We start from the raw sequence: 56,485 nt of genomic DNA, 5'->3' as shown, positions 1-56,485 counted from the left end.
AGTGCGGCACCCGCACCGCCCTGAGCATAGACCCCCGCAATGTCAGACGGACGTCGGATATTCCTGACCGTTCCGTGAAATCGTGTCTCTGAAGCGCCGAAGGTGAAGCCATAGCTCAGCCCTCCGACCGAGAGCGGATATTTGCGGCCCTGAAACGTCAGCACGCCGTCACCGGCTGATCCACCGACCACGAACCCGGCCTTCACGATTCGGATGCTGATTGAGCCGTCAGCGGCGCTCGCCATCGATACGGTGCCGATGAGCGCTGCCAATGCGAGAAGCCCGATCCTTAGTACCGACAAGACTTTCATCGACGCTACCTTCCAAAAGAGAGCGATGTGCCATGTTGCCATCGCTAGACAACGCTCACCTTGGCGGTTCGTTGCGCGACAATCATCGAGAGACTGAACGCCTCGTTTGTCGTGCCAGAGCTTATGCAGCGTGCCATGCTCCCCAGCATTGGCGCAGGCCGTGCGACAATCACCCCGATCCCGATACGCAGATGACCCGCCCGGGCGAACCTGCGGACTGTGGTGTGAGGCAACGTTTTCCTCGGCCCCGGGGATACGCCCCTGCCGAGGGCTCCACTTTCGCCGCCGGGAACGCAATCGGCCGCCCATAAGGCGGCCGATGCGCGGGCGAAACCCGAGATGTCGGGGGACGTCGGGCGTCTCAGTAGCCGTGGGCGCGCATCTGTTCCACATACCACGTGGCGAAATTGTCGAGCTGGCCTTCGGTGAAGCGCGAATACGGCCCCGGCAGATAGGCGGGATCCTCGATGCCCTGTTGCGAGCGGGCAACCAGCAGCGAATCCTGGTCCGTGGTCGCGATCCAGACGCTGGTCAGCTTCTCGATGTCATAATCGACGCCCTCCACCGCATCCTTGTGCACCAGCCATTTGGTGCGCACGAGGGTACGGTTGGGCGCGAGCGGAATGACCATGACCGTCACCGCATGGTCGCCCATGAAGTGGTTCCACGCATTGTGGCCCCACAGATGGACGTCGCCGAGATCCTTGCGCGTCATCGCGCCCATCAGCTTCGAGCAGGCGGCGGTCGCATCCGGCGTCTGCGATTCGCCGGCGCCGGCGATGATCAGGCGCTGGGTGCGGAAATTGGTGGCATTGCCGGCGAGCTGCTCGAACGCCGCCGACGGGTAGCCCTCGGCCTCCCACGCCGCGGTGCGCTCGGCATAGAGGCGCTGGTGCTCCTCGGCTTCCGCGCGATCGTCTTCGCCCAGTGATTCCGGATCATAGCCGAAATCGAGGTCGATGAAGGAAACGCACAGCTCCGGGTGGCTGCCGGCACAGTGATAGCATTCGCGGTTGTTCTCGATGGTCAGCTTCCAGTTGCCGTCCTCGATGACATCCGTCTGGTGGGCGATGCGGCTGTTGCGGATGTCGTAGGGGGCAAGCCGCTCCTCCATGACGCGCTCCAGCGTGTCGATGTCCTTCGGCGGGTTGTCGGACAGGCAGACATAGATCAGGCCGCCGATCGACCGGAACTGGACCGGCCGGATGCTGTGGCAGGTCGGGTCGAAGCCCTTGCCCATGTGAGGGGCATGGATCAGCTCGCCGGAGAGCTCATAGGTCCACTGATGATACGGGCAGACCAGCTTGGACAGCACCGAGCTGCCGGCATCGAGCAGCCGCGAGCCACGATGGCGGCAGACATTGTGGAGCACGCGGATCTGGCTGTCGTCGTCCCGCAGCAGGATGAGGCTGGAGCTGCCGATGTCGATCACCGTGGCGTCGCCCGGCTCCGGCACGTCGCATTCCAGCCCGACATAGATCCAGTGCTTGCGGAAGAACACATCGAGATCGGCCTCGAACACGTCCGGGCGCATATAGAGGCCGGCCGGCAGGGAGTGACCCTCGGCGCGCTGGCGCAGAAGCAGCGAAATGGGCGATTGGACCTGATCCAGCATGATATCCTCTTATCCCGGAGCCATTCCATTCCTGCGCCTTGCACCCTTGCCGTTCAACGCTAGAAATAATTGGACGCCGCATGATAAAAACTCATGCGACGAGCTTGGAAGGCTAAAACGAGGCCTCATGCAGTTCCGCAGGCGCCTGCCCTCCCTCACCGCCCTGGTGGCGCTGGAGGCGACGATCCGCCATCGCAGCTTCACGCTGGCGGCGAAGGAGCTGGGCGTGACACAAGCCGCGGTCAGCCGGCAGATCGCGCTGCTGGAGGACGATTTCGGCCAGCCGTTGTTCCGGCGCGGCCATCGCAGCATCGTGCCGACCCCGGCCTGCATTGCGCTTGGCACGACGCTGGCGGACAGTTTCGCCGGCATCGCCCGCGGGGTGGAGGCGATCCGCGCCAGCACCACCGATACGGTGACGATCGGCGCTACCATCGCTTTCTCGTCCTTCTGGCTGCTGCCGCGGCTCGGCGCCTTCCGCCGCCGCCAGCCCAAGGTGCACATCCGCGTCGTCTCGCAGGACACGACGATCGACCTCGATCGCGGCGAGGTCGACATCGCCATCCGCTATGGCGCGCCGCCCTTCGCAGACGGCGTGGTCACCGCCTCGCGCGGCGACACCATCTTCCCGGTCTGCTCGCCGGCCTATGCGGCGGAGCACGACCTCGCCCGGTTCCCCGCCGGCGAGGTCGACCTGATCGAGACCGATGTCGTCAGCCGCGGCTGGCACCAGTGGCCGGACTGGTTCGCCCGCACCGGCAGCCGGCCGAGCGCGGTGCAGCCGACGCTGCGCTTCAGCCATTACACGGAGACGATCCACGCCACGCTCGCCGGGCAGGGCGTCGCGCTCGGCTGGGAGACGCTGATCGGCAGCTTCATGCGCGATGGTGGCCTCGTGCGGGTCGGGGAGGCGGCATTGCCCGCCGATGGCGGCTACAACATCCTGCTGCCGCCCGACGCCCGCCCCTCGGCAGTGCGCGACCTCGTGGTCGACTGGCTCAACGAGGAACTGCACGCCGGCTGAGGGCGCATCACGGTGCGGCGGGAGTCCAGCGCGTGCCCGGCGCGATCACCGCCTGCCGCTTCACCTCGTCGAGCGGCAGGTCGGTGCGGATGATGTCGTGGTCATAGAGGTAATCCGGCAGGTAGCCCGAGACGAGGATGCGCCAGTCGCGCGGAATGCCGGGGTCGATCATCCGCGCCAGCTTGAAGATCACCGTGGTGCAGTTGGTGGTCAGCGTCTGGTAGAACTCCGGCGCCGCCGCCAGCCGGTTGCCCATCGCGACATAGGACAGGAACAGCGCGCGGGACTGCTCCCGCGTCAGGTCCAGCGCGAAGCGGGACACCCGCTCCCGGCGCAGGTCGGTGCGCAGGCGGATGATGTCGTCAGGATCGGCGGCGATCAGCACCAGTTCGAACGCCTTGAAGAATCCGCCGATTTCCGAGAACGCCTGGTCCCGTCCGCGCCGGACCTCGGCGGAGAAGACGACGCGCGCACCATCCGCGAAGACGAAGCCGATCAGCGTGTGGGCGATCGCCGGATTGCTCCACACCGAGCTGAACAGCTCGACGCCCTGAAGCTGGTCGAGGTGGTAATACCGGGTCTCCCAGCGGGGCGTGCCTTCATCCGCGCTATGCCAGTCGAAGAACCGCACATCGTGCAGCGTGACATCCTCGCCCTCCACCTCGCCGGTAACGCCGTGGGCGACATCCGGTGCCCACTCCCGGTCGTTGGAGGGCAGGATGGTGGACCACCACGCCGCAAGCAGCAGCACGGCAAGCCCCAATGCAACGCTGCCGGCCAGCAGATGTCGCCAGCCGAGCCAGCCGATCGCGAGGGCGACGGCCATCGCGCCGACCAGTGCCGGGATGCGCCAGTCCGGCACGACCTGGAACCACAGCGCACCGCAGCTCCAGAGCAGGACGCAGGCGAGGACGGAGAAAAAGACGCAACTCGCAACGCTGCGCCACCAGCCCGCCGCGCCGCCATGCGCCGACTGGGCTTCAGGCGGTGCGCCCTGCACCCCCGGGCTCATTCGCCCGTCAACGCCTGTCCGGCAAGGCTGAAGGGTGCCGAGAGGGTGGTGCCGACCGCGTTGAAGACGAAGGCTCCTGCCCGTCTCAGTTGCAGGTCCGGCCGGCTGTCCTGCTGCTCCTGCAGCTTGGGATAGATCGCGGCCAGGCCCACGAAGCGGTCGTGTTTGAACTCGTCCGACGCCTGCAGTCCGGAAATGTCGATGATGCGCAGGTCGTATTGCAACGCCAGTTCCTGCACCCGCGGGTCATCGACGTCCAAAGCTCCGAGCCGCTTGCGCGCGCCGGCTATCCGGCCGGAAACGCGCAAAGCCAGATCGTCGCTGGATACCAGCACGGTCAGCGGTGGGTCCATGCGCCCGACCACTGCCATCTGCTCCCGGAAGACATCGACGTCAATATCCGGCGCGGCGAGTACGACCTGCAACCGCTCCAGGACCTTGCCGCGTCCGGCGATGCGCAACTGGCGCAACGTCTCGGCGGTGAGCCAGCCACCCATCGAATGGCCGATCAGCGTTATCTTACCGGTGGTCTTCTCCTGCGCCAGTTCGGTCAGCAGGTTGGCGAGGGCATCGCGGGAATAGGTCGCCGCGTCCTTGTCCGCCACATAGCCGGTCACCGTCCCGGCCGAAGGCCATGCGAACAGGATCGGCACCGTGTCGGTGCCGGAATCGCCCACCATCTGGGCGAGGCGATAGACGGCCTCCTGGAAGTTGGTGTTGAAGCCGTGGACGAACACCCAGACCTTGGGCGGCTGGCCGGAAGCGCCGCGCCGCGCCACGGTGCTGGCAAAAGCGGCGTGATCGAGAGGGCGCTGCTCCACCGTGACGAAGTTGTGCGCCGGATCGGGTTTGCCGTTCGGCCATTCGATCTGGCCCTGCTTGTGGTCTGGCGGCAGCGAGATGCGATAGGCGGCATAGCCGGTCTGGCGCCCCCAGGCCTCGCCGAACGCCTTGCTGCCGGGAATGTTGCGATCGCGCGTCGTGGCAACATAGACCGTCACCACCTTTGCACCCGGCACGGGTTCGAGCGCCGTGTCGAGAAGTTCGGGGCCGGGCCGCGAAGCACAGCCCGAGACGGCCGTTCCCGCGAGAACCACGAAGATAACGGTCAGAAGACGCTGCAACGCCGCACGCATCGACACCAGACCACCCTGCATAACGGCCCGAGGCTCCATATACGGCCTAGGGGCATCCCGTCCGTCGGCTCCGTACGGCCGTCGCCTGCGACACTCGCGGAAATTACGGTTCCGCCCGGAACCGGTCAACGGCATGCCGCCGATTCAGGAACGGTCCGGTTCGCGCCGTGTCAACAGGAACACGCCCTGTTCGCCGATCAGGTTCCAGACCCACCACGGCGCATTGAAGCCGATCCTGTTCCCGGACGCATCGAGCGCCACCGCCCGCTCGATGCGCGCGCCCACCTCGTCCACCAGCTCGACGAAGTCGCGGATGGTGCAGAAATGGATGTTGGGGGTGTCGTGCCAGCTATAGGGCAGGTTCTCGGTGCGCGGCATGCGCCCGTGCAGCAGCAGGTCGAGGCGCATGCGCCAGAAGCCGAAATTGGGGAAGGAGACGATGGCGCGCCGTCCGACCCGCAGCATCTGCTCCAGCACCTTTTTCGGCTCGCGCGTGGCCTGGATGGTCTGGGACAGGATGACGTAGTCGAAGGAATCGTCGGGATAGTCGGCGAGATCGACATCCGCGTCGCCCTGGATCACCGCGAGGCCGCGCGCCACGGCGGCGTTGACGCCCTCGCGCGAGAGCTCGATGCCCCGGGCATCGCACCCCCGGCGCGTGGCCAGCAGGTCCAGCAGTTCGCCGTCGCTGCAGCCGACATCGAGCACCCGCGAACCCGGCGAGACCATCTCCGCCACCATGAGCAGGTCAATGCGCTTGCCGGCATCGCCGCGCGCGGCCTCCCGCATGGTGAGATCCTGGGCCTCGCCGACGAGGCCTGCCGCATCGTGGACGGAACTGCGTTCGGACATCAGGACACACCCAGCGTGCGCGCGGCGGAATCGAGGAAGCCGCGGGTGATGGCGAAGAGCTCGGGCTCTTCCAGCAGGAAGGCGTCGTGGCCCTTGTCGCTCTCGATCTCGGCAAAGGACACCGGCGCGCCCGCCGCGTTCAGCGCATGGACGATGGCACGCGAGCCGGATGTGGGGAACAGCCAGTCGCTGGTGAAGGACACCACGCAGAAGCGGGTGCGCGTGCCCTTGAAGGCATTGGCCAGCACGCCGCCATAATCCGCCGCGAGATCGAAATAATCCATCGCCCGTGTGACATAGAGGTAGGAATTGGCGTCGAAGCGGTCGACGAAGGCCTCGCCCTGGTGGCGCAGATAGCTCTCCACCTGGAAGTCGGCGTCGAAGCTGAAGGTGCGGTCTTCCCGCTCCTGCAACCGACGGCCAAACTTCCGGTGCAGCGAGGCTTCCGACATATAGGTGATGTGCGCCGCCATGCGGGCGACCGCGAGGCCGCGCCGGGGACTGGTGCCTTCCTCGAGATAGCGTCCCCCGCGCCAGTCGGGATCGGCCATGATCGCCTGCCGCCCGACCTCGTGGAGGCCGATATTCTGCGCCGAATGCCGCGCGGCGCTCGCCATCGGAAAGGCGGCGAAGACCCGCTCGGGATAGCTCGCCGCCCATTGCAGCACCTGCATCCCGCCCATCGAGCCCCCCACCACCGCCAGCAGCTTCTCGATGCCGAGATGATCGACCAGCATCGCCTGCGCACGCACCATGTCGCGAATGGTGACGACCGGCAGTTCGAGCCCGTAGGGCCGCCCGCCCGGCGCGGTCGAGGAAGGCCCGGTAGTGCCCATGCAGCCACCGAGCACATTCGAGCAGATGACGAAGAAGCGCCCGGTGTCGATGGGCTTGCCCGGGCCGATCAGCGTCTCCCACCAGCCGGGTTTGCCGGTGACCGGGTTCACATTCGCGGCGTGCTGGTCGCCGGACAGGGCGTGGCAGATCAGGATGGCGTTGCTGCGGGCGGCGTTCAGCATACCATAGGTCTGGTAGGCGACCTGGAACGAGGTCAGCACGCCGCCGGCATCGAGCCTCAAGGGCGTGTCGGCGCCGAACCGCACCACCGCGGAATGCGGACGGTCCGCCTCGCCGCGGGCCACGGCTTCAACGGTCGGCGTTTCGGCCGGTGCAGCCCCGGATGCGGCCATGGCGTTTCCCAATCTAATCGTTGTATCGGACAATTGGTTCTTTATACCGGACGATCGGATGCTGTCACAGCGCCTGCTTGTCAATATCACGCGACACAAATCGCCCGTGAGGTGGTCGTTTCCGCAAGGTTCGCAAGCCGCCTGCAAGCCGCCCGCACGCGCGCCCGGCTCACTTTCCGCTTGGAGCGCGCCGGGCTTGGCGCTACGGAGAACGCGCCATGAGCGCCGCTGATCCCGCCCCGACCTCCCTCACCGCGTCCCGTGTCGAGCCCGGCGAAGGCGCCGCGCTGCCGACGCTCGGCGAGCTGCGCCACGAGATCGACCGGATCGATGCCGACATGCACGCATTGCTGATCGAGCGCGGCCAGATCATCGATACGCTCGTTAAGGTCAAGCAGGCAGCCGGCACCGAGGGCGGCTCCGCCTTCCGGCCGGCGCGCGAGGCGGCGATGATGCGCCGGCTGGCGGATCGCCATCGCGGCCGGCTGCCGCTCGACACCGTCGAGGGCATCTGGCGCGTCATCATCTCGACCTTCACCTATGTGCAGGCCCCCTATGCCGTGCATGCCGACCTCGCCACCGGCGAGGCCGCAATGCGCGACACCGCCCGGTTCCATTTCGGCTTCACCGTGCCCTTCGAGGCGCATATGGGCGCCGCCGGCGTGGTCGCCGCCGTCGCGGCGTCGAAGGGCGATCTCGGTCTCGTACCGGCCTTTTCTTCCGCCGCCCACGGCGCGTGGTGGACCGGGCTGGAGCCGGCGGCGGCGCCAAAGATCATCGCTCGCCTGCCTTTCGTGGAGCGTGCCGACCATCCCGCCGGCCTTCCGGTCTTCTGCATCGCTCATCCGGTCGCGGATGCCGCGGTGACGGAGGTGGAGGTGTGGAGCGTCCATGTCGCCGGCTGGAGCGCCAATGCCGCCCGCGCCGTGGCGCCGCTGGCCGATGTTATCGCCGTTCCCGATCGCGGGCTCGATGGCGCCGCGCTGCTGGTCTCCGTCCCTGTGGCCGGTGTCGGCGCCGGCGGGCTCGAGAAGATTCTCGCCGCACTGCGCGCAGCCGGTGCTTCGGTGCGCTCCGCCGCACTCGTCGGCAGCCATGCGAGCCGATATACGCACGCCGGCAAGCCCTGATCGTCCCGACCACGCCTTATGGCGCCGCAACGCCCCCGTTTCCCTTTCCAACCGCCGCCCGTCCGCCCCGGAGCCACGTCATGACCACCGCCGCCCCTAGCCGCCCCGTTCCCCATCCCGGCGTGCTGCAGATCGAGGCCTATGTGCCGGGCAAGGCGCAGGCCGGACACGGCGTGAAGGTGCACAAGCTCTCCGCCAACGAGAATCCGCTGGGCGCCAGCCCGAAGGCGCTGGAGGCCTTTCGCGACGCCGCAGCGCTGGAGCTCTATCCCGACGGTTCCTCGACCCGGCTCCGCGAGGCGATCGGCGGCGCCTACGGGCTCGATCCCGCCCGCATCGTCTGCGGCACCGGGTCGGACGAGCTCATCACCCTGCTCGCCACCGCCTATGCGGGACCGGGCGACGAGGTGGTCTATTCGCAATATGGCTTCCTCATCTACCGCATCGCGACGCTTGCGGCCGGCGCAACCCCCGTGGTGGCGCCCGAGCACGACCTGCGCACCGATGTCGACGCCCTGCTCGCCGCGGTGACGGAGCGCACCCGCATCGTCTATCTCGCCAATCCGAACAACCCGACCGGCACCTACATCCCGTTCGACGAGGTGAAGCGCCTGCACCGCGGGCTGCCGCCGCATGTGCTGCTGGTGCTGGACGCCGCCTATGCGGAATATGTCCGCCGCAACGACTATGAATCGGGCATCGAGCTGGTCGCGACCTCGCCCAATGTCGTGATGCTGCGTACCTTCTCGAAAATCCACGGCCTCGCGGCCCTGCGCGTCGGCTGGATGTATGCGCCGGCCGAGGTGGCGGATGCCATCAACCGCATTCGCGGCGCCTTCAACGTGAACGCGCCCGGCCTTGCCGCCGCGGGCGCCGCCATCGCCGATACCGGCCATGTCGAGCGCGCCATCGCGCACAATGAGGAATGGCTGCCCCGGCTCACCCGCGAATTGACGGCGCTGGGCCTGACCGTGACGCCGAGCGTGACGAATTTCGTGCTGGTGCACTTCCCCGAAACGCCCGGCCGCACGGCGCCGGAGGCCGATGCCTTCCTGTCCGCACGCGGCCTGATTCTGCGGCGGATGGACGGCTATGGTCTGCCGGGCGCGCTGCGGCTCACCATCGGCACCGAGGAGGCGAACCGCCTGGTGGTCGCCGCGCTTTCTGAATTCATGAAGAACGGCAATGGCTTGATGGGAGAGGGCCATGGTTCTTGATCCCCCGCTACCGAAGCCGCTCGTCGGCCGGCTGACGGTCATCGGCCTCGGCCTGATCGGCTCCTCCATCCTGCGCGCCGCGCTTGCCCGCCGTCTGGCGGATGAAGTGGTGGCCTATGACCATTTCGAGCCGGTCCGCTCCCGTGTCGAGGCCCTCGGCATCGCCGACCGTGTCGCCGCCACCCCGGAAGAGGCAGTGACGGGCGCCGACGTCGTCATCCTCTGCGTGCCGGTGGGCGCGATGGGGGCGGTGGGAGAGGACATCGGCCCGCATGTCGCACCCGGTGCCATCATCTCGGACGTGGGTTCGGTGAAGGCTTCGGTGGCGAAGGCACTGGCCGGGCAGATCCCGGACTACGCCCATGTCATTCCCGCCCATCCCGTTGCCGGTACTGAATATTCCGGCCCGGATGCGGGCTTTGCGACGCTGTTCCAGAACCGCTGGTGCATCCTTACCCCCCCGGAGGGGGCGGATGAGGGGGCGGTCGATCTCCTGGAGGAGATCTGGGCGGCGATGGGCGCCAATGTCGAGCGCATGAGCGCGGAGCGGCACGACCTCGTGCTCGCCATCACAAGCCATGTGCCGCATCTGATCGCCTACAATATCGTCGGAACAGCAGCCGACCTGGAAACGGTAACGCAGTCGGAAGTCATCAAATATTCGGCCGGCGGCTTCCGCGACTTCACCCGCATCGCCGCCTCCGATCCCACCATGTGGCGCGATGTCTTCCTCAACAACCGCGAGGCGGTGATCGAGGTGCTGGGGCGCTTCACGGAGGACCTGTTCGCGCTGCAGCGGGCGATCCGCTGGGAGCAGGGCGACGCGCTGTTCGAGCTGTTCACCCGCACCCGCGCGATCCGCCGCTCGATCATCGAGCAGGGCCAGGAGACCGCGGCGCCGGACTTCGGCCGCGCCCACGACTGAGGCAGGCCGATCGGTCCAGTGTGGTGGACGATCGGTCCGATCGGTGCAGAAACGCCGCTCAGTAGAGCGGGCCGATCTTTCCGAGCGGGATGAAGCCCATGAACACCCGTCCGTCGCGCAGGGTGAAGGTGAAGCTCGACCCCTTCTTGCCGTCCACCTCGGTCGGGGCGCCGGCGGAGAGGACCGCGGGCAGGATGCCGGTCAGGATCGGCGGCACCAGCCCGGCGCCGGTCAGCGCCGCGACGAGCTTGTCGGACCCCGCGACGGTGAGCTGCACCTCGCCGACCGGGCGAAGACGTTCATCCACGCCGAGATCGCCACGCGCCATCAGCACGCTGTCCGCCGTCGAGAGCTTGCCGACCACCAGCTTCAGCCGCCCGCCGGCCTGCTGCCACAGCCGCAGCCGGTCGGCCGGCGGCATGGAGCGGAATTCGGGGGTCTGGGTGATGGTGGCTTGCAGCTCGCCGTCGACCGGGGGCTGGCCCGGCGCGAGGCTCTCCGGGCCGGTACCGCCTTCCATGCCTGCGGCGAGGTCGAGCGTCGGGCCGGCATCGCCGGGATGGTGGCGGGCATGGACCTCGAGATGTCTAGCGGCGAACAGGGCCGATCCGCCCTGGCTGAGCGTATAATTGTTCACCGACACCGACACCCGGTCGGGGCGGCCCTCCGATCCTACCGCACTCGTCTGCAGAAGCGACCAGTTGGCGTCGAGCTTGCGCCCGGTCGAGGCCTCGGTGAGGCTGGAGGGCCCCTCGAATTCGGCGATGATGTGCTGTGGGTCCCAGACCTGCGCCACCGCATGGGCACGACGGGCGGTCACGGTCCAGCCGGCGCCGGGGGTGCCGGTGTTCTCCAGCACCAGCTTCGGCTCGGCGCAGATCAGCTCGAAGCGGAAGGGAAAGCCCCCGAAGCTGCGTTCCCCGCAGCTCCACTGCCGGCCCTGCGCAGCCTCGCGGACGATCCAGGCGTCGATCTCGGCCTGCGCCCTGTGGGCGGCGTAGAACCACATGACCGTCCAGCCGGCCGCCGCCAGCAGGAGCAGCGCAACGGGTGCTATGACGATCCAGGGCGAACGGCGGCGCGGGGGCAGGGTGTCGGCGCTCATCGAAATCCCTTCGGCGCGGAGAGGTGGCATCGTGGCACGGCGCGAGCATGTCCCGCGAAGGTTGGGAGACCTTCGCAATCGGAACATGCCCCGGTTCTGTGGATCGGGAGCCCTTTCTGCCCGATCGGGTAATTCCGCCCGACCGGATGAGGGCTCCAGATGATCCCGGCTTTGCGGCGCGAACATGCCCGCCCGCGCCGGCTCTGTCAGCTATGGTGCATCAGCCAGATCGTCGCGATCACGAAGCAGAGCGCGACGAATTGCAGCCCGACGCGCCAGCGCATCAATTGCTGCGAGCGTTCCGGGGAGCCGCCGCGCGCCATGTTGGCGAGGCCCATCAGCAGCACGATGGCGACCGCGCCGAGCGCGACCGGCAGCACGACGAACTTGGCAAGCGTGATCAGATCCATCGGCACGCTCCGCAGCAGGGGACGGCACTCCGGCGGGCCGCCGGCTCAGTTCAGGGCGAAGATCGCCGCATTCAGGGTGGTGGCATAGGTCACCCAGGCGAGATAGGGCAAGAGCAGGCAGGCGGCGATGCGGTCGATCCGCGCGCAGGCGAGGATGGTGGCGAGGATGGCGAGCCACACCAGCACGATGACGACGAGTCCGGCCCCGATCGCCTCCGCGCCGAAGAACACCGGCGACCACAGCGCGTTGAGCGCGAGCTGCACGAACCACAGCACCACCGCCTGCCGGCGCTGCGGGCCGGGCGCGTTGCGCTCCCACAGCCGCCACAGCACCACCGCCATCAGCACATAGAGGATGGTCCAGACGATGGGAAACACCGCGTCGGGCGGGGTCCAGCCCGGCTTGGCGAGGCCGGCATACCAGGTCGGGATCTTCGGCGCGGTCGCCATGGAACCGATGGCGCCGACCGCGAGGCACAGCCCGACCGCGACCACGAGGCGGAAAAAGGACAGGGTCTTCTTCATCGGCGCTCCGGGTGCAACGGCTGGAGGACGGTTGGCAGGCGGGATGTCAACGCGCGATCACGGCCGCTGTTCGCGCGCCCGCCGTATGGCCGCGTTCAGCTCCCCGCCATACACGAAGATCGACGCCGTGGTGTAGAGGAACACCAGCGCCACCATCACCGAGGCGAGGCCGGCATAGGTGGTGACGTAGTTCCCGGCGAATTCCGCCAGATAGCGGCCGAACGCCGCGCCGGCCATGAGCCACAGCGCCAGCGTCACCAATATGCCCGGCGCCACCTGCGGCAGCGAGCGGCGCCCCGCCGGCAGCCACATATGGGCGACCAGCAGCGCCACGATGAGGATGACCGAGGTGGCGGCGTAGCGCAGGAAGGTGACGACGCCGCCGAACGGCGCCAGTCCCGGCAGCAGCTTGATGCCGGCCAGCCACAACACCGGGCCCAGCACCACGAGGAAGGACAGCGCCAGCAGCCCGCCCGCGCCAACGAGCACGTAGCCGATGGATTCGAGCCGCAGCAGGTACCACGGCCGGCTCTCGCGCACGCCATAGGCCCGGTTGAGCCCGATCCGCAGGCTCTCGATGCCGTTGGACGAGAAATACACGGCCAGCATCACGCCGAGCGTCAGCGCATCCGTGCGCACATGGGTGAGCACGTTGCGGATCTCGTGGCTGATCGGCCCCGCGACCTGCGCCGGCCACGCCTCCAGAAGCAGTTGCACCGTCTCGTCGGCGAGATTCTTGAAGTCGAAGAAGGCGGCGAGCGCGGTGACGAAGATGAGGAAGGGAAACAGCGACATCAGCGCCGACAGCGCAATATGGCTGGCGATCGCCCAGCCATCGTCCTCGACGAAGCGCCAGAAGGCATCCCAGGCGATATCGTAGGCGCGCAGAAGAATGCTGGCTGCTCCCGGACGTGGACGCGACGTGCCCAGTCACATCGGACGAACCGGGCCAAATGGCAAGGGCGGGTGGCGGCGGACGGCCACTTTCGCCGGGCGGCGGCCGGCCCGCGCGGATGATTCGGCGTACCCCGGCCGGCCCCACCCCTCCCCGGCATGACGGCCTCCTGCCGCGCGCCGGCTCTCGCAGAGGGCCTTGCCTCGTCGCACGCCTGTCTCGCCGGACCCGCGCCGCCACGCGGGCGGGTCCGGCGAGTGAGCTGCCGGCTTCCGGTCCATGGAGAGCGGGACGCCGACGAGACGACGGGAGCGGCAGGGGCGCGGCAGGTGGAGGGGCGCGGCCGGACCTGGCATGGCGATGCGGGGCGCGGCCGCGGCCCCGCGACGGCATTTCACGCCGGCCCCGCTGCCGTGATAAGAGGAACCCCCGCCGCGCATTGCGGCCAACCCCGCTCATAGGTCCCGCCTCATGTCCGCCTCCTCGCTCGCCGCCACCGCCAGCTCCGCGTCGCATCTGCGCGCGCTGCCGCCGGACGCCGAGCTGCCGGCGCTGATGGCGGAGATCGGCCGGCGGGCCCGCGCCGCCGCGCGTACCCTCGCGCTTGCCGGGCCGGAGCAGAAAAACGCCGCGCTGATGGCCGCCGCCGCCGCCATCCGCGCCCGTAGCGCCGATATTCTCGCCGCCAATGCGGCCGACGTGGAGGCTGCCCGCGCGAGCGGACAGAGCGTCGCGCTGGTCGATCGGCTGGTGCTGAACGCCGCCCGCATCGCCGCCATCGCCGGCGCAGTGGAGGAGGTGGCGGGCCTGCCCGATCCGGTCGGCCGGGTGCTGGAGCGCTGGACCCGGCCCAACGGCCTCGTCATGGAGCGCGTCGCCACCCCGCTCGGCGTGATCGGCGTGATCTATGAGAGCCGGCCCAATGTCACGGCGGATGCCGGCGCGCTGTGCCTCAAGGCCGGCAATGCGGTGATCCTGCGCGGCGGCTCCGACAGCTTCCAGTCCAGCCGCGCGATCCACGCCGCCATGGTGGAAGGGCTGGAGGAGGCCGGCCTGCCGGGCGACGCCATCCAGCTCGTCCCCACCCGCGACCGCGCGGCGGTGGGCGAGATGCTCGCCGGTCTCGGCGGGGCGATCGACGTCATCGTGCCGCGCGGCGGCAAGAGCCTCGTCGCGCGAGTACAGGCCGAGGCGCGGGTGCCGGTCTTCGCCCATCTGGAAGGCATCGTGCATGTCTATGTCGACCACACCGCGGAGCTTTCCAAGGCGCTCGACATCGTGCGCAACGCCAAGCTGCGCCGCACCAGCGTGTGCGGAGCGGCGGAGACGCTGCTGGTGGAACGCGCGGCGGCCGGGACCCATCTCGACCCGCTCGTCGCCATGCTGCTCGACGCCGGCTGCGAGGTGCGCGGAACGCCGGAGGTCTGCGCACTCGATCCGCGGGTGAAGCCGGCGACGGATGCCGACTGGACCACCGAATATCTGGACGCCATCCTCTCGGTGAAGCTGGTGGACGGGCTGGACGCCGCCATCGCCCATATCGAGGCGAACGGCTCGCACCACACCGACGCGATCCTCACCGAGGACGCCGACGCGGCGCGGCGCTTCCTCGCCGAGGTCGATTCGGCCATCGTGGTGCACAACGCCTCCACCCAGTTCGCCGATGGCGGCGAGTTCGGCTTCGGCGGCGAGATCGGGATCGCGACGGGGCGGATGCATGCGCGCGGGCCGGTGGGGGCCGAGCAACTCACCTCGTTCAAATACCGGGTTCACGGCACCGGCCAGACCCGGCCGTGACCGCCATGGCCACGGCCCTGTCCCCTGTTACGTGAGGCGCCGATGCCGGCGTCTCCTCCCGTCGCGGCCATCGGCCCACTGCCGGCGAGCGCGGATGAGCCGCGCTTTCCTGCCGTCACCCCCGGCTTCAGGATCGGGCTCTATGGCGGCAGCTTCAACCCGGCGCATGAGGCGCACCGGCAGGTCAGCCTGCTGGCGCTGCGCCGGCTCGGGCTCGACCAGGTGTGGTGGCTGGCGAGCCCCGGCAACCCGCTGAAGGACAACAGCGCGCTGCCCTCCCTCCGTGAGCGCCTGGCGCTGGCGGGCGCGGTTTCGCGCCATCCCGCTCTGCTGCCGACCGGCATCGAAGTGCGACTCGGCACCCGCTACACCCGCGACACCGTGGCGGCTCTGGTGCGGCGCTACCCGCAGGTGCGATTCGTCTGGGTGATGGGCGCGGACAACCTCGCCGGCTTCCACCGCTGGCAGCGCTGGCGCGACATCGCCGGGCTGGTGCCGATCGCGGTGGTGGACCGTCCGGGCGCCACCTTCCCCGCCATGGCGGCGCGGGCGGCCCATGCGCTGGCGCGCTGGCGGATCCCGGAACGCGACGCCTCCACCCTCGCCGATCGGCGCCCGCCGGCCTGGGTGTTCCTGCACGGCCTGAAATCGCCACTATCCTCGACGCTTATCCGCGCAACCACACATCCCGGACCGGCTCCGCGGGCGGCCTTGCACGGCAAAGCACCGCTGACGGTTGAAAAATGAGGCAGAAACACGCTATGTTGGCGCTTGGCAACGCGACCGCGGAACGTCCCGGCGCGCTCCACATGAGAGGATCAGGACCCCTGTCCACACTGGCGCTCTCCGCAGACGCCCCCGATACGGCGACTGCACCGGTCTCCGAAACGCGCATCGACGCGGAGGAGATCCTCGCTCTCGTCCTCGCCCGGCTGGAAGACGACAAGGCTGAAGAGGTCGTGTCCATCGAGCTGCGCGGCAAGACGACGATCGCCGACTACATGGTGGTCGCGTCGGGCCGTTCGCAGCGCCATGTCGGCGCGCTCGCCGAGCACATCGTCGAAGCGCTCAAGGAGCGCGGCGTCGGCGGCATCAAGGTCGAGGGCATGCCGGCCTGCGACTGGGTGCTGATCGACGCCAGCGACGTGATCGTGCACGTGTTCCAGCCGGAAGTGCGCGGCTTCTACAACATCGAGAAGATGTGGTCGGGGCTTCGCCCGGATGGCGGCGTGCCCGCCAAGCCGTCGGTTGCGAATCCTTCGGCCGCGAGCCCTTCGCCGGCAAGTCGCGGCTGATCTTCGCGTGCGCCTCATCATCGTCAGCGTGGGCCGGCTCAAGGCCGGTCCCGAACGAGAGCTGTGCGACCGTTATGTCGAGCGCACCCGCAAAGGCGGGCGGGCGCTCGGCCTTACCGGGCCGGACATCATCGAGATCGCGGAGAGCAGCGCCCGCCGCCCGCAGGACCGCATGGCCGAGGAGGCGACCGCCATCCTCGACGCCCTGCCGGAGGAAACCGCGGTGATGGCGCTCGACCCTGCCGGCGCCGACCTGCCCAGCGAAAGGCTGGCCGAGGATATCGCGGCGTTGCGCGACCACGGGGTGAGGGCGCTCAGCTTCATCATCGGCGGGGCCGACGGCCTCGGGCCGGAGGTGAAGGAACGCGCCGACCGCGCCATCGCCTATGGCAGCGCCACCTTCCCCCACCAGATGGTGCGCATCATGCTGGCCGAGCAGCTCTATCGCGCCACCACGATCCTGTCCGGGCATCCCTACCACAAGGCCTGAATGCCCCGCAGCCGACGCCGCGCCACGACGCCGCCGGCGTGATGCCCGCGATATCTGTTGGCGCGGACACGCGCGCGGGGCAGGGTTAACCAACGCTTAATGGCCCGCAGGTTCTGTTGACGCTCATGCGCCCGCCCGCCCGTTTTTCGCTCCTGCCACGTCGCCGTGCCCTGCCGGGCGCCGCGCTGGCCGGCGCATTGCTGCTCGCCGCGCTGACGGGCGCCCAGGCGCAGGAGGCCGACGCCCCGCGCCAGCTCGACAACACCGCCGACGGGGTGCGCGACACGAGCCCGCGCAGCGATGCGGCGGCGGCCGCGAGCCCCGCCGGCGATGCGGCACCCGCTGCCCCCGCACAGGCTCCCGCTCCCGCCGCCGACTCCTCCGGCAGCACCCCGCCGCTCGATGCCCGACAGGACGAGCAGCGGCAGAAGATGGAGAAGCTCGACGCCGCGCTGAAGGGAAGCGAGGACGAGCAGGCCCGCCTCAGCGCCGAGATCGAATCGGTGAAGGGCGACCGCGCCAAGCTCGCCGGCGCGCTCATCGACACCGCCTCCCGCATCCGCGACGTCGAGGAGAAGCTCGACGCCAGCGAGCAGAAGCTGACCCAGCTCGGCCGCGAGGAGGGCGACATCCGCCAGTCGCTCGACGGCCGGCGGCGCGAGCTCGCCAGCGTGCTCGCCGCGCTGATCCGCATGCGCCGCCAGCCCCCGCCGGCGCTTCTGGTGCGGCCCGACGACGCACTGCAGTCGGTGCGCTCGGCCATCCTGCTCGGCGCCATGCTGCCCGAGCTCAAGGCCGATACCGACCTTCTGGTGAGCGAGCTGACATCGCTCGACCGGGTGCGGCGCGAAGCTGCGAAGGAACGGGATGCTCTCGCAGAATTGAAAGGCTCCATGGCGGAGGATCAGCGCCGCATCAGCGCGCTGATCGCCGAGCGGCAGAAGCGGCAGGAGGCCGGCGAGCAGGCGCTGGAGAACGAACGCCAGAACGCCACCGCCCTCGCCGCGCAGGCGAAGAATGTGCACGAGCTGATGGAGCGGATGGAGAGCGAGATTGCCGCGGCGAGGCGCGCGGCCGACGCCGCGCGGGAAGCCGAAAGCAAGGCCGCGCAAAGCCCCGCGGCGAAACTTGCGGCGCTGAAGGATCCCGGCCGGCTCTCCCCGAGCATCGCCTTCGCCGATGCGCGCGGCACCCTGCCGCTGCCGGCGGCCGGTACGCTGCTGCGCGGCTTCGGCGCCAGCGACGGTTTCGGTGGCACCCAGAAGGGCATGTCCTTCAGCACCCGCCCGGAGGCCCAGGTGTCCGCCCCGTGCGACGGCTGGGTGGTCTATGCGGGCCCCTTCCGCTCCTATGGACAACTCTTGATCATCAATGCGGGCGGCGGATACCATATTCTTCTGGCGGGAATGGATAAGATCACGGTTGAGCTGGGTCAGTTCGTGCTGTCGGGAGAACCGGTCGCGGTCATGGGCAAGGGACCGCAACTGGCATCGCCGATCGGCCATGGAACGGCCCAACCGATTCTTTACGTCGAGTTCCGTAAGGATGGGAATTCGATCGATCCATCAGCTTGGTGGGCGACGAGCGATAGCGAAAAGGTACGCGGATGATGCGTAGGACGTCTGTATTTCTCTTGGGCGCCGCGGCCGGTGCCCTGATCGCCGTCGGTGCTACGCAGCCGCGGCTGGTCTTCGGGCCGGAATCGGCCTTTGCCGCTGCCTCCGATACCTACAAGCAGCTCAATCTCTTCGGCGACGTGTTCGAGCGGGTGCGCGCGGACTATGTCGAGAAGCCCGACGACGGCAAGCTGATCGAGGCCGCGATCAACGGCATGCTGGCGTCGCTGGACCCGCACTCCACCTATATGGACGCGAAGAACTTCCGCGACATGCAGGTGCAGACCCGCGGCCAGTTCGGCGGCCTCGGCATCGAGGTCACGATGGAGGACGGCCTCGTCAAGGTCGTCTCGCCGATCGACGACACGCCCGCCGCCAAGGCCGGCGTGCAGGCCGGCGACCTGATCACCAAGCTGGACGATCAGGACGTCAAGGGCATGACGCTGAGCGAAGCGGTCGAGAAGATGCGCGGCGCGGTTCAGACCCCGATCAAGCTGACGATCGCCCGCAAGGGATCGGACAAGCCGATCGAGCTCACGCTGATGCGCGACGTGATCAACATCAAGTCGGTGCGCGGCCGGGTGGAAAGCGGCGACATCGCCTATGTCCGCATCACCTCCTTCAGCGAGCAGACCGCCGAGGGCCTGAAGAAGGCGATGGAAGACCTCGCCAAGGAGATCGGCGAGGACAAGCTGAAAGGCTACATCATCGACCTGCGCAACAATCCGGGCGGCCTGCTCGACCAGGCGGTGGACGTTGCCGACGACTTCCTCGACCGCGGCGAGATCGTCTCCACCCGTGGCCGCAACGCCGACGAGACCGAGCGCCGCAACGCCCGGGCGGGCGACCTCGCCAAGGGCAAGCCGGTGATCGTGCTGGTGAATGGCGGCTCCGCGTCGGCCTCCGAGATCGTGGCCGGCGCGCTGCAGGATCACAAGCGCGCGACCATCCTCGGCTCGCTGTCCTTCGGCAAGGGCTCGGTGCAGACCGTGATCCCGGTGAGCGGCAATGCCGCGATCAAGCTGACCACGGCGCGCTACTACACGCCGTCGGGCCGCTCGATCCAGGCCAAGGGCATCCAGCCCGACATCGAGATCGTGCAGGACGTGCCCCCGGACATGAAGGAGAAGGCCGAGGCCGCCGGCGTCGACACCACGCGCGGCGAGGCCTCGCTGAAGGGCCACCTGAAGAACGGCGACGACGAGAAGACGGGCTCGCCCGCCTATGTCCCGCCGGATCCGAAGGACGACATCCAGCTCAAGATGGCCATCGACCTGATGCACGGCGTGCAGAAGAACGCCGCCTATCCGGCCGACCCCAAGGCCGCCGTGCCGAACTGAGCCGGACGCACCGAACATCGATAAAAGGCCCCGCCGCAAGGTGGGGCCTTTTTTAACCATCCCGGCGGCAGTCTGTGGGAACCGGCAATCGGTCCATTGCTGCCCGTGGCCGGCCTCTTTGCCAAGATGCTGCCTTGCTTGGTGGCGATAACTCGGCATCGAGCAACTGGATGTCCGTTTATGAGTGAGTTCGACACCTTCCTCGGCACAGACGCGGCGCGGCGCGACCGGGCCTATAACGGCGTCGCCGTGGCGGTGTTCGGCCTCACGGGGCTCGCCATTCTGTTCGGTGGCGGCGCCTGGTACTGGCTGCGCCCGGCGCAGGCCGGCATGTCCCCGATCATCGAACTGTCCGCGCCCGCGGTATCCTCCGTCCCGCTCGACACCCCCGTGCTGCGGCGCGGTGATTCGGACGATACCGACATCGCCGGCCCCTCGGTGACCATCATCGACGGTGCCACCGGCGAGCACCAGACGATCGTGTTCGGCCCCGACCTTGACGGTGCCGACGGCACGCCGGATACGGTGGCGCGCTGAAGGCTCGCCCTGCCGACAGGCGGCGCCGGCCCCTCCCGTCCCTCCCGTCCGCCGGAGCGCGCCCCGTGAGCACCCCCTTCGAGAGCCTGCCCTATCGCCCCTGCGTCGGCGTCGTGCTCGTCAACCGGCAGGGGCTGGTCTTCATCGGCCGCCGGACCGGCGGGCCGGAGCATGTCGACGCCCACCATTCCTGGCAGATGCCGCAGGGCGGGATCGACGACGGCGAGGATCCGGCCGAGGCGGCGCTGCGCGAACTCTACGAGGAAACCAATGTCCGCTCGGTCCGCCCGCTGGCGGAGACGAGCGACTGGCTGGCCTATGACCTGCCCGAGCCCGTGGCGCGCGAAGCGTGGAAAGGGCGTTATCGCGGCCAGAAGCAGAAATGGTTCGCCTTCACCTTCACCGGCGACGACGCCGAGATCGACGTGCTGAAGCCTGGCGGCGGCTCGTTCAAGCCGGAATTCACCGAATGGCGCTGGGAGCCGATCGAGAACACGCCGGGCCTGATCATCCCGTTCAAGCGGCCGATCTATGACGCGGTGGTGCGCGCCTTCGCTCCTCGCCTCGTGCCCTTCCGCAGCGCGGCAGGCCCGACCGCCTGAAGCGCGCGAACCCTTTTCGAAACCGAAGCTTAAGGCCTTTGCGGTGAACTGACGTGCACCGCCGGGAGCGCTCCCGCGTGTCGGGATGCGCAGGGAGTTCCGCAGGCGGTTCTATTGACCTTGCGGAATCGCGAACGAACGTTCGTTCTTGACTCGCGCACACCCCGCCCCTAATGCGAATGAACGTTCGCTCCAGCTCGGAAACGCCGGACATCCGCATGAGCATCGCGCATCTCGCCACGCCGGTCGCCCCCAGCCGGGGCACCCCCGACCCTGCCGCCCCCCCGCGCAAGGACCCGCAGCGCCGCGTGCTGGACGCGGCCATCGCCTGCTTCATCCGCGCCGGCTTCCATGCCACCAGCATGCAGGAGATCTGCGCCGCCGCCGGCATGAGCCCCGGCGCGCTCTACCGCTATTTCCCCTCCAAGGAGGCGATCATCATCGCCATCGTCGAGCAGGAGCGCAGCGCCCGTGCCGCCCTGCTCGACCATCTCGCCACGGCGCCGAGCTTCATCGCCGCGCTGGAGCAGATGGGTGCCGCGCTGTTCGCGCCCGAAATGCAGATGGTGTGCGCCGAGCTCGGCCCGGAGATTTCCGCCGAGGCCGCCCGCAACCCGAAACTGCGCCCGATCTTCCAGGAGGTGGAGGACGAGGCGAACCGCGCCCTGCTCGCCGCCCTGCGCGCGGCGCAGGCACGCGGCGAGGTGGATGCCGCGCTCGAACCCGCCCATGTGCTGCTGGTCATCAATGCGCTCGGCGACGGGCTCCTGCTGCGCCGCCGGTTCGATCCCGGCCTGCCGCTCGGCGCCATGATGCCCGGCATCGCCGACCTGCTCGGCCGGATGCTGGCGCCTCGGACACCTGCCCCCACGGCGGAGGGAGACCCGGCATGACGCCCCGCGAGCCCGTGACACCGCGCCAGCCCGTGCCTGCCCCCCCGTCCCCGCCCTCGACGCGGGGCCGCGTCGTGCTCGCTCTGGCGATGACGCTGCTCGTGGTCGGCGTCGCCGGCTATGCCTTCCGCGACCGTATCCCCGCCGCGCTGCTGCCGGCAAAGCACGCCGCGCCCGCACCGACGCCAACCGTCGCCGAATCGCCCGCCGCTCCCGCCGCCACTCCCGCTCCTGCGGCCGCGCCGAGCGGGCCGGACCGGGTGCGCGGCGTCGCGGTCACCGTGGTCGCCGCGGCGTCCCGAACCGTGGTCGAGCGGCTGCCGGTCACCGGCACGCTGGTGCCGCGCGAGGAGATCCAGGTCGGACCCGAGATCGACGGCTATCGCGTGGTCGAGATCCTCGCCGAGGAGGGCGACCGGGTCGAAAAGGGCCAGGTGCTCGCCCGCCTCTCGCGCGACATGCTCGACACCGTGCTCGCCCAGAACACCGCCAACGGCGCCCGCGCCAATGCCGCCATCGCCCAGCAAAAGGCCCAGCTCGAACAGGCCAGGGCCCAGCAGGTGGAAGCGCAGGCCGCGGTGGAGCGCGCGCGGACCCTCATCAAGACCGGCGCAACCTCGCAGGAGGTGCTGGACCAGCGCGAGCGCGCCGTGCGTGTCACCGTTGCGCAGGTCGCCGCCGCGCAGGAGGCGGTCACGGCCGCGGAAGCCGAGGCCGCCCAGACCCGGGCCGTTCGCGACGAGATCGAGGTCCGCCTCGCCCACACCGAGATCCGCGCCCCGGAGGCCGGCGTCATTTCCGCGCGCACCATCCGCATCGGCGCCATCGTGCTGTCGGCCAACACGGAGCCGCTGTTCCGCATCGTGAAGAACGGCGCCATGGATCTCGACGCCGACGTACCGGAAAGCACGCTCGCCCGCATCCGCACCGGCATGGGCGTGAGGGTGACGCCGGCCGGCTTCGACGAACCGGTCGCCGGCACGGTGCGTCTCGTCGGCGCCAAGGTGGACGCCGGCACCCGGCTCGCCCGCGTCGCGGTGGCGCTGCCGTCCGATCCGCGGCTGAAGCCCGGCGCCTATGCCCGCGGCGTCATCGAGATCGCGCGCCGCGACGGCGTCGCGGTGCCGCTCTCGGCCGTGCAGTTCTCGCCCGACGGCACCTTCGTTCTGGTGGTGAAGGACGAGATCATCGAGCAGCGGCCGGTCACCACGGGCCTGCAGGGCGACGGCTTCGTCGAGATCGCTTCCGGACTGGCGAGCGGGGAACAGGTGGTCGCGCGGGCCGGCGGCTTCCTGCGCGGCGGCGACCGCGTGACGCCGGTGCCCGCGCCCGACGCCGCCACCCCCGCCCCGCGCGGAGGCGCCTGATGGCCCTCAACATCTCGGCCTGGGCGATCCGGCGGCCGATCCCGCCGATCGTGCTCTTCGTGGTGCTGACCGCGCTCGGCCTGTTCACCTTCGGCGACGTGCCGATCACCCGCATGCCGAACATCGACGTGCCGATCGTCTCCGTCATCGTCAATCAGCCCGGCGCGGCACCGAGCGAGCTGGAAACCCAGGTCACCAAGAAGGTCGAGACCACGGTCGCCGGCGTGCAGGGGGTGAAGCACATCACCTCCTCCATCTCCGAGGGCGCCTCGCTGACGGTGATCGAGTTCCAGCTCGAGACGCAGGTCGACCGTGCGGTCAACGATGTGCGGGACGCCGTCACCAAGATCCGCTCCGAACTGCCGCAAGGCATCGAGGAACCGCTGATCCAGCGCGTCGACGTCGAGGGCATGGCGATCGTCACCTATGCCGCCGAGGCGCCGACCATGACGCCGGACGAACTGTCCTGGTTCGTCGACGACACCGTGATCCGCGCGCTGCAGGGCGTGCGCGGCGTGGCACAGGTGAAGCGCGAGGGCGGCGTTGATCGCGAGATCCGCATCTCGCTCGACCCGGACAAGCTCGCCGCGCTCGGCGTGACCGCGGCGGACGTCAACAGCCAGCTCGCCGCCACCAATGTCGACCTTGCCGGCGGGCGCGGGGAGATCGGTACGCAGGAGCAATCCGTGCGCACGCTGGGCGGCGCGCCCACCGTTGCCGAGCTGGCGGAAACCCGCATCGCCCTGCCTGCGACCGCAACCACCACCGCGCGGCAGGTGCGGCTCGCCGATCTCGGCACCGTCACCGACGGCGCGGCCGAGCCGCGGGTGTTCGCCCGGCTCGACGGCAAGCCGGTGGTCGCCTTCGGCATCTACCGCGCCAAGGGCTTCTCCGACGTGGTGGTGGCTGAGCGGGCCGAGGCGGCGCTGCGCAGGCTGGAGGCCGACCATCCCGAGGTGCGCATCACCGAGATCGACAACACGGTGAAATACACTAGGGCCGACTATGAATCGGCCATGCGCACGCTGATCGAGGGCGCGATCCTCGCCATTCTCGTGGTGCTGCTGTTCCTGCGCGACTGGCGGGCGACGCTGGTCTCGGCGCTCGCCATCCCGCTCTCCATCCTGCCGACCTTCTGGGTCATGAACCTGCTCGGCTTCTCGCTGAACGGGGTGAGCCTGCTGGCGGTGACACTGGTGACCGGCATTCTCGTGGACGACGCCATCGTCGAGATCGAGAACATCGTGCGCCACATGCGCATGGGCAAATCGCCCTATCGGGCGGCGATCGAGGCGGCGGACGAGATCGGCCTCGCGGTGGTGGCGACCACCTTCACCATCGTCGCGGTGTTCATGCCGGTCAGCTTCATGGGCGGCATCGCCGGGCAGTATTTCCGCCAGTTCGGCATCACGGTGGCGGTGGCGGTGCTGTTCTCCCTGCTGGTGGCGCGGCTGCTGACCCCGATGCTGGCGGCCTATTTCCTGCGCGACCACGGCCACCGCGAGAGCGCCGACGGGGTAGTGATGCGCTCCTATGTGGCGATCCTGAAGGCCTCGATCCGCCACCGCTTCCTCACCATCCTCGCCGGCATCCTGCTGTTCGCCGGCTCGATGTGGCTCTCCACCCTGCTGCCGTCGGGCTTCATCCCGAATGCCGACGTCTCCCGCTCGGTGCTCTCGATGGAACTGCCGCCGGGCTCCACTCTGGCGCAGACGCAGGACACGGTGGACCGCATCTCTAAGCTGCTGCACCGGCAAGGCGAGGTCGCCAGCGTGTTCGCCACCGCCGGCAGTTCCTCGGGCGCCGGCAATTCCGGCCTCGTCGCCGGCGAGGTGCGCAAGGCGACGCTGATCGTGAACCTCGTGCCCCGCGCCGACCGCACGGCGACACAAAAGGAATTCGAGCTGCGGATGCAGCGGGAGATCGCTGCCATCCCGGATTTGCGCTTCAATTTCGGCGCCTCGGGCGGAGCCGGGCCCGGCGGCCGGGAATTCACCCTCGTGGTCTCCGGCACCGACGGCGCACTGGTCGAGAAGACCGCGCTGGAGCTGGAGCGCGAGGTGCGCGCCAAGGTGAAGGGCCTCACCAATGTCGTGACCACCGCGGCGCTGGAGCGCCCGGAGATCCGCGTGGTGCCTAAGCTGGCCGAAGCCGCCGAACTCGGCGTCTCGGTGGCCGACATCGCCCAGACCGTGCGCATCGCCACCATCGGCGACATCTCGCAGAACCTCGCCAAGTTTTCCGCCGGCGACCGGCAGGTGTCGATCCGGGTGCAGCTCGATCCGGCGGCGCGGGCGGACCTTGCAACCTTCCAGACCCTGAAAGTGCGCACCGCGTCCGGCGCGGCGGTGCCGCTGGCGGCGGTGGCCGACATCTCCTTCGGCATCGGCCCGACCAGCCTCGACCGCTACGACCGCGCCCGCCGCGTCGCCATCGAGGCGGACCTCGCCGGTAATACCCAGCTCGGCGAAGCGCTGGCGCAGGTCTACGCTCTGCCGGCGGCGAAAAACCTGCCGGCCGGGGTGGTGCTGAAGGAATCCGGCGACGCCGAGATCATGGGTGAGGTGTTCGGCGGCTTCGCCACCGCCATGGGCGCGGGCGTGATGATGGTGCTGGCGGTGCTGGTGCTGCTCTTCGCCGACGTGCTGCAGCCGATCACCATTCTGGTGGCGCTGCCGCTCTCGGTGGGCGGGGCCTTCGTCGCGCTGCTGCTTACCAACAACGCCATGACCCTGCCGGTGGTGATCGGCTTCCTGATGCTGATGGGCATCGTGACCAAGAACGCGATCCTGCTGGTCGATTTCGCCATCGAATCGGTGCGCACCGGCCATGACCGCCGCACCGCGCTGATCGAAGCCGGCCGCAAGCGCGCGCAGCCCATCATCATGACCACCATCGCCATGGCGGCGGGCATGCTGCCTTCCGCGCTCGGCCTCGGCGAGGGCGCGGCCTTCCGCGCGCCGATGGCGATCGCGGTGATCGGCGGGCTCATCGCCTCGACCCTGCTGTCGCTGGTCTTCGTGCCGGCGGTGTTCACGCTGATGGACGATGTGCGCGGCCTGTTCGCGCGGGTGTTCGGCCGCTTCATCGGCGAGCGGGACGAGCCTGCGGAACAAGGGGTCGCGCCCGTGCCCCATCCCGACCAGCAGGAACTGCCGCTCAGCCGCCCGCACCACCCGCCGATGGCTGCGGAGTAGGGCGGCTACCGCGCAGCACGGCGCGCCGCCGGTCACTGGAGGGGGCATCGCCGCTGGTCACTGGAGCGGGGCGTCGCCGCCGGTCACTGGAGCGGGGCGTCGCCGCCCTCGGCCGTGGCGCGCACCAGCGACATCTCGGTGACCGCAATCAGGATGTCGGCGCGGCTGCGCAGGTCGGGCGCCTCCAGCAGCGCCTGCTTCTCGCGTACGCCGAAGGGCGCCATCATGGCGAGCCCGTTCACCAGCGCCTCGTTGGGCGTGCTCTTGATGTTGTCCCAGTCCGCTTCCAGCGTATTGGCTTCCAGATAGTCCGCCAGCGTGCGCAGCACCGCCGAACGGTCCACCGCGTCGGCACCGCGATCGGGCACGAAGTCGTCGGTGAAACCGCCGAAATCCACCGCTCCCACGCGGAACGCGTTCTCGCTCGGCACCTCGCGCACCAGCCGGAAGCGGGCGACGCCGGTGAGGTTCATCACGTAGCGGCCATTGCCGGTCTCGGCGATCTCGGTGATGCGCCCGACGCAGCCGACCGGGGCGAGATGCGGGTCGCCCAAGCCGACGCCCTTCGCGTCGGTCTGGATCATGCCGATCAGCCGCGCCCCGGCAAGCGCCCGGTCCACCATCTCCATATAGCGCGGCTCGAAGATGTTGAGCGGGAGCTGGCAGCGCGGCAGCAGCAGCGCGCCGTCGAGCGGGAACAGCGGAATGAGCTCCGGCAGCTCGTCCGGTCCCGCATAAGGATGGTTGATCGGCATGGCGGGCCTCCGGTCAGGTACGGGAACAGGACGAGCGGGCAGGCCGGCACGTCAAAGACGAAAACGTCAGGCGAACAGGATCGAGGACAGCTTGCGGCGGCCGGCCAGGGTCATCGGGTCGGCGGGGCCCCAGGCCTCGAAGAACTGCACGAGCTGCTTGCGCGCGCCGTCCTCGTTCCAGCTCCGGTCCTTCTTCACGATGGTGAGGAGCTGGTCCACCGCCTCCTCTTTCCTGCCGCGCGCGTTCAGCGCCACGGCGAGATCGAAGCGGGCCTGATGGTCGGCGGGAGCGGCGGCGACCTTCGCCTCCAGCGCGCCGACATCGCCCAGCGCAGCGGCCGCCTCCTCCAGCTCGATCGCCGCGCGCACAGCGGCGATGGCCGGGTCGAGCGCGATCTTGTCCGGCAGGCTGGCGAGCGTCGCCTTGGCCTGCTCGGGCTGGCCGGCCGCAAGCTGGGCCTTGGCGATGCCCGCGAGCGCGCGGACATTCTCCGGTTCCTCGCCGAGCACCGCGGCGAAGATCTCGATGGCGCCGGCAAGGTCACCCTCGGCGAGCGCCGCTTCGCCGCTCTCCACGATCTCGGCGATGTCGCCGACCGCGCCGCCGAGCAGCTTCTCGATAAAGGTCTGCACCTGCTTCTCGGACTGCGCGCCCATGAAGCCGTCGACCGGCTGGCCGTTGACGAAGGCATAGACGGTGGGCAGCGACTGGATGCCGAGCTGCTGGGCGACCTGCGGATGCTCGTCGGTGTTCATCTTGGCGAGGCGCACCTTGCCCTTGGCGCCGCGCACCACCTTCTCGATCACCGGGGTGAGCTGCTTGCACGGGCCGCACCACGGCGCCCAGAAATCGACCAGCACGGGCCGGCGGCGCGACTCCTCCACCACGTCCTTCATGAAGGTGCGGGTGGTGGTGTCGATCACCACGTCATCGGCCGCTGCGCCGCCTGCGGTGTTCGGGTCGGCGGGGGTTCCGGTCTGGTTCAGCAGCATGGATCACCTCGGAAAAAGCGCGGCTCTGTCGAGCGATCAGATGGGGCAGAAGGTGCCGGAATGCAACCGCGCAAATGGAACGCGGCCCCCCTCACGCCTCCGCCGGCTCCCCGGCGAGCTTCGGCACGGCGAGGATCACCGGCTCGTGCCCGGTCTCGCGCAGGAAGCGCACCAGATCCTCGCGCGCGATCGCCGTGGTCGCGGTGTTGACGAGCGGGTGGCAGTTCAGCACGGCATGTTCCATCAGCTCGGCGTCCAGCACCACTTTCACCCGGCCCTGCGTGTCGTTCACCGGGCCGAAGGCGGTCACCGCGCCGGGCTTCACCCCCAGCACCTCCTCCAGCAGCTCGGCGCTGCCGAAGGACAGCCGGCTCGCTGCGCCGAGCGGGCCGTGCAGGCTCTTGAGGTCGACCCGCGCAGTCTCCTCGACCACGACAAGGAAGAGCTGGCCCTTCTTGTCCTTGAGGAACAGGTTCTTGGTGTGACCGCCGGGCAGGGTGTCCAGCAGCGCCTGCGATTCCGCCACCGTGAACACCGGCGCATGCTCCACCGTCGAGACCGCGATGCCGAGCGCAGCGAGACGGGCGAACAGGTCTTCGGGCGTCAGCGGGGCGGTCATCGGGCGTCTCTCGGCTCATGTCTCGGGAAAGCCCGCTTCTAGGACGACGGGGCAGGCGGAACAAGGCGCCGCGGCTTCCCGAAGGCGACACCGGCGATGCCGCGCGGCGACATTTGCGCGCCCGCTCCGCATGCGGGGCGTTGACAGAAGCGCCCCCGCGCTCCCACATCGAACGTGATCACATTGAGGTGGCCGTCAGTCAGGCCACGCACGCAGGATATCTCCCCATGCGCCAGCTCACGCGTCCCGTCATCGGCGTCATCTCGGACGTGAAGCCCGGCTCCGGCCATGTCACCCATGGCGTGACCGAGAAATACCTGTTCGCGGTCGCGCGCGGCGCCGACACCTATCCGGTCATGCTGCCGGGCCGGATGTCGGACGTCGACGGTTCCATGAGCGAGACGGCGGTGCTGGAGGAGATCTTCGCGCTGGTGGACGGCATCTTCCTGCCGGGCAGCCCCTCCAATGTCGAACCCGCGCTGTATGGCGGCACGCCCTATGATCCCCCGCTGCCGGCCGACCCGCATCGCGATGTCGTCTCGCTGCCGCTGATCCGCGCCTGCGTCGAGCGCGGCGTGCCGCTGTTCGGGGTCTGCCGCGGCTTTCAGGAGATGAATGTCGCGCTCGGCGGCAGCCTGCATCAGAAAGTGCACGAGCAGCCCGGCCATTTCGACCACCGCGAGGACGGCACCCGCTCGATCGAGGAGCAGTACGGCCACGCCCATGAGGTGAGCCTTGCGCCCGGCGGCCTGCTCGCCGGCCTCGCCGGTGCGGGGCGCTGGAGCGTCAACTCGCTGCACGGGCAGGGCATCGACCGGCTGGCGCCGCGTCTCGCCGTCGAGGCAAGGGCCGATGACGGGCTGGTCGAAGCCTTCCGGGTGCAGGACGCGCCCGGCTTCGCCCTCGCCGTGCAGTGGCACCCGGAATGGCGGTTCTGGCAGGACCGGCTCTCCGCCGGCCTGTTCGAGGCCTTCGGCGCGGCGGCCCGCGCCTATGCCGCGCAACGGCGCGGCGACGCGCTGAAGGCGGCGGAATAGGTCGGCTCAGCCAATCTGCGCGAAGAGATGGCCGATGCCGTCGCGGATGTCGGCCTCGATCGCGCGGCGCAAGCCGGCCTCGTCGCCGGCGGCCAGCGCCTCCAGCGCCTCGGCGTGGCGGTCCACCGTGTAATGCTGGTCGAGGTCGATCAGTGCCATGCGCATGAACGGGCCGATCTGCAGCCATACCGATTCGATCAACGGCAGCAGCACATTGTCCGGCCGCCCGCCATAGAAGGCGGTGTGGAAGGCGAGGTTGGTCTCGATGGTGGCGTCGGTGTCGCTCCGCGCCACGGCGAGATCGGATTCGTGGTTCAGCACGGCGAGACGCGACCGGAAGGCGGCATCGGCCAGCGGCAGGGACCGCGCCGCCGCCTCGGTTTCCAGAAGCGTGCGCGTCGTCACCAGTTCCTCGAAGCGGCGCGCCGTCATCTCCGGCACCCGCACTCGGCGGTTGTCGAGCAGCACCAGCGCCCGCTCCGCCACCAGCCGGGCGAGCGCCTCGCGCACCGGCATGGCCGAAACGCCAAGCGCCTCGGCGAGCCCGCGTATGGTCACCGCCTGTCCCGGAGGAAATCGGCCGGTCATCACCGTGCGGCGCAGCCGGCGGAACACCCATTGCTGGACCGTCTCCCCCGGCAGGCGAGGATCGGAGGCGAGGGCGAGAAGAGGCGGGTCCATCACGGGCATCGGCTCGAAGCGGGGAATCGGGGCAAAGGATCGGAACGGGCGACGTCGAAGGCCTTGAATCGATGGGGAAAGCGCAGGCTTTGTTCTGACACGAGCCGGTGGCAATGTCAGGCGCGGCGTTCCCGCACGGGCGCCGCCGAATCACGACACGAGGAATGCCATGGCCCACCCCAGCGTCTCCGACCCGCGCACCGAGCTGCCCCGCTCCGGGCACGAGATCGACCCCAAGCTCTTGGAAATACTGGTCTGCCCGCTGACCAAGGGGGCGCTGGAATATGACCGCGAGGCCCGTGAGCTGATCTCGCGCGGCGCACGGCTCGCCTATCCGATCCGCGACGGCATTCCGATCATGCTGGTGGACGAGGCCCGCCCGCTGGACGCGGCACGCTGACGGCGCACGCTGGTGAAGCGCGTCGGGCGGAGCGTTTCCTTCCCGTCAACGGTTTCCGCTTCACGTGAAGCGGCTTCTACAACGCTTCCCCGCGCAGCAGCTTCGGCGGCCGGCCGCCAAGGCCGGCGGCGTCGCGGATGAAGAGGTCCTTCAGGCGCGGCAGCCGCTCCACCATCCCCATGCCGACATCGCGCAGCAGCCGCAGACCGTCGGAGCGGTTGGAGAACAGCCGGTTCAGCCCGTCGGTCGCCACCCCCATGGCGAGGGTATCGAAGCGCCGCCAGCGCTGGTAGCGCTCCAGAACCTCCGGCCCGCCCATGTCGAGCCCGAGCCGCGCCGCGTCGGTGATCGCCTCGGCCAGGGCCGCGACATCGCGCAGCCCCATATTCAGCCCCTGCCCGGCGATGGGATGGATGGTGTGCGCGGCGTCCCCGACGAGCGCAAGGCGCGGGCCGATGAAGCTGCGCGCCATCTGGAAGCCGAGCGGATAGGCGCGTGGCGTGTCCAGGATCTCGATGGCCCCGAGGGCGAGGCCGAAGCGCTGCTCCAGCTCGTCATGGAACACCACGCGCGGCAGCTCCAGCAGGCGCTTGGCGGTGTCGGTGCGCTCGGTCCACACGATGGAGGTGCGCCGGCCGGTGAGCGGCAGCAGGGCGAAGGGTCCGGCGGGCAGGAAATGCTCGATCGCCTTGCCCTCATGGTCGCGCTCATGGCCGACGGTCAGCACGATGCCGGACTGGCCATAGGGCCAGCCCACCGTGCCGATGCCGGCGAGGGAGCGCAGCCGCGAGCGCCCGCCATCGCAGGCGGCGACGAGTGCGGCCGTGACGGTGCTCCCGTCGGCGAGGGTGAGCGTTGCGCCGCGCGAATCGGCGGCGAAGGCGGTGACGCCGGCATTCACCATCGTGATGCCGGCGGCCTGCGCGGCAGCGGTGAGGGCGGCCTGCAGCGCGACATTGGCGACCATATGGGCGAAGGGCTCGCCATTTTCGGCCGCGGCGCGCGCCGGTATCTCGCCGTCGAAGGAGAGGAACACCGGGCGCGCCGCGTCGCCGAGCTTCGAATCGGTGATCTCCATGGTCAGCATGGGCTGCGCCTCGGGGGCGACCGCCGGCCAGACGCCGAGCGTCTCGAGCAGGCGACGGGCGCCGGCGGCGATGGCGGAGGCGCGGGCATCGCCCAGGGCCGGGCCTCGGGCGAAGGCAGGGTCGGCCACGAGGATGCGGGCGTCCGGCCCCAGCCCGTGCCGCAGCGCCAGCGCCAGCGCCAGCCCGCCGAGCCCGCCTCCGGCAATGGCCACGTCGACCCGCGCGGGTGCGGTCCGTCCGGGACGGCCGGATTCCGGCTGCGGCGCGGCGGACGGCGACGGGGTCGTCACGGCGTGCGCGGTCACATCGTTCTGGGGCACGGCAATTCTCCTCGGCACGGCATCGCGGCAGGTGCACCCGCCGCGATTGCCCGCGCGCTCCCTTATGCTTAGCTAGGGTGGCCGTGACAATGCGACAGGTCACGGCGACGGGTCACGGGTACAGGCCACGCAGACGAATCATGTCCGTTTCGGACATTCGGACCGGAGGGACAGGATGGACGGCGAGCGCAGCAGCGGACACGAGACGCTTCCCCCGGCCCCCGCGCGGGAGATCGATCCGCAGGCCGCCGCGCTGATGGATGGCTTCCACCGCCTGCTCGATCTTGAGCCGATCGAGGTCAACCTGTTCCGCGGCACCAATCCCCCGCCGGAATGGCTGGTGATCGCCAAGCGCGTCTTCGGCGGGCAGGTGCTGGCGCAGGCGCTGGTCGCCGCGCAGCGCACGGTGGAGGACATCGCCGCCCACTCGATGCACGCCTATTTCATCCTGGCCGGCGATCCGCAGGTGCCGATCGTCTACGAGGTGGAGCGGGTGCGCGACGGGCGCAGCTTCGCCACCCGCCGGGTGGTGGCGGTTCAGCACGGCCGGCCGATCTTCATCATGTCGGTGTCGTTCCATCGCGGCGAGCCGGGCTTCGAACACAGCTTCGCCCTGCCGGAGGGAGTTCCGGCGCCCGAGGATATCCCGCCCATGGCCGAGCGCGGTGCGGCACTGGCCCGGCTGCCGGAAAGGGTGCGGGCCTACTGGACCCGGGTGCGCCCCATCGAGCTGCGTCCCGTTCATCTCGACCGCCCGCCGGAAGGCACGGGAGCCGGGGGGCGCCAGTACATCTGGTTCCGAACGGTCGGCCCGGTGCCGGACGTCCCGGAGCTGCACCGGGCGATGCTGGCCTACACCTCCGACATGACGTTGCTGGAAACGACGCTGATCGAGCACGGGACCAGCGTGTTCAACGACGAGATCCTCGCCGCCAGCCTCGACCACGCACTGTGGCTGCACCGCCCGTTCCGCATCGACGACTGGCTGCTCTACGCCCAGGACAGCCCCGCCGCCGGCTCCGGGCGCGGCCTCGCCCGCGGGCTGATCCATGACCGCGCGGGGCGGATCGTGGCGTCCGTCGCCCAGGAAGGACTCATCCGGCTGGCCCGCTGATGAATTAATGGGCAGCATTTGCCTTCATCAGTGGCGAGACTGCGGCACCCGGATAGCCGCGCTGAAGAATTGGGCATCCGGTCCGGTACGCGGCCGCGGCGATCCCGGCGAAACCTGCCGGGCGCGGTCTTTTCACCTTCAAAGCACCTGACCCCGAACTGCGGCGAAACGCGCGCACGGCCTTGTCGCGCCTCGCTTGGCACGGGAATTGATTCCTCACCCCCGGATTGACCGACAGGGCCGGGGGCAAACCCGCCACGGCGCGTCCGACATAACGACCCCGAACCAGCGTGTCGCGGCTCGGGGCTAATCGGGGACAGGAACCATGAAGATCGTCATGGCTATCATCAAGCCTTTCAAGCTTGAGGAAGTCCGGGATGCCCTCACGGGCATCGGCGTGCACGGGCTGACCGTCACGGAAGTCAAGGGTTACGGCCGCCAGAAGGGCCACACCGAAATCTACCGCGGCGCCGAATATGCGGTGAGCTTCCTGCCGAAGCTCAAGATCGAGGTCGCCGTTTCCAGCGATCTGGTGCCGAAGGTCATCGACGCGATCACGACGTCCGCCAAGACCGGCCAGATCGGTGACGGCAAGATCTTCGTCTTCGCGATCGACCAGGCCGTGCGCATCCGCACCGGCGAAACCGACGTCGACGCCCTCTGATCCCGCGCCCTTCAGCTGACATTCGATTGCGACGGAGCACTCACCTCATGACGATGAAGAAGTGGATACGCGCGGGCCTTCCCGTGCTGGCGGTCGCCACGCTGGCTGCAGCGTCGGCCTTCGCCCAGGACGCGGCGCCCGCCGCGACCACCGATGCGCCGGCGGCCGTCGCCGGCACCGTGAACAAGGCCGACACCGTTTGGATGATGCTGTCCTCGGTGCTGGTCCTGTTCATGACCGTCCCCGGCCTCGCTCTGTTCTATGGCGGCCTCGTGCGCGCCAAGAACATGCTCTCCGTGCTGATGCAGGTCACGGTGATCTGCGCGGTGATGATGGTGCTGTGGGTGTTCTACGGCTACAGCCTAGCCTTCACCTCGGGTAATGCATTCATCGGCGGCTTCTCCAAGGCGTTCCTCGCCGGCGTCACGCCGGACACGACCTCGGAAACCTTCACCAAGGGCGTGCTGATCCCCGAATACGCCTTCATGGCCTTCCAGATGACCTTCTCGGCCATCACCCCCGGCCTGATCATCGGCGCCTTCGCGGAGCGCATCAAGTTCTCGGCCATCGTGCTGTTCACCATCCTCTGGGTGACGCTGGTCTATTATCCGATCGCCCACATGGTGTGGTTCTCCGAGGGCTACCTGTTCGGCATCGGCGCGCTGGACTTCGCCGGCGGCACCGTGGTGCACATCAATGCCGGCGTCGCGGGCCTCGTTGGCGCGCTCATCATCGGCAAGCGCACCGGCTACGGCAAGGAACTGATGCCTCCCCACTCGCTGCCCTTCGCCATGGTCGGCGCCAGCGTCCTGTGGGTCGGCTGGTTCGGGTTCAACGCCGGCTCCAACCTTGAAGCCAGCGGCGGCGCCCTGCTCGCCTTCGTCAACACCTTCGTCGCCACCGCCGGCGCCATCATCGGCTGGACCTTCATCGAGTGGATGGTGAAGGGCAAGCCCTCCATGCTCGGCGCCATCTCCGGCATGGTCGCGGGCCTCGTCGCCATCACCCCCGCCGCCGGCCTCGCCGGCCCGATCGGCGCGATCGTCCTCGGCTTCGTCGCCTCCATCGTGTGCTTCTTCTTCTGCACCACGGTGAAGAACGCGCTCGGCTATGACGACAGCCTCGACGTCTTCGGCGTCCACGGCATCGGCGGCATGATCGGCGCCATCGGCACCGGCATCGTCGTCTCCCCGGCCCTCGGCGGCCCGGGCGTCGCCGACTATGCGATGGGCCACCAGGTCGCCGTCCAGGCCCAGGCGGTCCTCATCACCATCGTGTGGTGCGGCGTCGTCTCGGCGATCCTCTACAAGGTCGTGGACGTGATCGTCGGCCTGCGCCCGTCGGTGGAGAAGGAGCGCGAGGGTCTCGACATCTCCGAGCACGGCGAGCGCGCCTACCACTCCTGACCGTTTCCCGGCGCGGCGCCTCCGCCGCGCCAGCCTTTCGGACGATGCGCCGACGCCTTGGCGCCCCCGCATCGTCCATGCCGACGCCTCCCGAACTCGAACCCCGGCCCTGCGGCCGGGGTTTTCTTTTGCGGCCCCGCCATTGCCTCCAGAAGGACGCGCGCGCATGTCCTTGGCCGCCGGCCGGGTGTGATTCGTCCCGCCGGCATGCCCCGCCGCCGCACGCATCATCCAGATCCGTCCTGATGCCGGAGCGTCGCGGATATCGCCCGCCGGCGGAACGGCCGCCCCGGATCATACCGATCGTCGAATCTGGCGGGATGGTTAAGAGCCCCTTTACCGCCGGCTCCTAGGATGTGCGAACCATGAACCATGTTCCGCAGCCCGCCCCCGTCCCGAATGCCTCCTCCGCCGCGGCGGATGCGGGGCCGGCGGCGCGTTCGCCCTTCGTGCGTCTCACCGAACTGCTCGCCGGCATCGCCCCCGGCAAGCCGGCGCTCAGCCTCGCGGTCGGCGAGCCGCAGCATGCCATGCCGGATTTTGTCGGCCCGGTGCTCGCAGCCCATCTCGCCGGCTTCGGGCGCTATCCGGCCGGCAAGGGCCTGCCCGCATTCCGCCGCGCCGTCGCCGACTGGTTCGGCCGGCGCTACACCCTGCCGCGCCCGCTCGACATCGAGCGCGAGGTGCTGGTGCTGAACGGCTCGCGCGAGGGCCTTTTCGCCGCCGCCCTGCTGGCCCGCCGGCTCGCCCCGTCCACCAAGCAGGCCCGCCCGACCGTGCTGCTGCCGAACCCGTTCTACGCCGCCTATGGCGCGGGCGCGGAGGCCGCCGGTTGCACCAGCGTGCCGCTGCCGCTGCCCGCCTCCGGCGGCTGGCTGCCGGATCTCGACGCCCTCACCCCCGAGATTCTAGGCCCCGCGGTCGCGCTCTATCTCGCCTCCCCCGCCAATCCGCAGGGCACGGTCGCGAGCCGCGCCTATCTCGCCCGCCTCGTCGCGCTCACCCGCGCCCATGGCGTGATGCTGTTCGCCGACGAGTGCTATTCCGAGATCTGGCTCGGCGACGCCCCGCCGACCGGCGTGCTGGAGGTGGCGGGGCCGGATTATCGCGGCGTGGTCGCCTTCAACTCGCTGTCGAAGCGCTCCAGCCTTCCGGGGCTGCGCTGCGGCTTCTGTGCCGGCGACGGCGATTTCCTTGCCGCCTTCGCCGATTTCCGCAATGTCGCCGCTCCGCAGGTGCCCGAGCCGATCCAGCATGTCGGCATCGCCGCGCTGGCGGACGAGACCCATGTGGTCGCGAGCCGGGACCTTTATCGCGCCAAGTTCGATCTCGCCGACCGGCGGCTCGCCAGCCGCTTCGGCTACCGGCGGCCCGATGGCGGGTTCTTCCTCTGGCTCGACGTCGGGCGCCAAGGCGGCGGCGAAGCGGTCACGAAGCGGCTCTGGGCGCGGGAGGGGCTGCGCACCGTTCCGGGCGGCTATCTCTGCCGTTCCGATGCGGATGGACGCAATCCGGGCGCGGACTATCTGCGCGTGGCACTGGTGCATGATCTGGCCACGACCGAGGCGGCGCTCACCCGCCTGGTCGACGGGCTCGAATAGGCGGACGGGAGGCCGGCGGGCGACATGGCAGCACGCAGGAGGACGGAGCCGGGCGACCGGAACTTCGAGCCCGCATTCGACGATCCCGCGGAAGCGGGCTGGTCCCGTGCGCCGCGCGATCGCGATCCCTATGACGAGGAACCCCGCGCCCCGCGCCCCGCCCGGCGCACGCGGGCGGACAGCCGTGCCGAGCCGGAGTTCGAAAGCCCGCGCGGGCGGCGAGCCGAGCCCGCCCGCTCCGCTCGGCTCGACGATGAACGCTCCGAGCGCCCCACCCGCCGGCCGACCCGGCGGGCCGAACCCGCCCGCGAGGAGATCCGCGCCCCCCGCCGCAAGCGCGGCGGCGTCGCCTCCGGCAAGCCGGTGCGGTTCCTGCCCGAGGAGGTCGGCAATGTGATGCGCCGGCGCGCGGCCGAGATGCTCGGCCTCGTGGTCCTCTCCGCCGCGCTGCTGATGATGGTGGCGATGGCGAGCTGGTCGGCGGACGACCCAAGCCTCAGCCGCTCGGCGGCCGCCGCGCCGGCCAACCTGCTCGGCCGCAGCGGCGCCGCCACCGCGGACCTCATGATGCAGCTTTTCGGCGTCGCCTCGCTGACCCTCGTGCTGCCGATGGCGGCGCGCGGCTGGATGATGATGACGCACCGCCCGCCCGGTCGGGAGCGGCTGCGCCTGTCCGCCTGGCTTGCCGGCGTCGTGCTGGCCTGCGGCTTCGCCGCCTGCCTGCCGCGGCTCGGCACCTGGCCTCTGCCCAACGGGCTCGGCGGCGTGCTGGGCGACGGCGTGGTCTCGGTGCCGGCCGCCCTGTTCGACGGCTGGCTATCCTCCTTCGACTACATCGTCATCGGCGGCATCTGCCTGGCCGGCGCGCTGGTCGCGCTGCCGGTCTCGCTCGGCATCGGCTTCAGCGAGCCGGACGAGCTCGAGATCACCGCCGCCGGCGAGGAGGACGAGGAGGAGGAGGGCGGACGCCGCTGGCTCACCCTCGGTGCCGTCACCCATGGCGCGCTGGCGCTGAAGGCCCGGCTCTGGACCGCCCGCGGCAAGCCGCAGCGGGGCGGGGTGCTGAGCACGCTGCGCGAGATGGTCGGCCTCGACGGCGAGGAACCGCCGATCGAGCAGCGCCGCGCGGTCGCGGAGCCGAATTTCGGTCATTCGCCCCTCGATACCTTCGTGCCCGAGCCGGTGGAACCCGAACCCGACGACCCCTTCGACCGCCCGCCGGAGCCGCTGCCCGTGCCGCCCCGCGCGCGCAACCGGCCGCCGCTGCGCTCGATCCCCGGAGGGCGCGCCGACCTTGAGGAGGCCCGCCGCCGCTACCAGATGCCGGCGCTCGACCTGCTGGCCGCGCCGCCGCCCAATCGCGGCCCCTCGGTGCCGCAGGAGGCGCTGAACGACATCGCCCAGGACCTCGAAGGGGTGCTGGAGGAGTTCGGCGTGCGCGGCTCCATCGTCAATGTGCGGCCCGGCCCGGTGGTCACGCTCTATGAGCTGGAGCCCGCGCCCGGCATCAAGTCGAGCCGCGTCATCGGCCTCGCCGACGACATCGCCCGCTCGATGAGCGCGATCTCGGCGCGCGTCGCCGTGATTCCGGGCAAGAACGCCATCGGCATCGAGCTGCCCAATCCGCGGCGCGACAAGGTGCTGCTGCGCGAGATCCTGACCGCGAAGGATTTCGGCGAGACCGCGCTGAAGCTCGCCATCGCGCTCGGCAAGACCATCGGCGGGGAGCCGGTGATCGTCGATCTCGCCCGCATGCCGCATCTGCTGGTGGCCGGCACCACCGGCTCGGGCAAGTCGGTCGCCATCAACACCATGATCCTGTCGCTGCTCTACCGCCACCGGCCCGAGCAGTGCCGCCTGATCATGATCGACCCGAAGATGCTGGAACTCTCCGTCTATGACGGCATCCCGCATCTGCTCTCCCCCGTCGTCACCGACCCCAAGAAGGCGGTGGTCGCCCTCAAATGGGCGGTGCGCGAGATGGAGGAGCGCTACAAGAAGATGTCCAAGGTCGGCGTGCGCAACATCGACGGCTTCAATGCCCGCGTGCTGGAGGCCATCTCCAAGGGCGAATCGATCGTGCGCACCGTGCAGACCGGCTTCGACCGCGAAACCGGCGAGGCGGTCTATGAACGCGAGGAGATGGACCTCGAGCCGCTGCCCTACATCGTCGTGGTGGTGGACGAGATGGCCGACCTGATGATGGTGGCCGGCAAGGAGATCGAAGGCGCCATCCAGCGCCTCGCCCAGATGGCCCGCGCGGCCGGCATCCACCTCATCATGGCGACGCAGCGCCCAAGCGTCGACGTCATCACCGGCACCATCAAGGCGAATTTCCCGACCCGCATCTCCTTCCAGGTCACCAGCCGCATCGATTCGCGCACCATCCTCGGCGAGATGGGCGCCGAGCAACTGCTCGGCCAGGGCGACATGCTCTACATGGCGGGCGGCGGGCGCATCTCGCGCGTGCACGGTCCCTTCGTCTCCGACCAGGAGGTGGAGAAGGTCGTCGCCCACCTGAAGGCGCAGGGCATGCCGGACTATGTCGAGGCGGTGACCTCCGACCCCGAGAGCGACGACGACGCCGGGGCGGTGTTCGACCGCAGCGCCATGGGCGGGGAGGACGGCGGCGACCTCTACGATCAGGCCGTCGGCGTGGTGATGCGCGATGGCAAGTGCTCCACCTCCTACATCCAGCGCCGCCTGCAGATCGGCTACAACCGCGCCGCCTCGCTGGTGGAGCGGATGGAGAAGGAAGGCCTCGTCGGCCCGGCCAACCATGCCGGCAAGCGCGAGATCCTGATGGACCGGGACGGCGCGGAGGACTGAAGGCGGGCCGCGCCGCACCACCGCTTCCGTTCGGGCCACAGGATCGCCACAGGCGGGGCGTACCGCCTGACGTTACGGCTTCAGCCCGGACGGGCTTGCTCACGAGTGGATCATGCGCCTGAAGACTGCATCGCTGAAGACGGCCTCCGCCGGCACCGGGACCCTCGCCGGGACTCCTGTCGCCGGCAGGCGGGCCGCCGCGCGGACCGCCGCTCTTCTGGCCACCGGCCTGCTGCTTGCGCTGGCCCCCACCGCCGCCTCGGCGCAGAGCGCGGCGGACGAGTTCTTCGGCAAGCTGTTCCCGTGGACCAAGCAGCAGCAGGCCCCCGCCCAGCAGCCGGCGCAGCTTCCCCCGCCCGGTGCCGTGCCCGCGGGCGCCGTGCCCGCCGGTACGCCCGCCCCGCAATATGGCGCGGCCCCGCCGGTCGGCGCCCCCGCCGCTTTGCCGGGAGCCGCGCCCGGCACCGCCGTTCCGCCGACCCGCAGCGCCGCGGCGAGCCCGGCAAATCACGGCCCGCTCACGCTGCCCGCCGTCGCGCCGCGCCCGCTGCCCGCCCCGCTGCCGAAGGAAACCGGCCCGATGCAGGCCGCCCGCCAGCCGGCGACGCAGGTTGCCGCCGCTCCGTCACCCGGTCCGGCGCCCGCCGCGCCGGCAGCCGCCGCCATTCCCGCCGATGCCGCCATCTCGCAGACGAATGCGCAGGCCGACGCCGAGCCTCCGGCGGAACCGGTGCAGCTCGCCGCAGCGCCGGGCAAGATGGCCCCGGCCGCGATCGTTGACCGCATTAACCGCTATTTCAACAGCTTCCGCTTCATGTCCGGCAACTTCGTGCAGGTCGATCCGGACGGCACCCGCAAGCGCGGCACGTTCTACATCCTCAAGCCCGGCCGCGTTCTGTTTGAATACGCCCCGCCGAGCCAGATCGTGCTGGTGGCGGATGGCCGCTCGGTGTCGATCCGCGACAAGCGGCTGAAGACGCAAGACATCTCCCAGCTCTCGCAGACCCCGCTGCGCTTCCTGCTGGCCGAGAACATCGACCTCGCCCGCAACGCCAACGTCACCGGCGTCTACCAGGACGACGTGTTCCTCACCGTGGTGCTGCAGGAGAACCAGCCCATGGTCGGCACCTACAAGCTGATGATCATGTTCGACGCCAAGACCACGCAGCTCCGGCAATGGACGGTCACCGACCCGCAGGGCTACGACACCACGGTCGCGGTCTCCCACCTCAACACCCGCGATCAGCCCGATCCCGGCCTGTTCGTTATCAATCGCTGAGGCGCGACGGGGCGGGGCAGCAGCATCGCCGGCTTCATCCCGGCGCCCGGGGTTGCTAAAGAGGGCACCGTGCTGCGGCGCGCGTCGCGGTCCCCCTTCCTTCCGCCCGCTCAAGGTCCCTTCGTGTCCCTCACCATCGCCACCTGGAACATCAATTCGGTGCGCCTGCGCATCGAGCTTCTCGGCCAGCTCGCCCAGCGCTTCCAGCCGGACGTCATCTGCCTGCAGGAGACCAAGTGCCCGGATGACCGATTTCCGCTGAAGGACATCGGAAAGTTCGGCTATCCCCATGTCGCGATCAACGGACAGAAGGGCTATCACGGCGTCGCGGTGCTCTCGAAGCGGCCCTTCGACGACGTGACCCGGCAGGGCTTCTGCGACATGGGCGATGCCCGCCATATCGCCGTCACCCTTGGCGCGGCGGCCGGCCTCTCCGCCCCGCTCACCGTGCACAATTTCTACATCCCCGCCGGCGGCGACATTCCCGACCCGGAGCAGAACCCGAAATTCCGGCACAAGCTCGCCTTCCTCGACGAGGCGATCGCGTGGGAGGCCCTGCACCCGACCGTGCCCGGCACGCGCTCGATCCTGGTCGGCGATCTCAACATCGCGCCGCTGGACACCGATGTGTGGAGCCACAAGCAATTGCTCGACGTGGTCAGCCACACCCCGGTCGAGGTGGAGCGGCTCACCCGCCTTCAGGCCACCGGGCGCTGGGTGGACGTGATGCGCCGCTTCGTCCCGCCGCAGGAAAAGCTCTACACCTGGTGGAGCTACCGCGCCGCGGACTGGCAGGCCTCCAATCGCGGCCGGCGACTCGATCATGTCTGGGCAAGCCCGGACCTTGCCCCCGCCGCCACCGGCCTCACCGTGCTCACCGAGGCGCGCGGCTGGGAGCGGCCCTCCGACCATGTGCCGGTGCTCGCAACCTTCGACGCCTGAGCCCGGCGGGTCTCCCATCCGCCGCTGCCGTCTCGCCTTTCGCGCCGCTTTGGCTATAGTGCGGCTGCTTTCAAGAGGATCCGCCCGTGCCCCGTCCCGCTTCGTGCCGTGTTCCGCGCATTCTCGCCCTTGCCATGATGCTCGGTGCCGCCGCGGCGCTCGGCGGCTGCGGCGTGAAAGGCCCGCTGGAGCCGCCGCCGGGCTCGGTGCAGCCGGGTCCGGACGGCAAGCCGGGCAAGGACCCCGGCATCCAGAAGCCGCACAAGCCCTTCCTGCTCGATCCGCTGCTCTGAGCCGGCCGGATCCCCGTCCCGCCTCTTCCACTTGCCGCCGCTTCCCGTTCCTGCCGCCGCCTCCAGGGGTGCCGCGGCCTTTCGACCGACCCGGACCATGCATCATTTCGCCTATCGCAACGGCGTGCTCCACGCCGAGGATGTCGACCTCACCCGCCTCGCCGGCGAGGTCGGCACGCCGCTCTACGTCTATTCCACCGCGACGCTGGAACGGCACTACACCGTCTTCACGCAGGCGTTCTCGGATGTGAAGGCGACGCTCTGCTACGCGCTGAAGGCCAATTCCAACCAGGCGGTGATCGCCACGCTCGCCCGCATGGGCGCGGGCGCCGACATCGTGTCGGGCGGCGAGTTGAAGCGCGCCCTGGCGGCGGGCGTTCCGGGCGGCAAGATCGTGTTCTCCGGCGTCGGCAAGACCCGCGAGGAGATGGCCGCCGCCCTCGATGCCGGCATCCGGTGCTTCAATGTGGAAAGCGAGCCGGAACTCGCCGCGCTGTCCGAGGTCGCGGTCGCCAAGGGGATGACGGCGCCGATCTCGATCCGGGTGAACCCGGATGTGGACGCCAAGACCCACGCCAAGATCTCCACCGGCAAGTCGGAGAACAAGTTCGGCATCCCTGTGTCGCGGGCCCGCGCGGTCTATGCGGCGGCGGCGAAGCTGCCGGGCATCGCCATCACCGGCGTCGACATGCATATCGGCAGCCAGATCACCGATCTCGAGCCCTTCGACAACGCCACCGCGCTGCTCGCCGAACTGGCGCGCGACCTGCTGGCGGCCGGCCATCCGCTCTCCCATCTCGATCTCGGCGGCGGCCTCGGCGTGCCCTATGTCGCCGGCGAGCCGGATCCGCCGCTGCCGAGCGCCTATGCCGCGCTCATCAAGCGGCATACCCACAATCTCGGCCTCGGCCTCGTCTTCGAGGTGGGCCGGCTCATCGTGGCCAATGCCGGCATCCTGGTGACCCGGGTGCTCTATGTGAAGGAAGGCGAGGGCAAGACCTTCGTCATCGTCGACGCGGCGATGAACGATCTGATCCGCCCCACCCTCTACGAGGCCCATCACGAGGTGTTGCCGATCGTCGAGCCGGCGGCCGGGGCGCCGCACATCGTCGCGGACGTGGTCGGCCCGGTGTGCGAGACCGGCGATTATCTGGCGCTCGGCCGCCGCCTGCCGACCCCCAAGCCCGGCGACCTCGTCGCGGTGATGACGGCGGGCGCCTATGGCGCGGTTCAGGCCTCGACCTACAACACCCGCGCGCTGATTCCCGAGGTTCTGGTGCGCGGCGGCGCGCATGCCGTGGTGCGCCCGCGCCTCGACGCGGACGCGCTGATCGCGCTCGACCGCGTGCCGGGCTGGCTGGCGGACTGACGCTGCGCGCCTTCCTTCTGACGATGTTGTGTGCGGCTCTTGCGGGCGGCAAGGGGTGGCGGGCCTGCCGCTGCGTGATAGCGTGGCTGGACGGCGGGGCGCATCGCTTGAATGGAACGCGGCTTGCTTGACCTTTCGGGCTCGCAGCCGGGCGGGCCATTCTGACATCGAGCCGGAGGGCGCAGACGCGTGAACACGCCGGACCCACGAGCTGACGGCATCGGCCCGGACGGGCACCGCATCGGGGCCCCCGACCCGCAAGCGCGGAACGCCGGCGCACGCGGCCCCGATCTGCGCAGCGAGCTGCCGGCCGAGGCCGGGCTGGTGGAACGCACGCTCGACCTCGCTCTGCGCCGGGCCCGCGGTGCGTTGCTGTGGGAACGGGTCTGGCCGGCCATCGTCGCCGCCAGCCTCGCCATCGGCGTTTTCCTGATCCTCTCTTGGTCCGGCGCGTGGCTCGCTGTGCCGCCGCTCGCCCGCATCGTGGGCGTGCTGGCCTGCCTCGTGCTCTTCGCCCTCGCGCTGCGCCCCGCCTTCAAGGTGCGGGTGCCGACCGCACAGGAAGCGCTCGGCCGGCTCGACCGCGAGACGAGGCTGCCGCACCGCCCTGCCACCGCACTGTCCGACCATCTGGCCAGCCGTCCGGACGATCCTGTCGCGGTCGCGCTGTGGCGCGCGCATCTTGCCCGCATGGCGGCGCAGATCGGCGCGCTGCGCGCCGGCATCCCGGCCCCGCGCCTCGCCGCTCTCGACCCTCGGGCGATCCGCGCCCTCGTCGCGCTCGGCGTGGTCGCCACTTTCTTCATGGCGCCCGGCGAGCACTGGCGGCGCATCGCCGGCGCCTTCGACTGGCATGCGGCGCTGCCCCCGGTGCCCTACCGGATCGACGCCTGGGTCACGCCGCCCGCCTACACCGCCCGCCCCCCGGTGATGCTGCCGGGCCTGCGCTCCGACGAGACCGCCGCGCAGAAGGACGCCGCCGCCGCCGATCCCCAGATCCGCGCCGCCGCGCTGTCCGTGCCGGCGGGCAGCGTGCTCATGGTCCGGGTCATCGGGCTGGACGGCACCAAGGTCGATCTCGACGGCGGTCTCGCCCCCGCGCCGGCCGAGACAACGGACCCCGGCGCGGGCCCGCCCGCCCCGCATCCCCCGGCACAGGCCGGCGGCCAGCCGGCCGGGCACGAGCAGCGTTTCGTCATTTCCGGCGACGGCGGCGCCCGCCTCACCGGGCCGGACGGCGACAGCGTGTCCTGGCGCTTCGCCGCGGTGCCGGACCAGCCGCCGCGCATTTCCTTCGCCAAGGATCCGACCGTCTCCGGCCGCACCGGGCTTGGCCTCGCCTACCGGGTCGAGGACGATTACGGCGTGGTGGCCGCGCAGGCCACCTTTGTGCCGGCGCCGACCCCGCGCCCGCTCTATGCGCTGAAGAACGCCGCCGAGCCGCCGGCCGCCCGCCCGCTCTACGACCCGCCGAACTTCGCCTTGCCGCTGCCCTCGCTGCGCACCCGCAACGCCACCGCCCAAACCACCCGCGACTTCACCGAAAGCCCATGGGCCGGCGCGCGAATGAACCTGACGCTGACCGCCCGCGACGAGGCCGGCCAGACCGCGTCGAGCGAGCCGCGCACCATCCTCGTGCCGGCGCGCGGGTTCTCCAATCCGCTGGCACGCGCCCTGATCGAGCAGCGCCGCACGCTGGCGCTCGACGCCGGCGCCCGTCCGCGGGTGCAGGCCGGGCTGGAGGCGCTCGCCATCGCCCCCGCCCGCTTCACCCCCGAGGCCGCGCCCTATATGGGCCTGCGCACCGCCGCCTTCCGGCTCGCCAATGCCCGCAACGACGACGATTTGCGCGGCGTGGTGGACTATCTGTGGGAGGTCGCCATCCGCATCGAGGACGGCGACATGTCCGACGTGGAGAAACAGCTCCGCGCCGCGCAGGACGCGCTCCAGAAGGCGCTGGAGCAGGGCGCGAGCGACCAGGAGATCCAGAAGCTGGCGCAGGACCTGCGCAAGGCGATGGACAATTTCCTCAAAGCGCTCGCCGAGCAGGCCCAGCGCAAAGGCGACACCGCCAGCCAGGGGCCCGATCCCAACACCCGCACGGTGCGCCCGCAGGACCTCAACAAGATGCTCGACCGCATCGAGGACATGGCGAAGAACGGCGCCCGCGATGCCGCCCGGCAGATGCTGAGCGAGTTGCAGAACATGCTGAACGGCCTGCAGGCCGGTCGCCAGCAGCAGCAGCGCCAGCAGGGCCAGAGCCGGATGCAGCAGGCGCTCGGCGAGCTCGGCGACATGATTCGCCAGCAGCAGAAGCTGCGCGACCGCACCTACAAGCAGGGCAACGAGCGCGGCGAGAATCAGGACAAGGCCTATGGCGACCTCAAGCAGAACCAGCAGCAGCTCCGCGACAAGCTGAACGAGCTGAAGCAGAAGATGGAGCAGGCCATGCGCGGCCGTGGCCAGCCGCAGGACGGCAAGGACGGCGCACAGGGTCAGCAGGGACAGGACGGCCAGGAGGGACAGGGCCAGCAAGGTCAGGGCCAGCAGGGTGAAGGCCAACAGGGCCAGCGCGGGCAGGGCGATCCGCTGGGCGAGGCCGGGCAGGCAATGCGCGAGGCCGAGCAGGCGCTCGGCCAGGGCGACGGCACCGGCGCCGCGGACGCCCAGAGCGAGGCCCTGCAGGCCCTGCGCAAGGGCGCCCGCCAGATGGCCGAGGCCATGCAGCAGCAGGGCCCGGGGCAGGGCACAGGCAGCCCCTCCGGCGAGAGCGCGGAACGCACCGACCCGCTCGGCCGCCCGATGCGCTCGCGCGATTACGGCGACGACACCACGGTGAAGGTGCCGGACGAGATGGACATGCAGCGCGCCCGCCGCGTACTGGAGGAACTGCGCCGCCGCTACGGCGAGAACTTCCGCCCGCAGATGGAGCTCGACTATCTCCAGCGGCTGCTGCGGGATTATTGAGCGGTACGGTGCTACGCGCGTGCCGCCTGCAGGGATGCGCGCTGGTCGGCAGCAGACGGAGCGGCGCGGCGCGGCGGCGCACGGACATGAGATGGCGCCCGGCGCCACCAACGGCCGGCATCCTTGCCTCATTACCGCTGTCGAGCCGTGCATCTTCGCCCATGGCATGCCGTCCCGGACGAAGACGCCCGGACCGGCCACGACCCGGTCGCTCGTCTTCCCTCAGGAAGCTCCATGCCGCCCCCCGACGATGCACGGCTTCATGCCGTGAAGAACGGGAAGCCGAATGGCACGGGGCGCGGCGGCGAGAGCCATCCGGTCGCTACTCCTCGTCCGGGATGTAGCCGATGAAGGGGAGCTGCCGGAAGGCGTGGGAGACGTCCATGCCGTAGCCCACCACGAAATAATCGGGGCACTCGAAGCCGACGAAATCGGCCTTGATCTGCACGGCGCGCTTTTCCGGCTTCTCCAGCAGCACGCACACCATCACCCGGCGGGCGCCGCGGGCGGCGAGCAGGTCCTTGGCGAAGGCCAGCGTGCGGCCCGATTCGAGGATGTCGTCGATCAGCAGGACGTCGCGGCCCTTCACCTCGGTCTCGACATCGCGCAGCACCGTCACCTGCCCGGAGGAGGTCCGCGACTTGCGGTAGCTGGATAGGGTGATGAACTCGACCTCCGGCGCCAGCCCGGCATCGTGCAAGGCGCGGATGAGGTCGGCGGCGAAGACGAAGCTGCCCTTCAGCACCGCGATGACGAGCAGTTTCTCGGGCCGGGCGGCAACGATCTCGGCGGCGAGTTCCCTGTTGCGCTCCGCGATCTGCGGCGCATCGAACAGCACCTCGATATGCCGCTTCGTTTCGGTTTCGCTCATCAATTCCTCGCAGGCGATGTCGGACGGGAGCCGCCGTGGGAAAAGCCCCGGCGGCGACGCTGCGCCACCATGCCGGGCGCGCGGCGCGCCGTCCAGCGGGCGGCATCGCAGCCCGGCCCGCCGCCCCGCTTTTTGCCGCATCGCCGCTGCAGTGTGTTAGACGTCACCCGGCAGAATCGCCGCGCGCGTGCCCGCATCCGGCGGGGGTCATGCCGCGGCTCCGCGGGGGCTGGCGAGGGAGACGTCTTGGTCCGGTTCGAAAATGTCGGCCTGCGCTACGGCATGGGTCCCGAGGTGCTGAGGGACGTGACCTTCGGCATCCCGCAGCATTCCTTCCAGTTCCTCACCGGCCCTTCCGGCGCCGGCAAGACCACGCTTTTGCGCCTGCTGTTCCTCTCGCTGAAGCCGACCCGCGGCCTCATCACCATGTTCGACCGCGATGTCGCCTCGCTGGGCCCGGACCAGGTGGCGGCACTGCGCCGGCGCATCGGCATCGTGTTCCAGGACTTCCGCCTGCTCGACCACCTCACCACCTATGAGAACGTCGCCCTGCCGCTGCGCGTGCAGGGCATGGAGGAGGCAAGCTACGCCGCCGAGGTGCGCGAGCTGCTCGGCTGGGTCGGTCTGGGCGAGCACATGCATGTGCTGCCCCCGGTGCTGTCCGGCGGGGAAAAGCAGCGCGCCGCCATCGCCCGCGCGCTGATCTCGCGCCCCGAGATCCTGCTCGCCGACGAGCCCACCGGCAATGTCGATCCGCGCCTCGCCCGCCGGCTGCTGCGGCTCTTCGTCGAGCTGCACAAGACCGGCACCTCGGTGCTGATCGCCACCCACGACATCGCCCTGATGGACCAGTTCGACGCCCGCCGGCTGGTGCTTCAGGATGGACGGCTGCGCATCTATGAGTGAGCGCGGGGACAGGGAAGGCCGCGGCATGAGCACGTCGGGCGGCAGATGGAACGGCGATCGCGCGGCAGAGGGCGCGCAGGACGGCGCGCGCGATCCCATGCGCGGCATCGTCTCCGCCACCACCCCGCTGCTGTCCGAGCGCGGCGCGGACGAGGACGCGGTGCATCTCGCGGTGCTGGACGACGCCGAGACCCGCGAACGGTCGTCCCGCGAGGCCTCCACCCGCCGGCGCACCCCGCGTGAGCCCATCGTGCCGAGCTCTACCATCGCCTCCAGCGCGCTGATCGCGGTGGTGGCGATCATGACCTTCCTCGCCGCCTTCACCATCGGCTCGGTGGCAGCGGTGCGCGGCATGATGAGCGAATGGAGCGCCGACATCGGGCGCGAAACCACCATCCAGATCCGCCCCGCGGACGGCCTCGACATGGACGCCGCGCTGGCGAAGTCGCAGCAGGTGGCGCAGAAGGTGCCCGGCGTCGCCGGCGCCCGCATCATGCCGGCGGCGGAGACCGCGGCGCTGCTGGAACCCTGGCTCGGCGCCGGTCTCGACGTGGCGAGCCTGCCCCTGCCGCGCATGGTGGTGGTCGCGCTCGCGAGTTCGGCAACCGCCGACACCATCACCCAATTGCGCGACGGCCTGTCCAGCGAAGTGCCTTCCGCCAGCCTCGACGACCACCGGCAATGGAGCGACCGGCTGGCCGGAACCGGACGCACCGCAATGATCATCGGGCTGTCGGTGCTGGCTCTCGTCTCGGCGGCGACGGTGCTTTCGGTGGTGTTCGCCACCCGCGCGGCAGTGGCGGCGGCGCGGCCGATCGTGGAAGTGCTGCACTTCGTCGGCGCGCATGACGGCTTCATCGCCGCCGAGTTCCAGCAGCATTTCCTGCATGTCGGGCTCAGGGGCGGCATCATCGGCGGCGTGGCGGCGATGGCGGCCTTCTTCCTGTTCTCGACCCTGCCCGGCTGGCTCGGCGGCGGCGGCGACCAGCCCACCGACACGCTGGTCGGCTCGCTGCACCTGGATCTTTACGGCTATGGCGGCATCGCCGGGGCGGTGGTGATGGTCGCGCTCGTCACGTCGATCACCTCGCGGGTGACGGTGTACCGTACGCTGCGGCGAATCAGCTGATCGTCACGGCAGAAGTGGAAACAGGATTGCGTCAGGCACGCGCGAGAGGCGCACACGCCAGCACAGCCCGTACCGTCCCGGCCTTCCTCCGGCCGGGGCCGGCGTGAGGCCGTGCCATGTCCGTGCCCGGTCCCGACGCCCCCGAACCCGCATCCGCAACCGCTCCGGCCCGCATCCGCACCCGGCCGCGGCGGCGGGTCCGCATCCTGCAACTCCTTGCCCTCTTCGCGGTCATGGGAGTGCTGGCACTGCTGGCCGGCTTCCTCGTCTTCGCCTCGGCGATCCAGATCGAGGAGGTGCCGCTCGCCCGCGACGCCGACGGCATCGTCGTGCTCACCGGTGGCTCGGACCGGCTGGTGGACGCCACCAACCTGCTGACCGAAGGCCGCGGCCGGCGCCTGCTCATCACCGGCGTGCACCGCGACACGACGCTCGGCGAGATCGCCCGCAACGTGCCGGCCGAGGAGACCGCGCTGACCTGCTGCGTCGATATCGGCAAGTCGGCGCTCAACACCCGCGGCAACGCGCTGGAAACCGCCGCCTGGGCGCGGCATCTCGGCTTCCGCTCGCTGATCGTGGTCACCTCGACCTGGCACATGCCGCGCGCGCTGGTGGAGCTGCGCCGCGCCGCGCCCGAGATCGAGATGATCGCCTACCCCGTGGTGTCGCAGAACCTGAAGAACGAGCCGTGGTGGACCAGCCCGGCCTCGCTGCGGCTGCTGGTTCTCGAATATGTGAAGTACCTCGCCGCCAACGCCAAGATCCGCCTGCTGCCGGCGACGACGCAGGAAGAGGCCCGCCGGGCCCAGTAAAAGAGCCGTGAACAGCGCGGGAACGCGGAAAATACGGGAACAAAACCACACGGTTGCGGATTCGGTCAGGCAGAGCCCTCGCGCAACCCGACGCTCAGGCGCCCCGTGTCGCCATTGACGTCCTGTAACCGTGTTCTAGATTTGTTCCCATGATGATGCCAACCGAATCGCTTCTCGACGACGGTCCGCTGGCAGCAGCCGCGGCTACCGGCCTCTCCTCCCGCTTCCGCCTGTGGCGCGGGCCGGACGGGAGGCGGCAGGTCTACTCGGTCTATGCCGCCACCGAGGCGCCGGACTATCCGGGCGCGGTGGCCCTCGCGGTGCGCCGCGAGAAGGACCGCTGCGTGGTGACGTGGGCCGGCCCCTCCGGCGGCGGCGCCCATGAGGCGGCACGGCTTTTCGGGGCCGAGGAAATCCACCTGCGCATCCTGCCGCCCGGCGAGAGCCTGGCACAGGCGCTGCCCGAGATGGAAAGCGGCCCGCTCGCTCCGCTCTGACGGATGGGGAGAGCGAAGCCGGATGCCGGGCCTCACAACCGCTCGGCGATCCAGTCCAGCTCGGGATCGCGAATGCCGAGTTCCGTGAGGTGGTCGCGCGTCGCCCGAACGTAATCCGGGTTCGGCCCGCCATGGCCGTGGCCGCGCCGCACCAGTTCCAGCCGCTTCTCGCGATCGAGCGCCCCCGCATACTGGGTGTGGCCGCGATCGACGAGGAACACCAGCGCCGGCACCTGCCGCGCGCTGCCATCCTTCAGCCAGACCTGCCGCGTCGCCTCGCGATAGATGTTGGTCACCTGCTCGCGCTCGCGCAGATAATCGGTCACCTCCGCCGCCTTTGCCGCCGCCACCCGGAAGGCGACGCCGAGGCAGGCCCCGCCGCGATCGAGCCCCAGCACCAGCCCCGGCTGCTCCGGGGTGCCGCGCCAGTGCACCGACAGAACGCAGAGCGAGCGATGCGCCCCGATCAGCCGCGCCGGCGCGCGCTCCTCGAAATCGAAGCCCGGCTTCCACATCAGCGAGCCATAGCCGAACACCCAGAGATCGTGCGCGGGCGGTGCGAGGGAAGGCGGGGCGTCGGTCGCGGTCATGCCGGGGCTCATGCGGGCGGGGCTCGTGGGAGTGGGGCGCAAGGGGAATCGTGGGCGGCGCGGATGAGCGACAGTCGGGTCGGAACGCGCCCGGATCAAGGCGGGCGGGGCTTTTCCCGAACACATCCGGCTTCGCATCCGGCTTCGTGGGAGGCGCAGGCCCGGGAGAAGCTTCTCGTCCCTGCCGCGTTCGCCAACCCGGCTGCGGCCACCTCCGGCGGGGAACCGGATCGCATACCGAACGGGGAGGGCTGAAAGGATCGCCTCCGGGCGCCGCGCGAACCTTCATCGGCTTAGGCCGCCCGGGCGAATAGGGATGCCCCCTTCCTTCCGCGCCGGCATCGGGTGGCCCCCGGAGTGCCGGTCGCTCACCCCAGGCCGCGGGTCCCAAATCGCGGGTCCCAGGTTCCGGGTCCCAGGTTCCGGGTCCCAGGTTCCGGGTCCCAGGTTCCGGGTCCCAGGTTCCGGGTCCCACGTCGCGCGTCAACGAAAGCTCCCCGACCCGCTCACCGTAAAGCGGCTTCCCACCGGGCGATAAACGGGACGAGGTCCCGGCGCATGAGGACCGGTGGGTCCGCACCGGCCCCCGGGCGTGGCCCGCCCGTTATCTTCGTGCTGCCGCCTCTCGCCCCGCCGTCTGAGCCGGCCCCGGACGTCGCACGCCCGTGTCGGCGGCCTTCGGGCGGAGGAGACCAGGAAAGCCCGGCCACGTCCCCGCCTGCCACCGATGCAGTGGTGCCGACCGGATGACGACGCGCGCGGTTGAGCCGATACTGCGCTGAACGGCCGTCTCGTTCCGGTCTGCCTTCCCTGCGCCTGTCGGCGGGCACGAGACCCAGCGCAAGCCGGCATCGCGCATGGCCCTTCCGGCGGCTCGCGAGGCCGAAACGCATCCCGTAACGATGCACGTCGCAAGCGGGACGAGACAGGAAGCTATCGCCGAGGTGCGAACCCTGTCCCTGTCATCCAGGACCGTCCGGCGCTGGTCCCTCGCGTGACCATCGCAGGCCGATGGGAAGGGAAAGACAGGTGCAGGGCGGGTTGCGGGTCGTCCCACGCATCCCCGCGCCAACCGCTTTCCTGCGCGCCCTCTCGACCGGAAGCGGTCCGCGGTGCTACCGAGCGCGCTCCCGTCGCCTGCTGCGAAGCATGAGCATGTCCGCCGCATCGTCCTCCGCCCCGCCTGCCAGACCCGCGCCTGCGCCAGCCTCCGCTCCCGCGCCGATGGCGGCACTGGATTGGGCGACGCTGCTGCTGCTTTCGGTGATCTGGGGCGGCTCGTTCTTCTTCGCCAAGGTGGCGGTGGTGGAGGTGCCTCCGCTGCTGCTGGTCTTCATCCGCGTCAGCGTGGCGGCGCTGGTGCTGCTCGCGGTGCTGGCAGCGCGCGGCGGGCTGAGGCGCGTCGGCCCGGCGACGATCGGGGCGTTCCTGTTCATGGGGCTGTTCAACAGCGCGGTGCCCTTCACCCTGTTGTTCTGGGCGCAGACCCACATTCAAAGCGGCCTTGCCTCCATCCTCAACGCCACCACGCCGCTCTTCACCTTGCTGGTGGCGCACCTCTTCACCCGCGACGAGAAAATCTCCGGCGGCCGGCTCGCCGGCATCGTGCTCGGTTTCGCCGGCGTGGTGACGATGATCGGCCCGCATCTGCTCGATCAGCTCGGCACCGATCTCCTCGCCCAGCTCGCCTGCATCGGCGCGGCGCTCTCCTATGGTATCACCGCGGTGTTCGGCCGCCGGCTGCGCGGCCTGCCGCCGATGCTGACGGCGGCCGGCCAGCTCTCCGCCGCCAGCCTCATCCTGCTGCCGGCGGTGCTGCTGTTCACCCCGCCCTGGCAGCAGGCGGTGCCCTCGCCGCATGTGGCGGCGGCGACGCTCGGGCTCGCCGTGGTCTCGACCGCCTTCGCCTATATCCTCTATTTCCGCATCCTCGGGCGGAACGGCGCGACCAACATCTCGCTCGTGACGCTGCTGGTGCCGGTCAGCGCGATCCTGCTCGGCGCGCTGGTGCTCGGCGAGCGGCTGAGCACGGAAAGCCTCGCCGGTTTCGGCCTCATCGCCCTCGGGCTCGCCGCGATCGACGGCCGGCCCTGGCGCCGGCTTCGCGGCCGGATGCGGCACCGCTGACGCAAGGTCAGGCCCCTTGCCCGGCCTCGCCGATGTGAGATGCTGCCTCCTCCCGCCGGGAGGACGCCACGATGCTGAACCGCCGCAGCCTGCTCGCGCGCTCTGCCGGCCTGGCCTGTGCCGGACTGCTGGCCGATCGGTTCGCGCCCGTCATCATCGGCGAGGCCCACGCCGCGGATGAGCCCTGCTACCTCTCCGCCGGCGAACTGCTGGCCCGCTTCCGCAGCCGCGAGATCTCGCCGGTCGAGGTTCTGGAGGCGCAGATCCGGCGGATCGAGGCGCTGAACGCCGGGGTCAACTGCATCACCTATCGCCATTTCGACGAGGCCCGCGCCGGCGCGAAGGCGAGCGAGGTCCGCTACCGCGCCGGCGAGCCCCGGCCGCTGGACGGCCTCACCATCGCGGTGAAGGACGAATATGCGGTGAAGGGGTGGGTCACCACCATGGGCACGCTGATGCTGAAGGACGCGCCGCCCGACACCGCCGATCATCCGGTGATCGAGCGGCTGCGCGCCGCCGGCGCGGTGTTCCACATCCAGACCACGGTCCCGGAGCTCTACAGCTGGATGACGACCGCGACCCGGCTGTGGGGCGTCACCCGCAATCCGTGGAACTTCGCCTTCAGCCCCGGCGGCTCGTCGGGCGGGTCGGGCGCGGCGCTGGCAGCGGGCTTCACCACGCTGGCGCTCGGCTCCGACATGGGCGGCTCGATCCGCATCCCCGCCTCGCAATGCGGGCTCTACGGCTTCAAGGCCCCCTTCGGCCGCATCCCGACCAGCGAGGTCCCCTATGAGACCGAGGGCCCGCTGGCGCGCACCTTCGACGACCTGAACCTGCTGACGCAGCACATGGTCGGCCCGCATCCGGCGGTGCATTCCTCGCTGCGCCCGCGGCTCGATTTCCCCGCGAGCTATGACGACATCGCCGGCTGGACGCTCGCCTACGATCCTGGCGCCGGGTTGACGCCGCTCGATCCGGCGGTGACGGCGGCGATCGAGCAGGCGCTGCAGCAGCTCGAAGGGCAGGGGGCGCGGATCGAGCGGGTGGACCTCGGCTTCCGCGCCGGGGACATGCCGGTCTTCCTCGCCGGGCTGTTCTCCACCAGCATGGGCGGCATGCTGGGCGAGGCGGCGGCCCATCGCGAAAAGCTCACACCCTATGTCGCGCAGATGCTGGACGGCGTGAAGGGTCGCCTCGGGCCGCAAGCGCTGGTGGCCGCGGAGGACGTGCTGGCCACCTATCACCGGAGCGTGCAGGAGAAGGTCTTCACCCGCGGCTTCAAGGCCCTCGTCATGCCGACACTGGGCACGCCGCTGATCCCCGCCGCGCACGGCATGGACCCCGCCAGCGACGCAGTGAGGATCGGCGGCACGGCGGTGAAGGGGCTCAGCTTCGCTCTCACCTGGCCGTGGAACCTGCTCGGCCGCTATCCGGTGGTGGCGGCGCCGGCGGGGATGGGGCCACAGAACATGCCGGTCGGGCTGCAGATCGTCGCCGACACGCTGGACGACGTCACCGCCTTCCAGGTCGCCGCCGCCCATGCCCGCGGCGCGCCGCGCTTCTATGCCGGCACGCTGTTCCCGGACTTCCGATCCGGCTGAGATCAGCGCGTCGGGACCGGCTTCTCGCCGCGATAATCGTAGAAGCCACGCTGGGTCTTGCGGCCGAGCCAGCCGGCCTCGACATACTTCACCAGCAGCGGGCAGGGCCGGTACTTCGAATCGGCCAGCCCCTCATGCAGCACCTGCATGATGGAGAGGCACGTATCCAGCCCGATGAAGTCGGCGAGCTGCAGCGGGCCCATCGGGTGGTTGGCGCCGAGCCGCATCGCGGTGTCGATCGCATCCACCGAGCCGACGCCCTCATAGAGCGTGTAGATCGCCTCGTTGATCATCGGCAGCAGGATGCGGTTGACCATGAAGGCGGGGAAGTCCTCCGACACCGCATAGGTCTTGCCGATGCGGGTGACGAATTCCTTCGATGAATCGAAGGTCTCGTCCTCGGTCGCGATGCCGCGCACCAGCTCAACGAGCTGCATCAGCGGCACCGGATTCATGAAGTGAATGCCGATGAAGCGCTCCGGCCGGTCGGTGGTGGAGGCGAGCCGGGTGATGGAGATGGAGGACGTGTTGGTGGCGAGGATCGCCTCCGGCTTCAGATGCGGGCACACTTCGGAGAAGATGCGGCGCTTGACCTCTTCCTTCTCCACCGCCGCCTCGATCACGAGATCGGCATCGTCCAGTCCGGTATAGCTGTCGGCGCCGGAGATCCGGGACAGCGCCCGCTGCTTCTCGTCCTCGTCATACAGGCCCTTGGCGACCTGCCGCACCATATTGCCGTTGATGGTGGCGAGGCCGGCCCTGATGCGGTCCGGCGAGATGTCGTTCAGCACCACGTCGTAGCCGGCGAGCGCGCAGACATGCGCAATACCGTTCCCCATCTGGCCGGCGCCGATGATGCCGATGCGCTTGATCTCGAATGCCATGGTGCCCGCCTGCAATCCTGCTCGCTCGTCCTGATCGTCCGTCCCGGCCGGCGCCGGGGCATCGCCCTGCGCCGACCGTCTTATCATACAGGCCCCTTCATACGGGCCTAATCATGTCATCCTGCCTGCGGTCCGGGGCCGCGCCCCGGAAAGGGACCTGATCCGCCCCAGCCGGAACGCCTCAGCCCTTGGCCTTCCGGATTTCGTCGGTGAGCTGGGGTGCGATCTCG

General features: G+C 69.9%; 51 protein-coding genes (1 of these 51 cut by a window edge). 33 read left to right on the top strand and 18 right to left on the bottom strand.

The window, feature by feature from the left end; genetic code table 11:
- Together MWN34_RS13300 and MWN34_RS13295 are read right to left on the bottom strand one after the other, a co-directional pair.
- Positions 1-311 carry the 5' portion of a lipid-binding SYLF domain-containing protein gene (locus tag MWN34_RS13300; protein WP_247029783.1) on the bottom strand. Its footprint begins 124 nt before the window's first position, so the window shows 311 of its 435 coding nt (coding positions 1-311); the start codon lies at positions 309-311; its stop codon lies off the left edge, out of view.
- A gap of 361 nt (positions 312-672) precedes the next feature.
- Positions 673-1,926, bottom strand: a complete 1,254-nt coding sequence (locus tag MWN34_RS13295) for an aromatic ring-hydroxylating oxygenase subunit alpha (RefSeq protein ID WP_247029782.1) — start codon at positions 1,924-1,926, stop codon at positions 673-675.
- A gap of 127 nt (positions 1,927-2,053) precedes the next feature.
- Between MWN34_RS13295 and MWN34_RS13290 the strand changes: the two genes are divergently transcribed.
- Positions 2,054-2,950, top strand: a complete 897-nt coding sequence (locus tag MWN34_RS13290; RefSeq protein ID WP_247029781.1) for a LysR substrate-binding domain-containing protein — start codon at positions 2,054-2,056, stop codon at positions 2,948-2,950.
- A 7-nt stretch (positions 2,951-2,957) separates the two neighbouring features.
- On the opposite strand, the gene MWN34_RS13285 is transcribed toward MWN34_RS13290, so the two are convergent.
- From MWN34_RS13285 to metX, 4 genes are all read right to left on the bottom strand, one after another.
- Entirely contained in the window at positions 2,958-3,962 is a 1,005-nt protein-coding gene (locus tag MWN34_RS13285; protein WP_247029780.1) for an Lnb N-terminal periplasmic domain-containing protein, read from the bottom strand.
- Positions 3,959-5,233 (bottom strand): alpha/beta hydrolase, encoded by a 1,275-nt coding sequence (locus MWN34_RS13280; protein ID WP_247029779.1) that lies wholly within the window; start codon positions 5,231-5,233, stop codon positions 3,959-3,961. Before MWN34_RS13280 ends, MWN34_RS13285 begins: the two co-directional genes overlap by 4 nt.
- A 9-nt stretch (positions 5,234-5,242) precedes the next feature.
- Complete coding sequence (gene metW / locus MWN34_RS13275) at positions 5,243-5,887, bottom strand: methionine biosynthesis protein MetW (protein ID WP_247029932.1); 645 nt, start codon at positions 5,885-5,887, stop codon at positions 5,243-5,245.
- Positions 5,888-5,949: 62 nt separating this feature from the next.
- Positions 5,950-7,140: a homoserine O-acetyltransferase MetX gene (metX, locus tag MWN34_RS13270; protein WP_247029778.1), complete on the bottom strand. Its 1,191-nt coding sequence runs from the start codon at positions 7,138-7,140 to the stop codon at positions 5,950-5,952.
- 218 nt (positions 7,141-7,358) lie between these two features.
- Here metX and MWN34_RS13265 point away from each other — a divergent pair, with 218 nt between their 5' ends.
- From MWN34_RS13265 to MWN34_RS13255, 3 genes are all read left to right on the top strand, one after another.
- Entirely contained in the window at positions 7,359-8,270 is a 912-nt protein-coding gene (locus tag MWN34_RS13265; protein WP_247029777.1) for a chorismate mutase, read from the top strand.
- Between the two features lie 80 nt (positions 8,271-8,350).
- The gene (hisC, locus tag MWN34_RS13260) at positions 8,351-9,487 is read left to right on the top strand and encodes a histidinol-phosphate transaminase (RefSeq protein WP_247029776.1); all 1,137 of its coding nucleotides are present in this window, start codon (positions 8,351-8,353) and stop codon (positions 9,485-9,487) included.
- Entirely contained in the window at positions 9,477-10,412 is a 936-nt protein-coding gene (locus MWN34_RS13255; protein WP_247029775.1) for a prephenate/arogenate dehydrogenase family protein, read from the top strand. The genes hisC and MWN34_RS13255 overlap by 11 nt, the downstream gene beginning before the upstream one ends.
- Positions 10,413-10,470: 58 nt before the next feature.
- Here MWN34_RS13255 and MWN34_RS13250 read toward each other — a convergent pair whose 3' ends face one another.
- The 4 genes from MWN34_RS13250 to MWN34_RS13235 all read right to left on the bottom strand — a co-directional run bounded on the left by MWN34_RS13250 (position 10,471) and on the right by MWN34_RS13235 (position 13,340).
- Complete coding sequence (locus MWN34_RS13250; protein ID WP_247029774.1) at positions 10,471-11,517, bottom strand: DUF2125 domain-containing protein; 1,047 nt, start codon at positions 11,515-11,517, stop codon at positions 10,471-10,473.
- Between the two features lie 206 nt (positions 11,518-11,723).
- Positions 11,724-11,927: a twin transmembrane helix small protein gene (locus MWN34_RS13245; protein ID WP_247029773.1), complete on the bottom strand. Its 204-nt coding sequence runs from the start codon at positions 11,925-11,927 to the stop codon at positions 11,724-11,726.
- Between the two features lie 45 nt (positions 11,928-11,972).
- Positions 11,973-12,452 carry a TspO/MBR family protein gene (locus MWN34_RS13240; protein ID WP_247029772.1) on the bottom strand — a complete coding sequence of 160 codons (480 nt, stop codon included), beginning with the start codon at positions 12,450-12,452 and terminating at the stop codon, positions 11,973-11,975.
- 57 nt (positions 12,453-12,509) lie between these two features.
- The gene (locus MWN34_RS13235; protein ID WP_281503013.1) at positions 12,510-13,340 is read right to left on the bottom strand and encodes a YihY/virulence factor BrkB family protein; all 831 of its coding nucleotides are present in this window, start codon (positions 13,338-13,340) and stop codon (positions 12,510-12,512) included.
- Positions 13,341-13,902: 562 nt separating this feature from the next.
- On the opposite strand from MWN34_RS13235, the gene MWN34_RS13230 reads away from it, so the two are divergent.
- The 11 genes from MWN34_RS13230 (at position 13,903) to MWN34_RS13180 (ending at position 26,481) form a co-directional block, all read left to right on the top strand.
- Positions 13,903-15,144, top strand: coding sequence for a glutamate-5-semialdehyde dehydrogenase (locus MWN34_RS13230; RefSeq protein WP_247029931.1), 1,242 nt, complete (start codon positions 13,903-13,905; stop codon positions 15,142-15,144).
- A 42-nt stretch (positions 15,145-15,186) separates the two neighbouring features.
- Positions 15,187-15,891 (top strand): nicotinate-nucleotide adenylyltransferase, encoded by a 705-nt coding sequence (locus tag MWN34_RS13225; protein WP_247029770.1) that lies wholly within the window; start codon positions 15,187-15,189, stop codon positions 15,889-15,891.
- A gap of 62 nt (positions 15,892-15,953) precedes the next feature.
- Positions 15,954-16,439, top strand: coding sequence for a ribosome silencing factor (gene rsfS / locus MWN34_RS13220; RefSeq protein WP_425532111.1), 486 nt, complete (start codon positions 15,954-15,956; stop codon positions 16,437-16,439).
- A 7-nt stretch (positions 16,440-16,446) separates the two neighbouring features.
- Positions 16,447-16,929 (top strand): 23S rRNA (pseudouridine(1915)-N(3))-methyltransferase RlmH, encoded by a 483-nt coding sequence (rlmH, locus tag MWN34_RS13215; protein WP_247029769.1) that lies wholly within the window; start codon positions 16,447-16,449, stop codon positions 16,927-16,929.
- Positions 16,930-17,054: 125 nt separating this feature from the next.
- Positions 17,055-18,539 (top strand): murein hydrolase activator EnvC family protein, encoded by a 1,485-nt coding sequence (locus tag MWN34_RS13210; protein WP_247029768.1) that lies wholly within the window; start codon positions 17,055-17,057, stop codon positions 18,537-18,539.
- Positions 18,536-19,885, top strand: a complete 1,350-nt coding sequence (locus MWN34_RS13205) for a S41 family peptidase (RefSeq protein ID WP_247029767.1) — start codon at positions 18,536-18,538, stop codon at positions 19,883-19,885. The genes MWN34_RS13210 and MWN34_RS13205 overlap by 4 nt, the downstream gene beginning before the upstream one ends.
- A gap of 180 nt (positions 19,886-20,065) precedes the next feature.
- Positions 20,066-20,422, top strand: a complete 357-nt coding sequence (locus tag MWN34_RS13200; RefSeq protein WP_247029766.1) for a hypothetical protein — start codon at positions 20,066-20,068, stop codon at positions 20,420-20,422.
- Between the two features lie 65 nt (positions 20,423-20,487).
- Positions 20,488-21,024: an RNA pyrophosphohydrolase gene (locus tag MWN34_RS13195; RefSeq protein ID WP_247029765.1), complete on the top strand. Its 537-nt coding sequence runs from the start codon at positions 20,488-20,490 to the stop codon at positions 21,022-21,024.
- 218 nt (positions 21,025-21,242) lie between these two features.
- Positions 21,243-21,917, top strand: a complete 675-nt coding sequence (locus MWN34_RS13190) for a TetR/AcrR family transcriptional regulator (protein ID WP_247029764.1) — start codon at positions 21,243-21,245, stop codon at positions 21,915-21,917.
- On the top strand, positions 21,914-23,284 hold the full coding sequence (locus tag MWN34_RS13185) for an efflux RND transporter periplasmic adaptor subunit (RefSeq protein ID WP_247029763.1): 1,371 nt from the start codon (positions 21,914-21,916) through the stop codon (positions 23,282-23,284). The genes MWN34_RS13190 and MWN34_RS13185 overlap by 4 nt, the downstream gene beginning before the upstream one ends.
- Entirely contained in the window at positions 23,284-26,481 is a 3,198-nt protein-coding gene (locus MWN34_RS13180) for an efflux RND transporter permease subunit (protein WP_247029762.1), read from the top strand. Before MWN34_RS13185 ends, MWN34_RS13180 begins: the two co-directional genes overlap by 1 nt.
- A gap of 83 nt (positions 26,482-26,564) precedes the next feature.
- Here MWN34_RS13180 and MWN34_RS13175 read toward each other — a convergent pair whose 3' ends face one another.
- From MWN34_RS13175 to MWN34_RS13165, 3 genes are all read right to left on the bottom strand, one after another.
- On the bottom strand, positions 26,565-27,236 hold the full coding sequence (locus tag MWN34_RS13175) for an LON peptidase substrate-binding domain-containing protein (RefSeq protein WP_247029761.1): 672 nt from the start codon (positions 27,234-27,236) through the stop codon (positions 26,565-26,567).
- Between the two features lie 66 nt (positions 27,237-27,302).
- Complete coding sequence (gene trxA, locus MWN34_RS13170) at positions 27,303-28,229, bottom strand: thioredoxin (protein ID WP_247029760.1); 927 nt, start codon at positions 28,227-28,229, stop codon at positions 27,303-27,305.
- A 91-nt stretch (positions 28,230-28,320) separates the two neighbouring features.
- Positions 28,321-28,848: a prolyl-tRNA synthetase associated domain-containing protein gene (locus tag MWN34_RS13165; RefSeq protein WP_247029759.1), complete on the bottom strand. Its 528-nt coding sequence runs from the start codon at positions 28,846-28,848 to the stop codon at positions 28,321-28,323.
- Positions 28,849-29,075: 227 nt separating this feature from the next.
- Between MWN34_RS13165 and MWN34_RS13160 the strand changes: the two genes are divergently transcribed.
- Positions 29,076-29,885 (top strand): gamma-glutamyl-gamma-aminobutyrate hydrolase family protein, encoded by an 810-nt coding sequence (locus MWN34_RS13160; RefSeq protein ID WP_247029758.1) that lies wholly within the window; start codon positions 29,076-29,078, stop codon positions 29,883-29,885.
- 6 nt (positions 29,886-29,891) lie between these two features.
- Here the strand turns inward: MWN34_RS13160 and MWN34_RS13155 are convergent, their stop codons facing one another.
- Positions 29,892-30,566 (bottom strand): GntR family transcriptional regulator, encoded by a 675-nt coding sequence (locus MWN34_RS13155; RefSeq protein WP_247029757.1) that lies wholly within the window; start codon positions 30,564-30,566, stop codon positions 29,892-29,894.
- Positions 30,567-30,735: 169 nt separating this feature from the next.
- On the opposite strand from MWN34_RS13155, the gene MWN34_RS13150 reads away from it, so the two are divergent.
- Positions 30,736-30,966 (top strand): Trm112 family protein, encoded by a 231-nt coding sequence (locus MWN34_RS13150; RefSeq protein ID WP_247029756.1) that lies wholly within the window; start codon positions 30,736-30,738, stop codon positions 30,964-30,966.
- 76 nt (positions 30,967-31,042) lie between these two features.
- Here MWN34_RS13150 and MWN34_RS13145 read toward each other — a convergent pair whose 3' ends face one another.
- Positions 31,043-32,266 (bottom strand): ubiquinone biosynthesis hydroxylase, encoded by a 1,224-nt coding sequence (locus MWN34_RS13145; protein ID WP_247029929.1) that lies wholly within the window; start codon positions 32,264-32,266, stop codon positions 31,043-31,045.
- Between the two features lie 364 nt (positions 32,267-32,630).
- On the opposite strand from MWN34_RS13145, the gene MWN34_RS13140 reads away from it, so the two are divergent.
- The 10 genes from MWN34_RS13140 to MWN34_RS13095 all read left to right on the top strand — a co-directional run bounded on the left by MWN34_RS13140 (position 32,631) and on the right by MWN34_RS13095 (position 46,838).
- Positions 32,631-33,488 (top strand): acyl-CoA thioesterase, encoded by an 858-nt coding sequence (locus tag MWN34_RS13140; RefSeq protein ID WP_247029928.1) that lies wholly within the window; start codon positions 32,631-32,633, stop codon positions 33,486-33,488.
- Between the two features lie 325 nt (positions 33,489-33,813).
- Positions 33,814-34,152: a P-II family nitrogen regulator gene (locus MWN34_RS13135; RefSeq protein ID WP_247029755.1), complete on the top strand. Its 339-nt coding sequence runs from the start codon at positions 33,814-33,816 to the stop codon at positions 34,150-34,152.
- Between the two features lie 47 nt (positions 34,153-34,199).
- On the top strand, positions 34,200-35,558 hold the full coding sequence (locus MWN34_RS13130) for an ammonium transporter (RefSeq protein WP_247029754.1): 1,359 nt from the start codon (positions 34,200-34,202) through the stop codon (positions 35,556-35,558).
- Between the two features lie 365 nt (positions 35,559-35,923).
- Positions 35,924-37,159: an aminotransferase class I/II-fold pyridoxal phosphate-dependent enzyme gene (locus tag MWN34_RS13125; protein WP_247029753.1), complete on the top strand. Its 1,236-nt coding sequence runs from the start codon at positions 35,924-35,926 to the stop codon at positions 37,157-37,159.
- Positions 37,160-37,555: 396 nt separating this feature from the next.
- The gene (locus tag MWN34_RS13120; RefSeq protein ID WP_247029927.1) at positions 37,556-39,988 is read left to right on the top strand and encodes a DNA translocase FtsK; all 2,433 of its coding nucleotides are present in this window, start codon (positions 37,556-37,558) and stop codon (positions 39,986-39,988) included.
- A 112-nt stretch (positions 39,989-40,100) separates the two neighbouring features.
- Positions 40,101-41,267, top strand: coding sequence for an outer-membrane lipoprotein carrier protein LolA (locus MWN34_RS13115; protein ID WP_247029752.1), 1,167 nt, complete (start codon positions 40,101-40,103; stop codon positions 41,265-41,267).
- 123 nt (positions 41,268-41,390) lie between these two features.
- Positions 41,391-42,209, top strand: a complete 819-nt coding sequence (locus MWN34_RS13110; protein ID WP_247029751.1) for an exodeoxyribonuclease III — start codon at positions 41,391-41,393, stop codon at positions 42,207-42,209.
- An 86-nt stretch (positions 42,210-42,295) separates the two neighbouring features.
- Entirely contained in the window at positions 42,296-42,502 is a 207-nt protein-coding gene (lptM, locus tag MWN34_RS13105; RefSeq protein WP_247029750.1) for an LPS translocon maturation chaperone LptM, read from the top strand.
- 97 nt (positions 42,503-42,599) lie between these two features.
- Complete coding sequence (gene lysA / locus MWN34_RS13100; protein WP_247029749.1) at positions 42,600-43,871, top strand: diaminopimelate decarboxylase; 1,272 nt, start codon at positions 42,600-42,602, stop codon at positions 43,869-43,871.
- A 189-nt stretch (positions 43,872-44,060) separates the two neighbouring features.
- Positions 44,061-46,838, top strand: coding sequence for a TIGR02302 family protein (locus tag MWN34_RS13095; RefSeq protein WP_247029748.1), 2,778 nt, complete (start codon positions 44,061-44,063; stop codon positions 46,836-46,838).
- A gap of 322 nt (positions 46,839-47,160) precedes the next feature.
- On the opposite strand, the gene hpt is transcribed toward MWN34_RS13095, so the two are convergent.
- On the bottom strand, positions 47,161-47,709 hold the full coding sequence (gene hpt, locus MWN34_RS13090) for a hypoxanthine phosphoribosyltransferase (protein WP_247029747.1): 549 nt from the start codon (positions 47,707-47,709) through the stop codon (positions 47,161-47,163).
- Positions 47,710-47,955: 246 nt separating this feature from the next.
- Here hpt and ftsE point away from each other — a divergent pair, with 246 nt between their 5' ends.
- The 4 genes from ftsE to MWN34_RS13070 all read left to right on the top strand — a co-directional run bounded on the left by ftsE (position 47,956) and on the right by MWN34_RS13070 (position 51,053).
- A complete protein-coding gene (ftsE, locus tag MWN34_RS13085) occupies positions 47,956-48,615 on the top strand; it encodes a cell division ATP-binding protein FtsE (protein ID WP_247029746.1) in 660 nt (219 codons plus the stop codon).
- Positions 48,616-48,640: 25 nt separating this feature from the next.
- The gene (locus MWN34_RS13080) at positions 48,641-49,744 is read left to right on the top strand and encodes a cell division protein FtsX (protein ID WP_247029745.1); all 1,104 of its coding nucleotides are present in this window, start codon (positions 48,641-48,643) and stop codon (positions 49,742-49,744) included.
- 116 nt (positions 49,745-49,860) lie between these two features.
- Positions 49,861-50,556 carry a YdcF family protein gene (locus MWN34_RS13075; RefSeq protein ID WP_247029744.1) on the top strand — a complete coding sequence of 232 codons (696 nt, stop codon included), beginning with the start codon at positions 49,861-49,863 and terminating at the stop codon, positions 50,554-50,556.
- 149 nt (positions 50,557-50,705) lie between these two features.
- Positions 50,706-51,053, top strand: coding sequence for a hypothetical protein (locus tag MWN34_RS13070; protein WP_247029743.1), 348 nt, complete (start codon positions 50,706-50,708; stop codon positions 51,051-51,053).
- Between the two features lie 32 nt (positions 51,054-51,085).
- Here the strand turns inward: MWN34_RS13070 and MWN34_RS13065 are convergent, their stop codons facing one another.
- A complete protein-coding gene (locus tag MWN34_RS13065) occupies positions 51,086-51,643 on the bottom strand; it encodes a gamma-glutamylcyclotransferase (RefSeq protein WP_247029742.1) in 558 nt (185 codons plus the stop codon).
- Positions 51,644-52,798: 1,155 nt separating this feature from the next.
- Here MWN34_RS13065 and MWN34_RS13060 point away from each other — a divergent pair.
- Together MWN34_RS13060 and MWN34_RS13055 are read left to right on the top strand one after the other, a co-directional pair.
- Positions 52,799-53,770, top strand: coding sequence for a DMT family transporter (locus tag MWN34_RS13060; protein WP_425532110.1), 972 nt, complete (start codon positions 52,799-52,801; stop codon positions 53,768-53,770).
- 71 nt (positions 53,771-53,841) lie between these two features.
- Positions 53,842-55,371, top strand: a complete 1,530-nt coding sequence (locus MWN34_RS13055) for an amidase (RefSeq protein ID WP_247029741.1) — start codon at positions 53,842-53,844, stop codon at positions 55,369-55,371.
- Between the two features lie 2 nt (positions 55,372-55,373).
- Here the strand turns inward: MWN34_RS13055 and MWN34_RS13050 are convergent, their stop codons facing one another.
- Positions 55,374-56,255 carry a 3-hydroxybutyryl-CoA dehydrogenase gene (locus tag MWN34_RS13050; protein ID WP_247029740.1) on the bottom strand — a complete coding sequence of 294 codons (882 nt, stop codon included), beginning with the start codon at positions 56,253-56,255 and terminating at the stop codon, positions 55,374-55,376.
- Positions 56,256-56,485: the final 230 nt, after the last annotated feature.

This window comes from Ancylobacter crimeensis (genome assembly GCF_023016805.1).
In the GTDB taxonomy this organism is placed as follows: domain Bacteria; phylum Pseudomonadota; class Alphaproteobacteria; order Rhizobiales; family Xanthobacteraceae; genus Ancylobacter; species Ancylobacter crimeensis.
This window is presented reverse-complemented; position numbering and strand designations above follow the sequence as displayed.

Excerpts from the sequence above, each read along its gene's own strand:
- MWN34_RS13295 (WP_247029782.1), bottom strand. The coding sequence starts at position 1,926 with ATGCTGGATCAGGTCCAATCGCCCATTTCGCTGCTTCTGCGCCAGCGC.
- MWN34_RS13290 (WP_247029781.1), top strand. The coding sequence starts at position 2,054 with ATGCAGTTCCGCAGGCGCCTGCCCTCCCTCACCGCCCTGGTGGCGCTG.
- MWN34_RS13285 (WP_247029780.1), bottom strand. The coding sequence starts at position 3,962 with ATGAGCCCGGGGGTGCAGGGCGCACCGCCTGAAGCCCAGTCGGCGCAT.
- MWN34_RS13280 (WP_247029779.1), bottom strand. The coding sequence starts at position 5,233 with ATGCCGTTGACCGGTTCCGGGCGGAACCGTAATTTCCGCGAGTGTCGC.
- metW (WP_247029932.1), bottom strand. The coding sequence starts at position 5,887 with ATGCGGGAGGCCGCGCGCGGCGATGCCGGCAAGCGCATTGACCTGCTC.
- metX (WP_247029778.1), bottom strand. The coding sequence starts at position 7,140 with ATGGCCGCATCCGGGGCTGCACCGGCCGAAACGCCGACCGTTGAAGCC.
- MWN34_RS13265 (WP_247029777.1), top strand. The coding sequence starts at position 7,359 with ATGAGCGCCGCTGATCCCGCCCCGACCTCCCTCACCGCGTCCCGTGTC.
- hisC (WP_247029776.1), top strand. The coding sequence starts at position 8,351 with ATGACCACCGCCGCCCCTAGCCGCCCCGTTCCCCATCCCGGCGTGCTG.
- MWN34_RS13255 (WP_247029775.1), top strand. The coding sequence starts at position 9,477 with ATGGTTCTTGATCCCCCGCTACCGAAGCCGCTCGTCGGCCGGCTGACG.
- MWN34_RS13250 (WP_247029774.1), bottom strand. The coding sequence starts at position 11,517 with ATGAGCGCCGACACCCTGCCCCCGCGCCGCCGTTCGCCCTGGATCGTC.
- MWN34_RS13245 (WP_247029773.1), bottom strand. The coding sequence starts at position 11,927 with ATGGATCTGATCACGCTTGCCAAGTTCGTCGTGCTGCCGGTCGCGCTC.
- MWN34_RS13240 (WP_247029772.1), bottom strand. The coding sequence starts at position 12,452 with ATGAAGAAGACCCTGTCCTTTTTCCGCCTCGTGGTCGCGGTCGGGCTG.
- MWN34_RS13230 (WP_247029931.1), top strand. The coding sequence starts at position 13,903 with ATGGCGGAGATCGGCCGGCGGGCCCGCGCCGCCGCGCGTACCCTCGCG.
- MWN34_RS13225 (WP_247029770.1), top strand. The coding sequence starts at position 15,187 with ATGCCGGCGTCTCCTCCCGTCGCGGCCATCGGCCCACTGCCGGCGAGC.
- rsfS (WP_425532111.1), top strand. The coding sequence starts at position 15,954 with ATGAGAGGATCAGGACCCCTGTCCACACTGGCGCTCTCCGCAGACGCC.
- MWN34_RS13210 (WP_247029768.1), top strand. The coding sequence starts at position 17,055 with ATGCGCCCGCCCGCCCGTTTTTCGCTCCTGCCACGTCGCCGTGCCCTG.
- MWN34_RS13205 (WP_247029767.1), top strand. The coding sequence starts at position 18,536 with ATGATGCGTAGGACGTCTGTATTTCTCTTGGGCGCCGCGGCCGGTGCC.
- MWN34_RS13200 (WP_247029766.1), top strand. The coding sequence starts at position 20,066 with ATGAGTGAGTTCGACACCTTCCTCGGCACAGACGCGGCGCGGCGCGAC.
- MWN34_RS13190 (WP_247029764.1), top strand. The coding sequence starts at position 21,243 with ATGAGCATCGCGCATCTCGCCACGCCGGTCGCCCCCAGCCGGGGCACC.
- MWN34_RS13185 (WP_247029763.1), top strand. The coding sequence starts at position 21,914 with ATGACGCCCCGCGAGCCCGTGACACCGCGCCAGCCCGTGCCTGCCCCC.
- MWN34_RS13180 (WP_247029762.1), top strand. The coding sequence starts at position 23,284 with ATGGCCCTCAACATCTCGGCCTGGGCGATCCGGCGGCCGATCCCGCCG.
- MWN34_RS13175 (WP_247029761.1), bottom strand. The coding sequence starts at position 27,236 with ATGCCGATCAACCATCCTTATGCGGGACCGGACGAGCTGCCGGAGCTC.
- trxA (WP_247029760.1), bottom strand. The coding sequence starts at position 28,229 with ATGCTGCTGAACCAGACCGGAACCCCCGCCGACCCGAACACCGCAGGC.
- MWN34_RS13165 (WP_247029759.1), bottom strand. The coding sequence starts at position 28,848 with ATGACCGCCCCGCTGACGCCCGAAGACCTGTTCGCCCGTCTCGCTGCG.
- MWN34_RS13160 (WP_247029758.1), top strand. The coding sequence starts at position 29,076 with ATGCGCCAGCTCACGCGTCCCGTCATCGGCGTCATCTCGGACGTGAAG.
- MWN34_RS13155 (WP_247029757.1), bottom strand. The coding sequence starts at position 30,566 with ATGGACCCGCCTCTTCTCGCCCTCGCCTCCGATCCTCGCCTGCCGGGG.
- MWN34_RS13150 (WP_247029756.1), top strand. The coding sequence starts at position 30,736 with ATGGCCCACCCCAGCGTCTCCGACCCGCGCACCGAGCTGCCCCGCTCC.
- MWN34_RS13140 (WP_247029928.1), top strand. The coding sequence starts at position 32,631 with ATGGATGGCTTCCACCGCCTGCTCGATCTTGAGCCGATCGAGGTCAAC.
- MWN34_RS13135 (WP_247029755.1), top strand. The coding sequence starts at position 33,814 with ATGAAGATCGTCATGGCTATCATCAAGCCTTTCAAGCTTGAGGAAGTC.
- MWN34_RS13130 (WP_247029754.1), top strand. The coding sequence starts at position 34,200 with ATGACGATGAAGAAGTGGATACGCGCGGGCCTTCCCGTGCTGGCGGTC.
- MWN34_RS13125 (WP_247029753.1), top strand. The coding sequence starts at position 35,924 with ATGAACCATGTTCCGCAGCCCGCCCCCGTCCCGAATGCCTCCTCCGCC.
- MWN34_RS13120 (WP_247029927.1), top strand. The coding sequence starts at position 37,556 with ATGCGCCGGCGCGCGGCCGAGATGCTCGGCCTCGTGGTCCTCTCCGCC.
- MWN34_RS13115 (WP_247029752.1), top strand. The coding sequence starts at position 40,101 with ATGCGCCTGAAGACTGCATCGCTGAAGACGGCCTCCGCCGGCACCGGG.
- lysA (WP_247029749.1), top strand. The coding sequence starts at position 42,600 with ATGCATCATTTCGCCTATCGCAACGGCGTGCTCCACGCCGAGGATGTC.
- hpt (WP_247029747.1), bottom strand. The coding sequence starts at position 47,709 with ATGAGCGAAACCGAAACGAAGCGGCATATCGAGGTGCTGTTCGATGCG.
- MWN34_RS13080 (WP_247029745.1), top strand. The coding sequence starts at position 48,641 with ATGAGCACGTCGGGCGGCAGATGGAACGGCGATCGCGCGGCAGAGGGC.
- MWN34_RS13075 (WP_247029744.1), top strand. The coding sequence starts at position 49,861 with ATGTCCGTGCCCGGTCCCGACGCCCCCGAACCCGCATCCGCAACCGCT.
- MWN34_RS13070 (WP_247029743.1), top strand. The coding sequence starts at position 50,706 with ATGATGATGCCAACCGAATCGCTTCTCGACGACGGTCCGCTGGCAGCA.
- MWN34_RS13065 (WP_247029742.1), bottom strand. The coding sequence starts at position 51,643 with ATGACCGCGACCGACGCCCCGCCTTCCCTCGCACCGCCCGCGCACGAT.
- MWN34_RS13060 (WP_425532110.1), top strand. The coding sequence starts at position 52,799 with ATGTCCGCCGCATCGTCCTCCGCCCCGCCTGCCAGACCCGCGCCTGCG.
- MWN34_RS13055 (WP_247029741.1), top strand. The coding sequence starts at position 53,842 with ATGCTGAACCGCCGCAGCCTGCTCGCGCGCTCTGCCGGCCTGGCCTGT.
- MWN34_RS13050 (WP_247029740.1), bottom strand. The coding sequence starts at position 56,255 with ATGGCATTCGAGATCAAGCGCATCGGCATCATCGGCGCCGGCCAGATG.